This is a genomic window from Streptomyces sp. NPDC127084 (assembly GCF_042724175.1).
Taxonomy (GTDB): Bacteria; Actinomycetota; Actinomycetes; order Streptomycetales; family Streptomycetaceae; genus Streptomyces.
The window spans coordinates 21,278-78,724 of sequence record NZ_JBHXFA010000004.1; the positions used below are offsets into that span (position 1 = coordinate 21,278).

The 57,447-nt window shown below is 71.5% G+C and carries 49 protein-coding genes (1 of these 49 running past the window's edge); 33 read left to right on the plus strand and 16 right to left on the minus strand.

Translation table 11 applies throughout. From position 1 onward, the window contains the following. Positions 1–143 precede the first annotated feature (143 nt). Complete coding sequence (gene serC, locus ACFWI9_RS01995; RefSeq protein ID WP_387158345.1) at positions 144–1,262, minus strand: phosphoserine transaminase; 1,119 nt, start codon at positions 1,260–1,262, stop codon at positions 144–146. A gap of 206 nt (positions 1,263–1,468) precedes the next feature. Here serC and ACFWI9_RS02000 point away from each other — a divergent pair, with 206 nt between their 5' ends. Together ACFWI9_RS02000 and ACFWI9_RS02005 are read left to right on the plus strand one after the other, a co-directional pair. Next, positions 1,469–4,441 (plus strand): FAD-binding and (Fe-S)-binding domain-containing protein, encoded by a 2,973-nt coding sequence (locus ACFWI9_RS02000; RefSeq protein WP_387158347.1) that lies wholly within the window; start codon positions 1,469–1,471, stop codon positions 4,439–4,441. A gap of 117 nt (positions 4,442–4,558) precedes the next feature. Then, on the plus strand, positions 4,559–5,149 hold the full coding sequence (locus tag ACFWI9_RS02005) for a Uma2 family endonuclease (protein WP_387158348.1): 591 nt from the start codon (positions 4,559–4,561) through the stop codon (positions 5,147–5,149). A gap of 28 nt (positions 5,150–5,177) precedes the next feature. Here ACFWI9_RS02005 and ACFWI9_RS02010 read toward each other — a convergent pair whose 3' ends face one another. Then, on the minus strand, positions 5,178–5,849 hold the full coding sequence (locus tag ACFWI9_RS02010; protein WP_387158350.1) for a hypothetical protein: 672 nt from the start codon (positions 5,847–5,849) through the stop codon (positions 5,178–5,180). 94 nt (positions 5,850–5,943) lie between these two features. Between ACFWI9_RS02010 and ACFWI9_RS02015 the strand changes: the two genes are divergently transcribed. Then, a complete protein-coding gene (locus ACFWI9_RS02015; RefSeq protein WP_387158352.1) occupies positions 5,944–6,615 on the plus strand; it encodes an HAD family hydrolase in 672 nt (223 codons plus the stop codon). A gap of 59 nt (positions 6,616–6,674) precedes the next feature. Here the strand turns inward: ACFWI9_RS02015 and ACFWI9_RS02020 are convergent, their stop codons facing one another. Both ACFWI9_RS02020 and ACFWI9_RS02025 read right to left on the minus strand, forming a co-directional pair. Then, entirely contained in the window at positions 6,675–7,487 is an 813-nt protein-coding gene (locus ACFWI9_RS02020; protein ID WP_387158353.1) for an HAD family hydrolase, read from the minus strand. A gap of 92 nt (positions 7,488–7,579) precedes the next feature. Further along, complete coding sequence (locus tag ACFWI9_RS02025; protein ID WP_387158355.1) at positions 7,580–10,549, minus strand: BTAD domain-containing putative transcriptional regulator; 2,970 nt, start codon at positions 10,547–10,549, stop codon at positions 7,580–7,582. Between the two features lie 144 nt (positions 10,550–10,693). On the opposite strand from ACFWI9_RS02025, the gene ACFWI9_RS02030 reads away from it, so the two are divergent. From ACFWI9_RS02030 to ACFWI9_RS02040, 3 genes are read left to right on the plus strand one after another with little or no spacing between them, the layout of a single operon-like run. Further along, complete coding sequence (locus ACFWI9_RS02030; protein WP_387158356.1) at positions 10,694–11,287, plus strand: hypothetical protein; 594 nt, start codon at positions 10,694–10,696, stop codon at positions 11,285–11,287. Next, positions 11,287–13,377 carry a Hint domain-containing protein gene (locus tag ACFWI9_RS02035; RefSeq protein WP_387158357.1) on the plus strand — a complete coding sequence of 697 codons (2,091 nt, stop codon included), beginning with the start codon at positions 11,287–11,289 and terminating at the stop codon, positions 13,375–13,377. The genes ACFWI9_RS02030 and ACFWI9_RS02035 overlap by 1 nt, the downstream gene beginning before the upstream one ends. Positions 13,378–13,384: 7 nt before the next feature. Continuing rightward, positions 13,385–13,879, plus strand: a complete 495-nt coding sequence (locus ACFWI9_RS02040; RefSeq protein ID WP_387158359.1) for a hypothetical protein — start codon at positions 13,385–13,387, stop codon at positions 13,877–13,879. Between the two features lie 325 nt (positions 13,880–14,204). Here ACFWI9_RS02040 and ACFWI9_RS02045 read toward each other — a convergent pair whose 3' ends face one another. Then, positions 14,205–14,765 carry a hypothetical protein gene (locus tag ACFWI9_RS02045; RefSeq protein ID WP_387158361.1) on the minus strand — a complete coding sequence of 187 codons (561 nt, stop codon included), beginning with the start codon at positions 14,763–14,765 and terminating at the stop codon, positions 14,205–14,207. A gap of 145 nt (positions 14,766–14,910) precedes the next feature. Then, positions 14,911–15,768 carry a LysR family transcriptional regulator gene (locus tag ACFWI9_RS02050; protein WP_387158362.1) on the minus strand — a complete coding sequence of 286 codons (858 nt, stop codon included), beginning with the start codon at positions 15,766–15,768 and terminating at the stop codon, positions 14,911–14,913. Between the two features lie 122 nt (positions 15,769–15,890). Here ACFWI9_RS02050 and ACFWI9_RS02055 point away from each other — a divergent pair, with 122 nt between their 5' ends. From ACFWI9_RS02055 to ACFWI9_RS02100, 10 genes are all read left to right on the plus strand, one after another. Beyond that, a complete protein-coding gene (locus ACFWI9_RS02055; RefSeq protein WP_387158363.1) occupies positions 15,891–16,892 on the plus strand; it encodes a DMT family transporter in 1,002 nt (333 codons plus the stop codon). A gap of 96 nt (positions 16,893–16,988) precedes the next feature. Next, on the plus strand, positions 16,989–17,777 hold the full coding sequence (locus ACFWI9_RS02060; protein ID WP_387158365.1) for a TIGR03084 family metal-binding protein: 789 nt from the start codon (positions 16,989–16,991) through the stop codon (positions 17,775–17,777). 3 nt (positions 17,778–17,780) lie between these two features. Next, positions 17,781–19,520: an acyclic terpene utilization AtuA family protein gene (locus tag ACFWI9_RS02065; protein WP_387158367.1), complete on the plus strand. Its 1,740-nt coding sequence runs from the start codon at positions 17,781–17,783 to the stop codon at positions 19,518–19,520. Between the two features lie 37 nt (positions 19,521–19,557). Continuing rightward, positions 19,558–21,171 (plus strand): acyl-CoA carboxylase subunit beta, encoded by a 1,614-nt coding sequence (locus tag ACFWI9_RS02070; protein WP_387158369.1) that lies wholly within the window; start codon positions 19,558–19,560, stop codon positions 21,169–21,171. 10 nt (positions 21,172–21,181) lie between these two features. After that, complete coding sequence (locus tag ACFWI9_RS02075; RefSeq protein WP_387158450.1) at positions 21,182–23,107, plus strand: acetyl/propionyl/methylcrotonyl-CoA carboxylase subunit alpha; 1,926 nt, start codon at positions 21,182–21,184, stop codon at positions 23,105–23,107. Continuing rightward, positions 23,104–24,273, plus strand: a complete 1,170-nt coding sequence (locus ACFWI9_RS02080) for an acyl-CoA dehydrogenase family protein (protein WP_387158370.1) — start codon at positions 23,104–23,106, stop codon at positions 24,271–24,273. Before ACFWI9_RS02075 ends, ACFWI9_RS02080 begins: the two co-directional genes overlap by 4 nt. Before the next feature lie 67 nt (positions 24,274–24,340). Then, a complete protein-coding gene (locus tag ACFWI9_RS02085; RefSeq protein WP_387158372.1) occupies positions 24,341–25,945 on the plus strand; it encodes a 4-coumarate--CoA ligase family protein in 1,605 nt (534 codons plus the stop codon). Then, positions 25,942–26,679 (plus strand): enoyl-CoA hydratase family protein, encoded by a 738-nt coding sequence (locus ACFWI9_RS02090; RefSeq protein ID WP_387158374.1) that lies wholly within the window; start codon positions 25,942–25,944, stop codon positions 26,677–26,679. Before ACFWI9_RS02085 ends, ACFWI9_RS02090 begins: the two co-directional genes overlap by 4 nt. Then, a complete protein-coding gene (locus tag ACFWI9_RS02095) occupies positions 26,667–27,245 on the plus strand; it encodes a TetR/AcrR family transcriptional regulator (protein WP_387158375.1) in 579 nt (192 codons plus the stop codon). The genes ACFWI9_RS02090 and ACFWI9_RS02095 overlap by 13 nt, the downstream gene beginning before the upstream one ends. 502 nt (positions 27,246–27,747) lie before the next feature. Further along, the gene (locus ACFWI9_RS02100) at positions 27,748–28,830 is read left to right on the plus strand and encodes an isopenicillin N synthase family dioxygenase (RefSeq protein ID WP_387158377.1); all 1,083 of its coding nucleotides are present in this window, start codon (positions 27,748–27,750) and stop codon (positions 28,828–28,830) included. Positions 28,831–28,846: 16 nt separating this feature from the next. Here the strand turns inward: ACFWI9_RS02100 and ACFWI9_RS02105 are convergent, their stop codons facing one another. After that, the gene (locus ACFWI9_RS02105) at positions 28,847–29,947 is read right to left on the minus strand and encodes a citrate synthase 2 (RefSeq protein ID WP_387158379.1); all 1,101 of its coding nucleotides are present in this window, start codon (positions 29,945–29,947) and stop codon (positions 28,847–28,849) included. Positions 29,948–30,186: 239 nt separating this feature from the next. On the opposite strand from ACFWI9_RS02105, the gene pdxH reads away from it, so the two are divergent. Further along, positions 30,187–30,861 (plus strand): pyridoxamine 5'-phosphate oxidase, encoded by a 675-nt coding sequence (pdxH, locus tag ACFWI9_RS02110; protein WP_387158380.1) that lies wholly within the window; start codon positions 30,187–30,189, stop codon positions 30,859–30,861. Between the two features lie 509 nt (positions 30,862–31,370). Then, positions 31,371–32,807, plus strand: a complete 1,437-nt coding sequence (locus ACFWI9_RS02115) for a PAS domain-containing protein (RefSeq protein ID WP_387158383.1) — start codon at positions 31,371–31,373, stop codon at positions 32,805–32,807. A 309-nt stretch (positions 32,808–33,116) separates the two neighbouring features. On the opposite strand, the gene ACFWI9_RS02120 is transcribed toward ACFWI9_RS02115, so the two are convergent. Then, positions 33,117–33,869, minus strand: coding sequence for an SIS domain-containing protein (locus tag ACFWI9_RS02120; RefSeq protein WP_387158385.1), 753 nt, complete (start codon positions 33,867–33,869; stop codon positions 33,117–33,119). Between the two features lie 183 nt (positions 33,870–34,052). Here ACFWI9_RS02120 and ACFWI9_RS02125 point away from each other — a divergent pair, with 183 nt between their 5' ends. After that, positions 34,053–34,745 (plus strand): metal-dependent transcriptional regulator, encoded by a 693-nt coding sequence (locus ACFWI9_RS02125; protein WP_387158387.1) that lies wholly within the window; start codon positions 34,053–34,055, stop codon positions 34,743–34,745. A 512-nt stretch (positions 34,746–35,257) separates the two neighbouring features. Beyond that, entirely contained in the window at positions 35,258–36,127 is an 870-nt protein-coding gene (locus ACFWI9_RS02130) for an alpha/beta fold hydrolase (RefSeq protein WP_387158388.1), read from the plus strand. A gap of 121 nt (positions 36,128–36,248) precedes the next feature. On the opposite strand, the gene ACFWI9_RS02135 is transcribed toward ACFWI9_RS02130, so the two are convergent. From ACFWI9_RS02135 to ACFWI9_RS02145, 3 genes are all read right to left on the minus strand, one after another. Further along, positions 36,249–36,683: a subtilase-type protease inhibitor gene (locus ACFWI9_RS02135; protein ID WP_387158390.1), complete on the minus strand. Its 435-nt coding sequence runs from the start codon at positions 36,681–36,683 to the stop codon at positions 36,249–36,251. Positions 36,684–37,172: 489 nt separating this feature from the next. Then, complete coding sequence (locus ACFWI9_RS02140; protein ID WP_387158391.1) at positions 37,173–38,846, minus strand: transporter; 1,674 nt, start codon at positions 38,844–38,846, stop codon at positions 37,173–37,175. After that, positions 38,843–39,688, minus strand: a complete 846-nt coding sequence (locus tag ACFWI9_RS02145; protein ID WP_387158393.1) for an ABC transporter ATP-binding protein — start codon at positions 39,686–39,688, stop codon at positions 38,843–38,845. The genes ACFWI9_RS02140 and ACFWI9_RS02145 overlap by 4 nt, the downstream gene beginning before the upstream one ends. A 275-nt stretch (positions 39,689–39,963) precedes the next feature. Between ACFWI9_RS02145 and ACFWI9_RS02150 the strand changes: the two genes are divergently transcribed. The 4 genes from ACFWI9_RS02150 to ACFWI9_RS02165 all read left to right on the plus strand — a co-directional run bounded on the left by ACFWI9_RS02150 (position 39,964) and on the right by ACFWI9_RS02165 (position 43,211). Beyond that, positions 39,964–40,473, plus strand: coding sequence for a hypothetical protein (locus ACFWI9_RS02150; protein ID WP_387158394.1), 510 nt, complete (start codon positions 39,964–39,966; stop codon positions 40,471–40,473). A gap of 267 nt (positions 40,474–40,740) precedes the next feature. Next, positions 40,741–41,931 carry an RCC1 domain-containing protein gene (locus tag ACFWI9_RS02155; protein WP_387158396.1) on the plus strand — a complete coding sequence of 397 codons (1,191 nt, stop codon included), beginning with the start codon at positions 40,741–40,743 and terminating at the stop codon, positions 41,929–41,931. A gap of 101 nt (positions 41,932–42,032) precedes the next feature. Next, a complete protein-coding gene (locus tag ACFWI9_RS02160; RefSeq protein WP_387158397.1) occupies positions 42,033–42,629 on the plus strand; it encodes a hypothetical protein in 597 nt (198 codons plus the stop codon). A gap of 72 nt (positions 42,630–42,701) precedes the next feature. After that, positions 42,702–43,211, plus strand: a complete 510-nt coding sequence (locus ACFWI9_RS02165) for a hypothetical protein (RefSeq protein ID WP_387158398.1) — start codon at positions 42,702–42,704, stop codon at positions 43,209–43,211. Positions 43,212–43,345: 134 nt separating this feature from the next. Here ACFWI9_RS02165 and ACFWI9_RS02170 read toward each other — a convergent pair whose 3' ends face one another. Continuing rightward, entirely contained in the window at positions 43,346–44,008 is a 663-nt protein-coding gene (locus ACFWI9_RS02170; RefSeq protein ID WP_387158452.1) for a bifunctional DNA primase/polymerase, read from the minus strand. A 382-nt stretch (positions 44,009–44,390) separates the two neighbouring features. Between ACFWI9_RS02170 and ACFWI9_RS02175 the strand changes: the two genes are divergently transcribed. Together ACFWI9_RS02175 and ACFWI9_RS02180 are read left to right on the plus strand one after the other, a co-directional pair. Continuing rightward, positions 44,391–45,776 (plus strand): transcriptional regulator, encoded by a 1,386-nt coding sequence (locus ACFWI9_RS02175; protein ID WP_387158399.1) that lies wholly within the window; start codon positions 44,391–44,393, stop codon positions 45,774–45,776. Positions 45,777–45,899: 123 nt separating this feature from the next. Further along, positions 45,900–47,465, plus strand: a complete 1,566-nt coding sequence (locus ACFWI9_RS02180; RefSeq protein WP_387158400.1) for a hypothetical protein — start codon at positions 45,900–45,902, stop codon at positions 47,463–47,465. Positions 47,466–47,579: 114 nt separating this feature from the next. Here ACFWI9_RS02180 and ACFWI9_RS02185 read toward each other — a convergent pair whose 3' ends face one another. Beyond that, positions 47,580–48,926 (minus strand): ABC transporter substrate-binding protein, encoded by a 1,347-nt coding sequence (locus tag ACFWI9_RS02185; RefSeq protein WP_387158402.1) that lies wholly within the window; start codon positions 48,924–48,926, stop codon positions 47,580–47,582. 181 nt (positions 48,927–49,107) lie between these two features. Here ACFWI9_RS02185 and ACFWI9_RS02190 point away from each other — a divergent pair, with 181 nt between their 5' ends. Continuing rightward, positions 49,108–49,554, plus strand: a complete 447-nt coding sequence (locus tag ACFWI9_RS02190) for a hypothetical protein (RefSeq protein ID WP_387158453.1) — start codon at positions 49,108–49,110, stop codon at positions 49,552–49,554. Between the two features lie 46 nt (positions 49,555–49,600). Next, the gene (gene purU / locus ACFWI9_RS02195) at positions 49,601–50,452 is read left to right on the plus strand and encodes a formyltetrahydrofolate deformylase (protein ID WP_387158403.1); all 852 of its coding nucleotides are present in this window, start codon (positions 49,601–49,603) and stop codon (positions 50,450–50,452) included. 49 nt (positions 50,453–50,501) lie between these two features. Here the strand turns inward: purU and ACFWI9_RS02200 are convergent, their stop codons facing one another. Both ACFWI9_RS02200 and ACFWI9_RS02205 read right to left on the minus strand, forming a co-directional pair. After that, the gene (locus tag ACFWI9_RS02200; protein ID WP_387158404.1) at positions 50,502–51,815 is read right to left on the minus strand and encodes a maleylpyruvate isomerase N-terminal domain-containing protein; all 1,314 of its coding nucleotides are present in this window, start codon (positions 51,813–51,815) and stop codon (positions 50,502–50,504) included. After that, entirely contained in the window at positions 51,812–52,429 is a 618-nt protein-coding gene (locus tag ACFWI9_RS02205) for a sigma-70 family RNA polymerase sigma factor (RefSeq protein ID WP_387158455.1), read from the minus strand. The genes ACFWI9_RS02200 and ACFWI9_RS02205 overlap by 4 nt, the downstream gene beginning before the upstream one ends. 211 nt (positions 52,430–52,640) lie before the next feature. Here ACFWI9_RS02205 and ACFWI9_RS02210 point away from each other — a divergent pair, with 211 nt between their 5' ends. The 3 genes from ACFWI9_RS02210 to ACFWI9_RS02220 all read left to right on the plus strand — a co-directional run bounded on the left by ACFWI9_RS02210 (position 52,641) and on the right by ACFWI9_RS02220 (position 54,128). After that, positions 52,641–53,042 carry an STAS domain-containing protein gene (locus ACFWI9_RS02210; RefSeq protein WP_387158405.1) on the plus strand — a complete coding sequence of 134 codons (402 nt, stop codon included), beginning with the start codon at positions 52,641–52,643 and terminating at the stop codon, positions 53,040–53,042. 121 nt (positions 53,043–53,163) lie between these two features. Beyond that, positions 53,164–53,676: an EF-hand domain-containing protein gene (locus ACFWI9_RS02215; RefSeq protein WP_387158406.1), complete on the plus strand. Its 513-nt coding sequence runs from the start codon at positions 53,164–53,166 to the stop codon at positions 53,674–53,676. A gap of 170 nt (positions 53,677–53,846) precedes the next feature. Beyond that, on the plus strand, positions 53,847–54,128 hold the full coding sequence (locus tag ACFWI9_RS02220) for a hypothetical protein (protein ID WP_387158407.1): 282 nt from the start codon (positions 53,847–53,849) through the stop codon (positions 54,126–54,128). Positions 54,129–54,175: 47 nt separating this feature from the next. On the opposite strand, the gene ACFWI9_RS02225 is transcribed toward ACFWI9_RS02220, so the two are convergent. Further along, positions 54,176–55,711, minus strand: coding sequence for a class I adenylate-forming enzyme family protein (locus tag ACFWI9_RS02225; RefSeq protein ID WP_387158409.1), 1,536 nt, complete (start codon positions 55,709–55,711; stop codon positions 54,176–54,178). A gap of 191 nt (positions 55,712–55,902) precedes the next feature. Between ACFWI9_RS02225 and ACFWI9_RS02230 the strand changes: the two genes are divergently transcribed. Continuing rightward, entirely contained in the window at positions 55,903–57,036 is a 1,134-nt protein-coding gene (locus tag ACFWI9_RS02230) for an acyl-CoA dehydrogenase family protein (RefSeq protein WP_387158410.1), read from the plus strand. A 5-nt stretch (positions 57,037–57,041) separates the two neighbouring features. Then, a protein-coding gene (locus ACFWI9_RS02235; protein WP_387158412.1) for an acyl-CoA dehydrogenase family protein crosses the window boundary here: on the plus strand, positions 57,042–57,447 show its start. The gene runs 593 nt beyond the window's last position; 406 of the gene's 999 nt are visible here — the first part of the coding sequence; the start codon lies at positions 57,042–57,044; its stop codon lies beyond the right edge, outside the window.

The window sequence follows — 57,447 nt, forward strand, 5'->3', positions numbered from 1 at the left end:
CCCCTCACCACCCCCCCCCACACCCACACAGACACGCGCCCCGCCACCCCCCCCCCGGGGGGGGGCGCGCGCGCGGGGCGCGGGGGCCGGGGGGGTGGGCCGGCCCCCCTCGCCTGGAGTGCCGCTGTCCGCTCAGCGCTTTCCTACAGCTTCTCGATGACGTAGTCGACGCAGGCCGTCAGCGCCTGCACGTCCGCCGGGTCGATCGCCGGGAACATCGCGACCCGCAACTGGTTGCGCCCCAGCTTGCGGTACGGGTCGGTGTCCACGATCCCGTTCGCCCGCAGCACCTTCGCCACCGCCGCCGCGTCGATGTCGTCCGAGAAGTCGACGGTTCCGATGACCTGGGACCGCTTGGCGGGGTCGGCGACGAACGGCGTCGCGTACTTCGACTCCTCGGCCCAGCCGTAGAGCGCCCGTGCGGAGGTGGCCGTACGGCGCACCGCCCAGTCCAGACCGCCCTGGCCGTTGATCCACTTCAGCTGCTCGTTGAGCAGGAAGAGCGTGGAGAGGGCGGGGGTGTTGTACGTCTGGTTCTTGCGGGAGTTGTCGATCGCCGTCGGCAGGCTGAAGAACTCCGGGACATGCCGTCCGGATGCGTGGATCCGCTCGGCCCGCTCCAGCGCGGCGGGCGAGAACACACCGATCCACAGGCCGCCTTCGGAGGCGAAGGACTTCTGCGGGGCGAAGTAGTAGACGTCGGTCTCGGCGATGTCGACCGGCAGTCCGCCCGCGCCGGACGTGGCGTCCACCAGCACCAGCGCGCCCTCGTCGGCACCCGCGACCCGCTTGAGCGGGGCTGCGACACCGGTCGAGGTCTCGTTGTGGGTGAAGGCGTAGACGTCGGCGCCCGCCTCGGCACGCGGCTCCGGGTGCGTGCCCGGGTCCGAGGAGATCACCGTCGGCTCGGCCAGCCACGGAGCCAGCTTCGCGGCCTTGGCGAACTTCGAGGAGAACTCACCGAAGGTGAGGTGCTGCGACTTGTTCTCGATGAGACCGTGCGTCGCGATGTCCCAGAAGGCGGTGGAGCCGCCGTTGCCGAGGATCACCTCGTAGCCCTCGGGGAGCTGGAACAGCTCGGACACGCCCTCGCGTACCGAGCCGACCAGGTTCTTGACCGGGGCCTGGCGGTGGGACGTACCGAGCAGAGACGTACCGGTGGCGGCCAGGGCGTCCAGCGCCTCAGTCCGCACCTTGGAGGGGCCTGCGCCGAAACGGCCGTCGGCGGGCTTGATGTCAGCGGGAATCTGGATATCGGCCACGAGCCGGAGCCTAGTCGGTTCCGCCAGGTCGCAGGGGCTGGGGTCCGGCGGGTGAGACGAGCGGCCACAGGTCGGGACGGGCGGCGCGCGGGGGCGCGGGCGCGGGGTGGGGCGGCCGGTGCGCATATGCGGGGTTCACTCGATCGTGCGGGCGGGAAGGCGTGAGCGGGGGCAGGCTGGGTGCATGGTGGTAAAGGAGGAGGTCCATGACGGGCCTTGAGCGGGGCCGCGGGGCGCGGGAGCGTGCCCGAGACGTGCCCGACCGAGACGCGCGTGCCCGCGCGGACCATGACCGCGCCGACCATGACGGGGCGGACCGCGACGCGCGTGACCGCGATGAGCTCGGGCGCGGCCTCAGCGCGCTGGAACGCGACCTCAGGGCGGCGCTGCGTGGCGAGGTGGACTTCACCCCGGCCGCGCGGGCACTGATGACCATGGACGCCTCCAACTACCGTCGCGTCCCGGACGGTGTCGTCGCCCCGTACGACGCGGACGACGTCGCCGCCGCACTGGCCGTCTGCCGCGACCACGGGGCGCCGGTGGTACCGCGCGGCGCCGGGACCTCGATCGCGGGCCAGGCCACCGGCACGGGCGTCGTGCTCGACTTCACCCGCCATATGAGCAACGTGCTCGACGTCGATCCCCGGTCCCGTACGGCGGTGGTCCAGCCAGGCGCGGTGCTCGACGTGCTGCGCGCCGCCGCGGGCGCCCACGGGCTGACCTTCGGCCCCGATCCCTCCACGCACAGCCGCTGCACACTCGGCGGCATGATCGGCAACAACGCCTGCGGCTCGCACTCGGTGGCCTGGGGGACCACGGCCGACAACGTGCGCGAGCTGTCGGTGGTGACCTACGGCGGCGCCCGGCTGCGCCTCGGCCGCGGAGCCGGTCTGGACACCCACGGCTCGGCGCCGAGCGGGCTGCGGGAGCTGGTCGAACACCACCTGGCCCTGCTGCGTACCGGCTTCCCCCAAGGGCTGCCGCGCCGGATCTCCGGCTACGCGCTTGACGCGCTGCTGCCCGAGAACGGCGCCGACCTCGCCCGCGCCTTCTGCGGCAGCGAGGGCACGCTGGCGGTGCTGACGGAGGCGACCGTACGCCTGGTCGAGTCCCCGCCGCACCGGGCCCTCGCTCTGCTCGGATACGCGGACGAGTCCGCCGCCGCCGACGCGGCCTCCGGACTGCTGCCCTTCGGGCCACTCACCGTGGAAGGCATGCCTGCGGACCTGGTACCCGACCCCGGCGCACTGGGCGTACTACCCCGGGGCGGTGCGTGGCTGTTCGTGGAGACGGGCGGCGCTGACGCCGCCGAGGCACGGGCGCACGCCGAACGGATCCTGCGCGGCACCGACGCGCTCGACGGCACCGTGGTCACCGACCCGGCCGGACAGCGGGCGCTGTGGCGGGTGCGGGAGGACGCCGCCGGCACCGCGACCCGGATGCCGGACGGCACCGAAGCCTGGCCCGGCTGGGAGGACTGCGCGGTGCCACCTGCCCGACTCGGGGGCTATCTACGGGACTTCAGAGCCCTGCTGGCGCAGCACGGGCTGCGCGGCACCCCGTACGGGCACTTCGGCGACGGCTGCGTCCACGTCCGGATCGACTTCGACCTGCTGAGCGGGCCCGGGGTGCGGCGCTTCCGTGACTTCTCGGAGGAACTGGCCGGACTCGTGGTGGCACACGGCGGCTCGCTGTCGGGGGAACACGGCGACGGACAGGCGCGGGCGGAGCTGCTGCCGCGGATGTACGGGGCTGAACTTGTGGGTCTCTTCGGCAGGTTCAAGGACCTGTGGGACCCGGCCGGCGGACTCAACCCGGGGATTCTGGTCCGGCCCGCGCGGCTGGATCAGAACCTCAGGTTCGATGTGCTGCCGAGGACGCCGGTGGACGTGGAGTTCGGCTATCCGCAGGACGGCGGGGACTTCGCGGCAGCGGTTCGGCGCTGTGTCGGCGTGGCCAAGTGCAGAGTGGAAGGCGGCAGTTCGGGGCCGGGAGTGATGTGTCCCTCGTTCCGGGCGACCGGCGACGAGCAGCACTCCACGCGCGGCCGCGCCCGGCTGCTGCACGAGATGCTGGCGGGCGAGGTGGTGGCGGACGGCTGGCGTTCACGGGAGGTACGGGACGCGCTCGACCTGTGCCTGTCCTGCAAGGGCTGCCGCAGTGACTGCCCGGTCGGCGTCGACATGGCCACGTACAAGGCGGAGTTCCTGCACCACCACTACGCGGGCCGTCGGCGCCCCGCGGCGCACTACAGCATGGGCCGCCTGCCGCAGTGGCTGCGCGCCGCCGCCCCGTACGCCCCGGCGCTCAATGCGGCGGCCAGGATCCCGCCGCTGGCGGCACTGGTGAAACACCTGTCGGGGGTGGCGCCGGAGCGCGAACTGCCGACCCTGGCCCGCCGCACCTTCACCTCCTGGTGGGGCCGCAAAGGTCCGGGGGAGCGGACAGGGACCGGCCTCGTGCTGTGGCCCGACACCTTCACCGAGTACCTCGCGCCCTCGGTGGGCCGTGCGGCGGTCGCCGTGTTCGGGGCCGCCGGACTCGATGTGTCCCTGCCGCCGGACCGGGTCTGCTGCGGACTGACCTATGTCTCCACCGGCCAGCTCGACCGCGCCCGCGCCGTGATGCGCCGCACCCTGGACACCATGGCGCCGGTCCTGGAGCGCGGAGACAGGCCGACGAGTGTCGTCGTACTCGAACCGAGCTGCGCGGCGACTCTGCGGACCGACCTGCCGGAGCTGCTCCCCGGAGACCCGCGCGCCCGGGCCCTGGCCGACTCCGTATGCACCTTCGCGGGCGCCCTGGAGGAGCATGCCCCCGACTGGACCCCGCCCCGTATCGACCGCCCGGTCGCCGGCCAGACCCACTGCCACCAGCACGCGGTCCTGGGCGACGACCCGGAACGCCGCCTGCGCGACCGCGCGGGCCTGACCGGCGAACTCAGCGGCGGCTGCTGCGGCCTCGCGGGCGACTTCGGCTTCTCCCGCGGGCACTACGCGGTGTCGGTGGCCTGCGCCGAGGACCGACTGCTGCCGTCGGTCCGGGCCGCGGCGGACGACGCGGTGCTGCTCGCGGACGGCTTCTCCTGCCGTACGCAGTTGGAGCAGCTCGCGGGTCGGAAGGGGCGGCATCTGGCGGAGGTGCTGGCGGAGGGGCTTGCGGAGGGGGTCGACCGGTGAGCCGGCGACGCCTTGGGAATCCACTCGCGAGTGCTGCGGGCGTGTCTGCTCCGCCATACGTATCGTTGTACTGCGCGGCTGGCGGCCTCTATGCGGCAGCCGGGGAGGAGCGCCACTGTGACCGTCGTGGAGACCGACAGGATCGAGATGGCTGAGAGCGACAACGAGCGGACCTTGGACGACCTGTTCGAGGCGCTTGCGCGGATGCCCGTCCCCGAGGGATACAAGGTCGAGATTGTCGAGGGGACCGTCCATATGTCGCCGCAGCGGGACACTCACTGGGACATCATCGCGGACATCTATGACCAACTGCGCACCGAATATCCCCGGGTCCGTATCAAGTCCGATGTCCGCATCGACTACCCCGGGCACCTCAACGGGTTTGCCACCGACGTAACACTGCTCTCCCAGGACGCCGAGAAGAACGCGAAGGGACTCTGGAGCTATCAGGACGTCGTATTCGTAGCCGAGGTGATCTCCAAGGGCACAGGGGTCAAAGACTACGGCCCCAAGAAGACCGCCTACGCGACGGCTGAGGTTCCCGTCTACCTCATCGTTGACCCCTATGTCGGCAAGTGCCACGTCTACACCGGCCCCAAGGACGGCGACTACGCCGTCCAGATGACCGTTGCCTTCGGCACGGACGTCGACCTCACCGGGACACCTGTCGGCCTCAGCCTCGCAACCGATGACTTCCCCCGGGGCTGAGCAGCACCCGCCCCGGGTCACGCCTCCGTCACACCACCGGATGCCGCCCCACCAGGTGCCCGTAGCCCCCGGCCTCCCACACGAGCACGCGGAACTCACGCAGGCTGAGCGCGCCGCGCGGCAGCCCGGGGCCGTCGGGGAAGTGGACGGTGCCGCAGCGGGCGCAGTACCAGGCGTCCGACCACACCGCCTCCGCCGCCGGCTGACCGGCTGCGATCTTGCGGGAGGCGGCGCGGTGCCGTGTCGCCGGGAAGAGCAGCAGGAGTGCGGCGACCAGGGCGAACGCCGATACCCAGGCCAGGAAGAGGAACTCGGTTTGAGGCGCGACGGCTTCGGACGCCGAGCCGTTCACGAAACCGGATCCGTATCCGAACCCCGAGCCGAACGGGTCCGGGTCCGGGGCCGCCTCGTCCTCGAACCACTCGCCGCCCAGCGCACCACCGGCGAACGTGCCGATGGCCACCAGGACGCCGAGTACGCTCAGGCAGCCCCAGCCGTTGGGGCGCGGCGGCGGAGCGGGTGCGAGTGACTTGGTCAGCCCGGTGCTCACCGAGCGCACCGAGCGGTGCCCTTCGCTGTCGGTCGACACCTCGGTCATGCTGTCCCGCCCGGACTGGTACACGGCGGGAACCGCCGTCACCCGGTCCGTGAGCGCGCAGCCCGGGCAGGGGTGCAGACGCCCCCGTCTGACATAGTCCACCCTCGTCACGGTTTTCCCCCGTCGTTGTGCGGTCGATCGCCCGACACGGTAGTCGGCGAAAGACGGTCGTCCAGGGAACAATAGGCTGACCGCCATGCCACGACTCCCCATCGAACTCGTGATCTTCGACTGCGACGGTGTGCTTGTCGACAGTGAGCGGATATGCGTCGCGGTGGACGCCGCCATCACCGCCGATCTCGGATGCGACTTCACCGAGGCCGAGATCCTCGACCTCTTCGTCGGCTCCTCCACCGAGGTCTACACAGCCGAGATCGAGAAGCGTCTCGGTCGCCGTCTGGAGGACGGCTGGCTACGGGCCTACGACCACCTCTACGAGGAGGCGCTGGAGGCCGAACTGACTGCGGTCGATGGCATCTTGGACGCGCTCGACCGCCTCACCGCACTCACCTTGCCCTACTGCGTGGCATCGAACGGCGACCACGACGGCATCCGGCGCAGCCTCCAGTTGACCGCGCTGAGCGAGCGTTTCGGGGAGGAGAGCGTGTTCAGCGCTCGGGATGTGGCACGGGGCAAGCCGGAGCCCGATCTGTTCCTGCACGCGGCGCGTTCGATGGGGGTCGACCCGGCGCGGTGCGCGGTGGTCGAGGACAGCGCCTACGGAGTACGGGCGGCACGCGCCGCCGGGATGCGTGCCTTCGGGTACTGCGGTGGGCTCACCCCGGCGGGGCGGCTGGAGGGGCCGGACACCGTGGTGTTCGACGACATGCGAAAGCTCCCCTCACTGCTGGTGGCCTCCGGCGCCTGAGCCCCGTCCGCGTCAGCCCGGTCCGAGGTCCGCGGTGAGCCCGGACTGCCGGAACCCGCTCAGGCGAAGAGCCGCTCAAGGACCTCCGCCACACCGTCCTCCTCGTTGCTCGCCGTGCGCCGGGGCACGGCGGCGAGTACGTCCGGGTGGGCGTTGCCCATGGCGTAGGGCATGCCCGCCCAGCTCAGGAACGAGAGGTCGTTGGGCATGTCCCCGAACGCCACGACTTCCGACGCGCTGATGCCGCGCTCGGCGCACAGGGCCGCGAGGGCGTCGGCCTTGGTGACACCGGCCGCGCTGATCTCCAGCAGACCGCGCCCGCCCGAGTGGGTGAACTGCGCCTCGCCGCCTGCCGCCTGTTCGGCCATGGCGACCAGTGCCTCCGCTTCGAACAGGGTGGAGTGGGCGAGGAGTTTCACGATCGGTGCCTCCAGCAGCCACAGGTCGGCCAGCGAGGCCACCGGGGACTCGGCGCTGAGGTGCTCCCCGTGGCGGAGCTGGTAGGCAGGTTCGTAACGGATCTGGTGGCCGGTCTCCACGGCGAAGCCGAGGCCGGGAGCGGACTCGGCCAGCATGTCGGCGAGGCGGCGGGCGGTGGGGAGTGCCAGGGCGCGGGAGCTGATGACGGTACGGGGCGCGATGTCGTACAACTGCGCGCCGTTGCTGCACACCGCCGTCCCGGTCACCCCGGTCGCGGCGGCCACCGCGTCGATGTAGCGGGGCGGGCGGGCGGTGACGATGACCACCTCGGCCCCGGCGCCGACGGCGGCGCGCAGGGCGCGCACGGTGCGAGGGGAGACGGTTCCGCCCCGGCGCAGGAGTGTGCCGTCCAGGTCGGTGGCGATCAGCCGGGGGAAAGGGCGGTGCGGCATGGCTCATCGTAACGAGGACCGGCCGCGCAGGTGAGCGACCGGCCCGTGCCGAGGAGCAACGCCCCGAGGCGCGGGCTCAACCCCGCCCGCCCTCACTCCCCGTGCTCATCCACTGCCGCCTCCGCCAGCGCCGCACGCAACTGCGCCTGCAACGACGGGTGTTCCGCTGCCCGCTCCGCGGCGAGCGCCGCCCGGAACTCCCGGCGCGCCTGCGACCGCGCCCCCGCCGCCGCGTACGACTGCCCGAGCCGGCGCCGGATCTCCATCTCCAGCCGGGTGCGATGCGGCTCCGAACGCGGTGAGATAAGCGCGTGCAGCTCCAGCGCCTGGCGGTGGCGGCGTTCCGCCTCCGGGAGGCCGGTGGCGATCGACCCCAGCCTGGTCAGTGTCAGCGCCAGCAGCATCCTGTCCCCGAGCTCCCGCTCCCGCAGCAGAACTTCGCCGCGGAGCAGCACCTCGCGTGCCTCGGGGAGCTCGCCCAGCGCGGTGTACCCGTCCGCGAGTGTCACCAGGATCTGGCTGATCGGGATGGGACGGCCGTTGCGCTCGGCCGAGGCGAGTGCCGCCAGCGCGTCGGTACGAGCGCCCTCCGCGTCACCCCGCGCGAAGCGGCTCATCGCCCGCAGTGCCAACGCCATCGACACCCCCCAGGCGTCACCGGACCGTTCGAGCACCGGCAGCACCTCGGTCACGGTTGCCGCCACCGTGTCATGCCGCCCGTGGATGTAGTCCTGCATGGCCAGACCGGCCAGCGGCTGCGCGGCCAGGGCCTCGTCACCGCTGTCGCGGGCGTACTGGACAGCCCGCCGGAACCAGTCGCCGCCCTGCGCGTTCCTGCCCTGCTGGTGGTCCAGCAACCCGAGCGAGCAGGCCAGCGCGACGCGCAGCGCCGGGTCCCCGGCGCGTTCGGCGGCGTGCAGTGCCGTGGTCACCGCCGTACGGCCCTCGTCGTAGCGGTCGTGGTGGAGGAAGTGGTCCCGCAGCGCCACCCCCAGTCGCGCCGCCAGCAGGTACTCGCCGTGCGCCGCCGCGAACCCCGGCAGATCCGCCAGGTCGGCCCCGGCCGCCTTCAGCCAACGCGCCGCGTCGTGCGCGGAGCCGAAGCACCCGGATGTCGCGTCCGCAGGCGCGTACGCGTCCGGCCGGCCGTCGTCGCTGGTGAGCCGGCCCGCCCGTACATAGAGCTCCAGCGCCTGCCGCCGGGCGGCCGCCGCCTCGTCGGGCCGGGCGTCGGCCAGCTTCCGCGCGTGCACCCGCACCAGGTCGTGCAGGCGGTACCGCCCCGGGCGCGGTTGGAGTACCAGGCTCGCGTCGTAGAGCTCCTCCAGTACGGTCTCGGCCTCATCGAGGCCCGCACCGAGCATCGCCGCGGGCGTCCACGCGTCGAACTCCGGTGTCGGCGCGTGCCCGAGCAGCCGGAACGCCCGCTGCCGGTCCTCGCCCAACTGCTCGTACGACATGAGGAACGCGGCCTCCACACTGCGGTCACCGGCACTCAGTTCGCCGAGGCGGCGTTCCTCCTGTGCCATCCGCGCCACCAGATGGGCCGGGGACCACGACGGCCGGTGCTGAAGGCGCGCGCCCGCGATGCGCAGGGCAAGCGGCAGGCCGCCGCACAGTCCGGCCAGGTCGGCGACCGCGCCGGGATCGGCGGCGGAACGCGCGTCGCCGATGAGGCGGCGCAGCAGGCCCACCGAGTCGGCGGTCGGCAGTGGTTCGAGGGTCACGCAGCGGTCCGCGTCCAGTCCGGTGAGCCGGTGCCGTCCGGCCACCAGCACCCGGCTGCCCGGTCCGGCCGGGAGCAACGGGCGTACCTGCGCGGCGCTTTCCACATCGTCCAGCACGAACAGCAGCCGCAGTCCGCTGGTGGCGCCACGCCAGGCGGCGATGAGCTCGTCCTGTTCGTCGGGGACGTCCGCGTCGGCGGTGCCGAGGGTACGCAGCAGCCGCTGGAGCAGGCGGGTGGTGGAGGGGCGGTCGCGGCTGCCGGCGTCCGGGGAGTGGTGGGTACGCAGATCGAGGAAGAGGGCACCGTCCGGGTGCTGGGGGCGCAGCGTCCAGGCCGCGTGCACCAGCAGCGAGGTCTTCCCGACCCCGGCAGGGCCGTCCACGGTGGCGATGGTGACGGCCGTGGCGTCATCAGGACCGGGCACGGTGAGGGCGGCGACCTCGGCCGCGCGGCCGACCAACTTGCCTGCGTTTCCAGGTAGTTCGTTGACCGTCCGAGTCGGCCGCGCGGCGGCCTGTTTCGGCGCCGCAGGCGGGGGAGCGGGGACGCGGCCGATGACCGCGGCGTCGTCGTGCCGGAGCACCGCGGCGTGCAGTTCTCGCAGCGGCGCCGACGGGGTGGTGCCCAGCTCATCCCGGAGCCGGTGTCGCAACTCCTCGTACGCCGAGAGCGCCTCGCCCTGCCGACCCGTCCCGTACAGCGCCCGCATCCGCAGCGCCAGCACCGTCTCGTCCAGCCGATCGGCGGCGGCCAGCTCGGCGAGCACCTCTCCACCGCGGCCGAGCCGCAGCATGCACTCCAGCCGCCGATGGCCCAGCGAACGGCGTTCGAGCAGCAGTCGTCGCCGTTCTCCGAGCGCGTAGGGGCCGGGCAGCCCCGCGAGGGGTTCCCCGCGGAACAGGTGCAGACCCCGCTCAGCCGCGTCCAGTGCTCCGGCGGCGTCCTCGGAATCCAGTAACCGACCCGATTCCAGTGTGAGTTCGGCGAGAAGCGTCGTATCGAGCCGGACCGGAGCTGCGAACCGGTAGCCGCCTGATCCGCCCCGGATCACCGATCCTTCCTGTCCCGCGCCGGGTGTGTCCAGGGCGCGCCGCAACGCGTACACGTAGCTGGGCAGGACCCGCCGTCCGGTCGGGGGCGGCTGATCGCCCCACACCCCGTCTATCAGCTGCTCATTGCTGACCAGTCGGCCGCCGCGCAGCACCAGTGCCGCCAGCACCGCCTGCCGGCGGGCCGGGCCGATCGCTGTCTCCCCGTCGCCGTACCAGGCCCGTACGGGGCCGAGTAGCGAGATGCGCAGGTGCGGCGGCTCATCCGGCGGCCTCACTGCCATCTGGGCTCCCAGGGTCATCACAGGCGTCGCGGATCATCAGGATTTCATCGCTATTGCAGCGGTGAGCGCCACGGTTGGCAAGTCAGCGCTCTGAGTTGGCGGTTCGGCGCTCAGAGCAGGGCGGAGTGCACCGGTGGAGGCGGCATGACCCCTGAGGTCGCGCTGCTCCTGGGCCGCTGCGGACTCGTTCTGTACGGCTACGGCTACGGCTACGGCTACGGCTACGGCCTGGATGGCGGCTCCTGTCGGATCCGCCTCGCCGGCGGTGGCCCGGAGGTCGGCCGGGTCGAGGGCGGTCAGGGCGCGTGGAGTGCCTGGGCGCGTCGGCGGCACGACGGCCGTCAGGTCCTGGTCGCCACCGATCTCCCCAGCCGCAACGCGGCGGTGTGCGCGGTCGCCGACCACGCCGAGTGGGACGACCTGCCACCCGCCGCATCCGCCGGCGCGACGCCCGGCACGACACGCGACACAACACGGAGGTACCCGATGACGAGCATGAAGCGGCGCCACCTGTGGGGCGTTGCCCGAGAGGCCCGCAGAGCGCTGGAAGCAGGGGAGTTGACGCATACGGTGCAGCTCTACCTCAACCGCCCGGTGTACGGGAAACGGGCCGTCAGGCGGGTGGACCGGGGGGTCGACGAGGTGATCAGGGCGGTGGAGAGCTCCGGCTGGAAGTGCTGCGGGGTCGAACCATGGCTCGGCACCGGTGCACTCCTCAGCTTCGTCAGGGCCGACTGATGGGCGGCGATGCGACCGTACGCCGGCGCGTGCCGCTGTCCGGTGGGATCGGCTTGCTGCTCCTGGCACTGGTGGCCGGGTTGCTCGTCTGGCAGTACGGCCCAGGCGCGGAATCCGGCGCCCCGGCGGCCGCGCGCGATCTGAAGCCGTTCCGGCAGGCCGTCGACGGGCTCGCACAAGCCCCGGGGCTGCGTTACGAGGACACCTCGCTCGCCGGGATCACACAGAACGAGATCACCGTCACCGCCAGCGGTAGCCAGTTCGGCACCACGGGCTCCGGCAACAAGGCGCACGGCCGGGACGTCCTGCGCGTCGGGGGCAGGACCTTCACCCGCTGGCAGGACGACCCGGCCCCGAGCCCAGCCGCCAAGGCCGCGGCCAAAGCCGGCGCGAGGATCCCCAGCGAGTGGATGACCGGCCTTGACGACGGCTCCACACTGCTGGACGAGGCCCTGGGCCGGATGCCCAGCCCGTCAGCACTGGCGGCCGTACTGTCCAGGGCCCTGGACCAGGTGGAGAGTGCCCCCGCGTCCGAGGGCTCCGGGCGTCGGCAGCGCCCGCTGAGTGTCGGGGACACACCGGCGCTCGCGGTCGACACCACGGCGGGACGGCTGCTGGTGAGCAAGCGGCAGCCGCACCGCGTGCTGCGCCTTGAGCCCTACGGCCTGTCGGAGATGGCCGACCGGTTCCGGAGCGGGGAGGTGCCGACCGCGATCCCCCAGGTGGCCATCGGGCCACTCGCGTCGGGCGACTCCGAGGGGATGGACCTCTCCCCGATCGCCGGTGCCGCCATCGACGCGATGTTCGACACGCTGCTCCAGCACACGCGGCAGCTCGGCGAGGCCACCGACCACGGCATCAACTTCACACTCGACGGCTCGGGCCGGATGAACTGCGGTGCGTCGGGCTGCACCGCGAGCCAGCGGTTCACCGGCCGGGTCTCCAGCAAGGCGACGGGACGTGTCACCCGAGGCGAAGTCAGCGCCGTGCTGAGCGCGGACTTCTCCATCGGCGGCCAGCCCGCAGGCCGCTGCACCAGCGCACGCGGCAGCTTCCCGGTCCGTGGCAACCAGGTCTCCGGCTCACTGAGCTGCTCCAACCCGGGTGCCGGCGCCGTCTACTCCTCGGTCGCGGCCCGGTACAAGGCGCAGGCCGAGGCGGAGTCCCGAGCCGGCGGCGGCCGGACGGTCCGCTACACAATCCCCCTGCGGGCCAACACGCTGATCGACGCACGCGCCCTCGCTGCGGTCGAGGTGACCCGGCTCGTGGAGGGCGTCAACCGGGAACGGGACGCGGCGGACTGCCTACGCCCCCACAGTTTCCCGTCCGGCACCCAGGTCCTGCTCGCCGACGGCACCCACCGGGCCATCGAGGACATCCGCGTCGGCGACCGGGTGACCGCGACCGACCCCGACCGGAGCCTGACCGCCGCGCGGTCGGTGGTCGACACCATCACCACCGACGGCGACAAGGACTTCACCCGCCTCACCGTCACCACCGCCCGGGGCCCCGCCACTGTCACAGCCACCGGCAACCACCCCTTCTGGCTTCCCGCCGACCGCCGCTGGAAGGACGCGCGGGACCTCCGCCCGGGCGACGCCCTGCGCACCGCCGACGGCGCGAACGCACTGGTCAGCGAGGTCGGTGAGCGGCAGGGGCAGCAGCGTACGCATGACCTCACCGTGGACGGCTTCCACACGTACTACGTGTTGGCCGGCCCGGTCCCGGTCCTGGTCCACAACAACGGCAGTGGCAACGGGAAGGGCAAGGGCAAGAAGTGCCGACCGGCCATCGACGACGATCACATCAGGCACAACCACACACCTGAGGGAATGTTCTCGACCGACCGTTCCAAGACCGAGTGGCTGCCCGGAACCACGAAGGCGTCGCGCGCGGCTGTCATCAACGAGGTCCTCAAACGCGGCCGGGTGGTGACGAACAACCTGAACCGCGACGGGATCGTGAAGGAGCTCAGGTACAACGACCCGATCGGGCACATGCGGGACCGCAACAGGACACCGCTGTACAAGATGCGTGTCTACTATGACCCGGAGCTCAACAAGGTCCGCAACGCCTTCCCGGTGAGGTGAGCCCCCGATGGAGATCTCCTTCTCGCCGAGTGCCGACTACGCGGCTCACGGGCGCGAGCGCACGCAGGGCGGCGACGATCTGGCCACCGTGTCCAGGGCCGACCTGCGGTGGTACTACTTCCTCGGACACCTCTCGATCACCCACTCGGGCACCGAGATCGGACCGCCGTGGGGCTGGGTGCCGCTGTTCGACGCGATGTACTGCGTGCGGCAGGTGATGGACTTCGCCCAGGGCGGAGACGCGCTCGGCCGGATCGACTTCACCGAGAACGACGAGTCGATCAGCTTCGAGCGGGACCAGGCCGGTGGGCTCCGCATGTCCCCGAGCTACCTGGCGGCGGAGTCCGAGCTGCGTTGCCCGGCAGCGGAATTCCTGTCGGCAGGTACCGGTTTCATCCGCACACAACTGCTGCGGGTGATGACGGACTACCCCGACCTCACCCGCAACCACGATACGCGCGCTCTGGCGCGGGACGTGGGTCTCGAGGTACCGGAGGCATAGCGGAGACGCCCCGTGACCAGCCCGCTCTCGGGGTCGGTCACGGGGCGCCTTCGTGTCTCCGGCGCGCCGAGCCCGTATGGGCAGCAACCTTCAACGGACTGCCGCGGAGCAGCACTACTAGACGGTGCGGATGACAGGGGTGGGTTTGATGTTCTGGGCGTCGACGAGGGTGCGGATGTCGCCCGGATCCGAGGTCCAGATGATCGCGCCGAGGCGGGCCGCCATGGTCACCACGGTGGCGTCGACAATGTCCGAGGTGCCGGCCTTGCCGCAGAGAATTCCTGCCGTCTTGGCGGTTTCGATCCGGCCACCGGCGCGCGGGCGGTCAGTCGCTCAGGTGCACCGTAAGCCGGGTCTCCGTGTCGCTGATGTTGACCGCGTCGACGAAGCCCCGGGCCTTGCGGTACTTCCCTGTGCCGCCGTCGAGCGCGAAGGTGATCTCGCCGGGGTCGGTCCCGGTGAACGTGATCAGGCTCTGGAGGGTGAGGGCGCCCTTGGGCAGCTTCAGGGTGGCCAGGCACTGCATGTCGTACTCGTCGCCGGGGGCGGTCCGGGTCAGGGTGCAGACCTCGCCGTATGTGCCGACCTCCTCGTCGTCCCGGAGTAGCGCGCCGCCGTTGATGAACTCGTCGCCCTGGGAGAGCCCGCCGGAGTCGTCGATGTCGATGAAGGTGTTCTGTGCCGTCCGCGCCACCAGCACGAAGACTTCCTCGGCCCAGTCCGCTTTGTCCCCGTACCCGTCCCTCTCCCTGTCCTCCGTGCTCTCCCTGTCCGGCCTCTCGTGCCGGGGCGGGTCGCGCGTGTCGTCGACGGCCGAGGCGGGGTGGGGGTACAGCAGGAGGGCGGCGGCCAGCCCCGCGACGACCTTCGGGGTGGCTTGCTTCACGCGAGGCACGATGGGGCTCCCAAGGCTGGCGGCGGTCGCTTGCCAGGCCAGCTTGGGTCGGCCGGAAGGGCGCCGCGACTTCGGGTGGCCATACAGGTGACGGGTCCTCAGCGGCTGCTGGGAAGGTGTGCCGCCGCGTCACTGTTCATGCGGGGTGGCTGAGTTCGCGGGCCAGCCGGACGAGTAGGCCGGTCGAGGGATGGGGTGCGCCGGCTCGCCAGGCCAGCAGGACCGGGACGGCCGGGGCGTCGGACAGGGGGCGGTACGTCACTCCGGGGTGCGGGTGCAGGGACTCCGTGGAGGTGGACGAGACGCCCGCTCCCCGGCCGGCGGCGATCGCCGTCAGCCAGTCGTCGGTGTTGGCGGCGGTCACGGTGGATGGCGGGCGCGCGTCGGGGGGCCACAGGTCGAGCGTCGTCGCACCGGAGACCGGGTTGAGCACGATGGGCTCGGTCGCCAGGTCCGCCAGGGTGAGCGTGGCGTGCGCGGCGAGCGGGCCGTCGGAGGTGATCGCTGCGACGCGCGGTTCGGTGAAGAGCAGCTCGGTGACAAGGCCGGGTGTGTCGACCGGGCCGCGAAGTACCGCCGCGTCCACCTCGCCACGGGCGAGGCCCGCGGTCCGGTCGTCGATGCGCAGCAGTTCCAGGGAGGTGTCCGGGTGCTCCTGCCGCCAGCGGCGCAGCAGCGGGGTGGTGTACGGGCCGAGTGCCGCCCACGGATGTCCGAGCCGTAGCGGGCGGCGGCGCAGCAGGCTGCTGTCGATGGCGTCCTCGAAGGCGGTGACGGCCGCCGCGGCCTTGTCGCGGAAGGAACGCCCTTCGGGTGTGAGGTCGAGATGGTGGGTGGAACGGTCGACCAGCCGGACGCCGAGATGGCGTTCCAGGGCGGCCAGCGTGCGGGATACGGCGGGCTGCGTGAGGTGCAGCGCGGCGGCGGCCCGGGTGAGGTTCCGTTCCTCCGCGATGGCGAGGAAGCAGCGCAGATGACGCAGCTCGATGCTCATGCGTGGGGAGCATAACCGCAGACCAGAATGCATTTCCCGTAGCACAGCGGCGTTGCGTAGCGTGGGTGGGGAGTATCTGGGGACCGGGATGGGGATCGGTGGGCGAAGTGGCGCGTACGGACATGGACGCTGGTACGGAACGGGCTGCCGCCGTCGCGGTCGCGCTGCCCGAGGCCGCGGGCGCGCTGGACGGTGCCACCCGCCGTGGCGGCGGCGGGCTCGGGCCGGTCGCCCTCGTCGTCGCCGGGGCGTTGTCCGTGCAGTTCGGTGCCGCCATCGCCGTGATGCTGATGCCCATCGCGGGCGCTGTCGGGGTCGTCACCCTGCGGCTGGTCCTCGGGGCCGTCGTCCTTCTGCTGGTCTGCCGGCCCCGGCTGCGCGGCTACAGCCGCGCCGACTGGGGCACCGTGCTCGCCTTCGGCACCGCCCTGGCGGCCATGAACATGGTCTTCTACCAGGCCGTGGAACGTATCCCGCTCGGCGTGGCCGTCACCCTCGAAGTGCTGGGTCCGCTGACGCTCTCGGTGCTGGTCTCGCGCAGGCTCATCAACCTTCTGTGGGCCGGGCTGGCGCTCGGCGGTGTCGCCCTGCTCGGCGGCGGAGGGTTCGGCGGCGGGTCAGGGCTCGATCCGGTCGGTGTGCTCTGCGCTCTCGCGGCCGGCGCGTTGTGGGCCGCGTACATCGTCTTCAGCGGCCGCACCGGGCGTCGCTTCCCGCAGGCGGATGGACTGGCCCTCGCCATGGGGGTGGGCGCGCTGCTCAGCCTGCCACTCGGGATCACCGTGGCGGGCGAGGCGCTGCTGGTGCCGTCCACGATCGGGCTCGGGCTCGCGGTCGCGCTGATGTCGTCCGTGCTGCCCTACACCCTGGAGCTGCTGGCGCTGCGCCGAATGCCGGCGCAGACCTTCGCGGTGCTGATGAGCCTGGAACCGGCAGTCGCCGCGGCGGCCGGGTTCCTGGTGCTCGACCAGGGCCTGTCCTGGGCTGACGTACTGGCGATCGCCCTGGTCATCGCGGCCAGTATGGGGGCCGTGCGGACCCAGACGGGCCGGGCTGCCGATCCCGCCCGCGAAGAGCCCCGCAAGGGCCCTGCGAAGAGTCCGGGAAATCCGAGTAAAAAGTAAAGCAAGCACGCTTGCTTGTTTCTCTGAGCGCTGCCATGCTCCGGGGCACTGGTCCCATGCCCGAGGCCGAGGGACATGTCCCGAGGGGAGCGCACTGTGTCCGACCCTGCCGTCGTGCTCGACGACCTGCGTACGGAGAGCGAGGAACTCGACCGGATCGTCGCGGACCTGGGTGAGGAGCGGTGGGCGACCGCCACGCCCGCCCCCGGGTGGGACATCGCCCACCAGATCGCCCACCTCGCCTGGACCGACGAGGTCGCGCTGCTCGCCGCCACCGACCCGGGTGCGTTCGCCAAGCATGTCGAGAAGGCCCTGACAGAGCCCGACACCTTCGTGGACCGCGCGGCCGACGACGGTGCCGTGCAGCCGCCCGCCGAGTTGCTCGCCCGCTGGCGCCAGGGCCGCGAGCGGCTGGAGCAGGCGCTGCGCACCGCGCCCGCCGGGTCGCGATTCCCCTGGTACGGGCCGCCCATGAGCGCCACATCGATGGCCACCGCCCGGTTGATGGAGACCTGGGCGCACGGGCAGGACATCGCCGATGCCCTCGGGGTCGTACGCGAACCGACCGCCCGGTTGCGGCATATCGCGCACATCGGCGTCCGGGCGCGCGACTACGCCTACTTCGTGCGCGGAATCGAGCCGCCGCAGCAGGCGTTCCGGGTGGAGCTCAGCGGGCCCGACGGCGAGCTGTGGACATACGGGCCGGATGACGCGTCCCAGAAGGTCACAGGCCCGGCGCTGGACTTCTGCCTGCTGGTGACCCAGCGGGCACACCGCGCCGACCTCGCCGTACGGGCGGAGGGCGCGGACGCCGACCGGTGGCTGGACATCGCGCAGGCCTTCGCGGGCCCTGCCGGTCAGGGCCGTACGCCGAAGGGGGCCTGAGCGGTGGGGGAGCCCAAACCGGGGCCTTTGCGGATCGGCAATGCCTCCGGCTTCTATGGTGACCGCTTCGACGCCGTACGCGAGATGCTCACCGGGGGCGGACTCGACGTCCTCACCGGCGACTACCTCGCCGAGCTCACCATGCTCATCCTCGGCCGGGACCGGATGAAGGACGCCCGCCTCGGCTACGCCAAGACTTTCCTGCGGCAGCTTGAGGAGGGCCTCGGCCTCGCCCATGAGCGCGGGGTGCGGATCGTCGCCAACGCGGGCGGGCTGAATCCGGCGGGCCTCGCCGACGCCGTACGCGAACTGGCCGAACGGGTCGGAGTGCCGGTACGTGTCGCGCACGTCGAAGGCGATGACCTCACCGGACGCGCCGACATCGCCGCCCGCTTCCCGGACGCGCTCGCCGCCAACGCCTACCTCGGCGGCGGCGGGATCGCCGAGTGCCTGCGCGCCGGGGCGGATGTCGTCGTCACCGGCCGGGTCACCGACGCGGCCCTCGTCACCGGGCCCGCGCAGTGGCACTTCGGCTGGCGGCCGGATGACCCGGGGTACCACGACGCGCTTGCGGGCGCCGTCATCGCCGGGCATCTGCTGGAGTGCGGGACGCAGACGACGGGCGGCAACTACGCCTTCTTCGCCGGCCATCACGAGCAGGCACCCGACCTGCGCCGACCCGGTTTCCCGCTCGCAGAGCTGTACGCCGACGGCTCGTCCGTGATCACCAAGCATCCCGGCACCGGCGGGGTCGTGGACCTCGGCACCGTCACCGCGCAACTGCTGTACGAGACCGGCGGCGCCCGCTACGCCGGCCCCGACGCCACCGCCCGACTGGACTCCGTACGCCTCACCCGGGAAGGCCCCGACCGGGTCAGGATCTCCGGGGTGCGCGGCGAAGCCCCGCCGCCCACGCTCAAGACGGGTCTGGCGAGGCTGGGCGGCTGGCGCAACGAGGTGGTGTTCGTGCTCACCGGTCTCGATATCGAGGCCAAGGCCGAGTTGGTGCAGGCACAGGTCGAGGATGCCTTCGGCCGGGCCAAGTCGCGGCCTGCCGAGGTGCGTTGGGAACTGGCCCGCACCGACAAACCGGACGCGGCCACCGAGGAGACCGCCAGTGCGCTGCTGAGGCTCGTGGTCCGGGACCCGGACGCGGCGGCCGTCGGCCGGGTGGTCAGCGGAGCCGCGATCGAGCTGGCGCTCGGCAGCTACCCCGGCTTCCATGTGACCGCCCCGCCCGGCAAGGGCGCCCCGTACGGGGTGTTCGACGCGGCGTACGTGGACGCGGCGTCCATCGAGCACATCGCCGTGACCCCGGAAGGGCAGCGGCTGACCGTACCGCCGCCGCACCGCACCCGGGAGCTCGCGCCCGTACCGGAGCCGGAGTTGCCCGCTCCGCTGCTGCCGGGGCCGGTGCGCCGCGCGCCACTCGGTCTGGTGGCGGGGGCCCGCAGTGGGGACAAGGGCGGGGACGCCAACGTGGGCGTATGGGTGCGCACGGACGAGGCGTGGCGCTGGCTCGCCCATGAGCTGACCGTGCGACGTCTTCGCGAACTGCTCCCGGAAGCAGCCGACCTGGACATCGAACGGCATGTCCTGCCGAATCTGCGGGCGCTGAACTTCGTCATCCGCGGACTGCTCGGCGACGGCGTCGCCTCCCAGGCGCGCTTCGACCCCCAGGCCAAGGGCCTCGGGGAGTGGCTGCGGGCAAGGCACATCGAGATCCCGGAGTCCCTGCTGTGACCGCACCCGAGAAGACCCTCGTACCGGAGGTGACCCCGTGACCGTTCTCGCCAGCACCCTCGACACCGCGTCCGCCGACTACTCCGCCCAGCGCGCCGCCATGCTCGCCAGGCTGGACGCGCTCGACGCCGAGCACGCCAAGGCCCTCGCGGGCGGCGGTGAGAAGTACACAGCCCGGCACCGCAAGCGCGGCAAGCTCCTCGCCCGGGAACGTATCGAGCTGCTGCTCGACCCCGACACCCCCTTCCTCGAACTGTCCCCGCTCGCCGCCTGGGGCAGCGACTATCCCGTCGGCGCCTCCATCGTCACCGGGATCGGCACCATCGAGGGTGTCGAATGCCTGGTCACTGCGAACGACCCGACCGTACGCGGCGGCGCCAGCAACCCCTGGACGCTGAAGAAGATCCTGCGCGCCCACGAGGTCGCGTTCAGCAACCGGCTGCCGCTGGTCAGCCTGGTCGAGTCCGGTGGCGCCGATCTGCCCAGCCAGAAGGAGATCTTCATCCCGGGCGGTGCGGTGTTCCGCGACCTCACCCGGCTGTCCGCCGCCGGAATCCCCACCATCGCTGTGGTCTTCGGCAACTCGACCGCGGGCGGGGCGTACGTACCCGGGATGTCCGACCACGCGGTGATGATCAAGGAGCGTTCGAAGGTCTTCCTCGGCGGGCCGCCGCTGGTGAAGATGGCCACCGGCGAGGAGAGCGACGACGAGTCCCTCGGCGGCGCGGAGATGCACGCCCGCACCTCGGGCCTCGCCGACCACTACGCCGTGGACGAGCTCGACGCCCTGCGCCATGCCCGCCGTATCGTCGCCAGGCTCAACCACCGCAAGGCGCACCCCGACCCGGTGGCGGGCGCCGGAATACAGCCCGAGCCGCCCAAGTACGACGAGGAAGAGCTGCTCGGCGTCATCCCCGAGGACCTGAAGACGCCCTTCGACCCGCGCGAGGTGATCGCCCGGCTCGTGGACGCCTCGGACTTCGACGAGTTCAAACCCCTCTACGGGACCAGCCTGGTCACCGGCTGGGCCCGGCTGCACGGCTATCCCGTCGGCATCCTCGCCAATGCGCAGGGGGTGCTGTTCAGCGCCGAGTCGCAGAAGGCCGCGCAGTTCATCCAGCTCGCCAACCAGCGCGACATCCCGCTGCTCTTCCTGCACAACACCACCGGCTACATGGTCGGCAAGGAGTACGAGCAGGGCGGCATCATCAAACACGGCGCGATGATGATCAACGCGGTGTCGAACTCCAAGGTCCCGCACCTCTCCGTCCTGATGGGCGCGTCCTACGGTGCCGGGCACTACGGAATGTGCGGCCGGGCCTACGACCCGCGCTTCCTCTTCGCCTGGCCCAGCGCCAAGTCCGCGGTGATGGGCCCGCAGCAGCTCGCCGGTGTGCTGTCGATCGTGGCCCGGGCCTCGGCCGCCGCCAAGGGGCAGCCGTACGACGACGAGGCGGACGCCGGTCTGCGGGCGATGGTGGAGCAGCAGATCGAGGCGGAGTCGCTGCCCGCCTTCCTTTCCGGGCGGCTCTACGACGACGGTGTGATCGATCCGCGCGACACCCGCACCGTCCTCGGGATCTGCCTGTCCGCGATCCACACGGCTCCGGTCGAAGGCGCCCGCGGCGGCTTCGGCGTCTTCCGGATGTGAGGCCCTGATGATGATTGAGAAGCTGCTCGTCGCCAACCGCGGTGAGATCGCCTGCCGTGTCTTCCGCACCTGCCGTGAGCTGGGCATAGCCACGGTCGCCGTGTACTCCGACGCGGACGCCGGCGCCCTGCACGTACGGGACGCCGACGCGGCCGTACGGCTGCCCGGGGCGGCCCCGGCGGAGACGTATCTGCGCGGCGACCTGATCGTGAAGGCGGCCCTCGCAGCCGGGGCGGACGCCGTGCACCCCGGCTATGGCTTCCTTTCCGAGAACGCCGACTTCGCCCGTGCCGTCATCGACGCCGGACTGGTGTGGATCGGCCCGCCGCCGGAGGCCATCGAGGCCATGGCGTCCAAGACCCGGGCCAAGCAGCTCATGGGCATCGCACCGCTCGCCGAGGACGCGATCACCGAGGCCGAGCTGCCCGTGCTCGTGAAAGCGGCGGCGGGCGGTGGCGGACGAGGAATGCGCATCGTCCGCGAACTGGAAGAATTGAAAGGAGAGTTGGAGGCAGCGCAGGCGGAGGCGCTCAGTGCGTTCGGTGACGGCGAGGTGTTCGTCGAGCCGTATGTCGAGAACGGCCGCCATGTCGAGGTGCAGATCCTCGCCGACGCCCACGGCACCGTCTGGGCCCTCGGCACCCGTGACTGCTCCCTCCAGCGCCGCCACCAGAAGGTGATCGAGGAGGCCCCCGCCCCCGGTCTCGATGCCGAACTGCGCGCCGCACTCGCCGAGATGGCCGTCCGTGCCTCCCGTGCGACGGACTACCGGGGCGCGGGCACCGTCGAGTTCCTGATCGCGGACGGCGCCGCGCACTTCCTGGAGATGAACACCCGCCTTCAGGTCGAACACCCCGTGACCGAGGAGGTGTTCGGGGTCGATCTGGTCGCCCTGCAGATCCGGGTCGCCGAAGGCGAGCCCCTCCCCGCCGCCGAGCCGCCCACCCCGCACGGCCACGCCATCGAGGCCCGCCTCTACGCCGAGGATCCGTCGCGCGCCTGGTCCCCGCAGACCGGCACTCTGCACCGGCTCTCGTTGCCCACAGGCCCGGGCCTGCGCCTGGACACCGGATTCACGGACGGCGACACCATCGGCGTCCACTACGACGCCATGCTCGCCAAGGTCGTCGCCTGGGCCCCGACCCGCGCCGAGGCCGTACGCAAGCTGGCCGGGGCACTGGAACGGGCCAGGGTGCACGGCCCGGTCACCAACCGGGAGCTGCTCGTACGATCATTGCGGCACCCGGAGTTCCGCGAGGCCGGGATGGACACCGGCTTCTACGACCGGCGGCTACCCGAGCTGACGGCGACCAGCGGCGGTACGGAGATCGCCGCGCTCGCCGCCGCCCTGGCCGACGCCGCGGCCCGCCGCCGCGACGCGGTAGCCGGTGTCACCGCCCGCGTCGGCGGCTGGCGCAACCTGCCGTCCCAGCCGGGCACCAAGCGCTATCTGACAGCGGACGGCACCGAGTACGAGGCCCGCTACCGCACCACCCGCACCGGCACCGAAGCCGTGGACCTCCCCGGGGTACGCGTCCTGGACGCGGCGCCCGGCGGCTCCGTGTTCCTCGAAGTCGACGGCGTGCGAAGCGAGTTCAAGGTCAGCCGGTACGGGGCCGACCGGATCCACGTGGACACCCCGACCGGGGCGTACACCCTCACGGAAGCACCCCGCTTCCCCGACCCCACCGCCCAGCTTGCGCCCGGCTCGCTGCTGGCGCCCATGCCCGGCACCGTCGTCCGTGTCGCCGATGGCCTCACCGCCGGCACGCGGGTCACCGCCGGGCAGCCGCTCGTCTGGCTGGAGGCGATGAAGATGGAGCACAGGATCTCCGCTCCCGCCACCGGCACGCTCACCGCGCTACACGCCGTACCCGGCCTCCAGGTCGAGGTCGGCGCCCTTCTCGCCGTCGTACAGGAGGACCAGACCTCATGAGCACGAGCAAGAGTCGACACGTGAACAGCGTCATCGAGAGCGAAGAGCAGACCGCGCTGCGCGCCGCCGTGTCCGCGCTGGGCCGACGCTATGGATCGTCCCACGCCGCCGACCACGACCGTGACGCCCTGTGGGCCGAGGCCGCCAAGCTGGGCTACCTCGGCGTCAACCTGCCCGTCGAGTACGGCGGCGGCGGCAGTGGGATGGGCGAGCTGTCCATCGTGCTGGAGGAGTTGGGCGCCGCCGGCTGCCCGCTGCTGATGATGGTGGTCTCGCCCGCCATCTGCGGCACGGTCATCTCCCGCTTCGGCACCGAGGAGCAGAAGCGCGCCTGGCTGCCGGGGCTCGCCGACGGCAGCCGCACCATGGCCTTCGGCATCACCGAGCCCGACGCCGGGTCGAACTCGCACCGGATCACCACCACCGCGCGGCGCACCGATGACGGCTGGGTGCTCACCGGCCGCAAGGTGTTCGTGTCGGGTGTGGACATCGCCGACGCGACCCTGATCGTCGGCCGCACCGAGGACGCCCGTACCGGCAAGCTCAAGGCCTGCCTGTTCATCGTCCCGAGGGACGCGCCAGGCTTCAGCCGCTCCCAGATCGACATGCAACTGGAGTCGCACGAGAAGCAGTTCGAGCTCGTACTCGACGATGTCGCGCTGCCGCATGACGCACTGGTGGGGGAAGAGGACGCCGGACTGCTCCAGCTCTTCGCCGGACTCAACCCGGAGCGGATCATGACCGCCGCCTTCGCCATCGGCATGGGCCGATACGCGCTCGCGCGGGCGATCGACTACGCCAAGGAGCGCCAGGTGTGGAAGGCCCCCATCGGCGCCCACCAGGCCATCGCCCACCCGCTCGCCACCGCGCACATCGAGCTGGAACTGGCCCGGCTGATGATGCAGAAGGCGGCGGCGCTGTATGACGCGGGCGATGACGTGGGCGCGGGCGAGGCGGCGAACATGGCCAAGTACGCGGCGGGCGAGGCCTGTGTGAAGGCCGTCGACCAGGCCGTGCACACCCTCGGCGGCAACGGCCTCACCCGCGAGTACGGCCTGGCCCGGCTGATCACCGCGTCACGGGTGGCACGGATCGCCCCGGTCAGCCGGGAAATGATCCTCAACTACATATCCCATCAGTCCCTGGGTCTCCCCAAGTCCTACTGAGAGGAGACATTCTGGCGGCCACGAGCCACGACTCAACGCCGAGTCGATGCCGAGCGAAGGGGCTGTGATGGTGTTCAGCAGCGAGTACGCGAACGTCCCGGTCGTCTCTCTCCCCATCCATGACGCCGTTCTGGGCCGCGCGGCCGAGTACGGGGACACACCCGCGCTGATCGACGGCGCGGGCGAGATGACGATCAGCTACGCACAGCTCGACACGTTCCATCGGCGCATCGCCGCGGCACTCGCCGAGTCGGGTGTGCGCAAGGGTGACGTACTCGCCCTGCACAGCCCCAACACGGTCGCCTACCCGGTGGTGTTCTACGCCGCCACCCGGGCCGGCGCGGCCGTCACCACCGTGCATCCGCTCGCCACGGCGGAGGAGTTCGCCAAGCAGCTCCGCGACTCCTCCGCCCGCTGGATCGTCACGGTCTCACCCCTGCTGGAGACCGCCCGCAGAGCCGCCGAACTCGTCGGCGGCATCGAGGAGATCTTCGTCTGCGACCAGGCGGACGGGCATCGCTCGATCCTCGGCATGCTCGGCTCCACCGCGTCCGAGCCGGAGACCGCCATCGACCCCGACGACGACGTCGCGGTTCTCCCGTATTCATCGGGCACCACCGGCGTCCCCAAGGGCGTCATGCTCACCCACCGCTCCATCGCCACCAACCTGGTCCAGATCGAGCCGCTCATCCCGATGAAGTCCGGCGACCGGATACTGGCCGTTCTGCCGTTCTTCCACATCTACGGCCTCACCGCCCTGATGAACGCCCCGCTCAAGCACGGCGCCACCGTCATCGTGCTGCCCCGCTTCGACCTCGACCAGTTCCTCGCGGCGATCGAGAAGCACCGCGTCAACGGTCTGTACGTCGCCCCGCCGATCGTGCTGGCGCTCGCCAAGCACCCGGCCGTGGTGCGGTACGACCTGTCGTCGCTGGAGTACATCGTCAGCGCCGCCGCCCCGCTCGACGCCCAGCTCGCCCAGGCCTGCGCCGCCCGGCTCGGGCTGCCGCCCGTACGCCAGGCGTACGGTATGACCGAGCTGTCGCCGGGCACGCACGTCGTACCGCTGGACGCCCCCGCACCCCCGCCCGGCACGGTCGGCAAGCTGCTGCCCAACACCGAAATGCGGCTGCTGTCCCTGGACGACCCGGACCGCGACGCCGCGCCCGGAGAGGAGGGCGAGATCGCGATCCGCGGCCCGCAGGTGATGAAGGGCTACCTCGGGCGCCCCGACGCCACGGCGGAGATGATCGACGCGGACGGCTGGGTGCACACCGGGGACATCGGACGGGTGGACGAGGACGGCTGGCTGTTCGTGGTCGACCGGGTGAAGGAACTCATCAAGTACAAGGGCTTCCAAGTGGCCCCGGCCGAGCTGGAGGCGCTGCTCCTCACCCATGAGGACATCGCCGACGCGGCCGTGATCGGGGTGTACGACGGCGACGGCAACGAGATACCGAAGGCGTATGTCGTACCCCAGCCCACCGCCGAGGACCTCAGCCCCGATGACGTCATCGCCTACGTCACCGAGCGCGTCTCCCCGTACAAGAAGATCCGCCGTGTCGAGTTCACGGGCGAGATACCGCGGGCCGCGTCCGGAAAGATCCTCCGGCGCGAGCTGCGCACCCGGGAAAGCGACCGTGAGAAGCAAGCGAAGGAGAACATTTCATGACCCTGGTCGCCAAGGCGTCCGAGCGCGGAATAGCGACGCTGACCCTCGACTCACCGGCCAACCGCAACGCGCTGTCGGCCCGGCTGGTCAGTGAGCTCGCCGACGCCCTGGCGGCCTGCGGGAAGGACCCGTCCGTACGGGCCGTGGTCCTCACCCACACCGGTACGACCTTCAGCGCGGGCGCCGACCTGAAGGAGCCGCCGAATCCGTACACCTTCGTCGCCCTGCTGCGGCAGATCATCGAGCTGCCCAAGCCGGTGGTGGCGCGGGTGTCGGGCCGGGCGCGGGCCGGCGGTCTCGGCCTGATCGGCGCCTGCGACATCGCGGTCGCGTCGGCGGCGTCGGACTTCGCCTTCACGGAGGTACGGATCGGGGTGGCCCCGGCGGTGATCTCGCTGCCGCTGCTGCCCCGCCTGGAACCGCGCGCCGTGGCCCGCCACTACCTCACCGGCGAGGTCTTCGACGCCGCCGAAGCGGCGCGGATGGGCCTGCTCACCGCGGTGGACCCTGACAATGGTGACGCGGTCATCGCCCCCGTCCTCGACGGCTTCCGGAAGGCCTCCCCGGTGGCCCTCGACGCGACGAAACAGCTGCTCACGGCTAGGGTGCGGGAGACCTTCGACCGAGACGCCGAGGACCTGGTCCAGCGCTCGGCTTCGCTCTTCGCCTCAGCGGAGGCGCGAGAGGGGATGACGGCCTTCCTCGAACGACGGGACCCCGCATGGGTGTTGTGACCTCCCCCAAGCAGGACCGCAGCCGGGCCACCCGGCAGCGGCTCCTGGAGGCCGCGGTGGCCTGCCTCGCCGAACGCGGCTGGGCAGGCTCCACCGTATCGGTGGTCGCCGAGCGGGCCGGGGTCTCACGGGGCGCGGCACAACACCACTTCCCCACCCGGGAGGACCTCTTCACGGCAGCCGTCGAATACGTGGCCGAGCAGCGCTCCAGCGCCCTGCGCGCACTCCCGGTCACCGACCGCCCGGCTGTGGTCGGCGCCCTGGTCGACCTCTACACCGGCCCCCTCTTCCGCGCCGCCCTCCACCTGTGGGTCGCCGCATCCAACGAGGACCAGCTCCGCGACCGCGTCACCGAGCTGGAGACCCGCGTCGGCCGCGAGACCCACCGGATGGCGGTGGAACTGCTGGGCGCGGACGAGTCCGTCCCGGGTGTACGGGAGACGGTGCAGGGTCTGCTGGACATGGCGCGCGGGCTGGGCCTGGCGAACCTGCTGACGGATGACGAGGCGCGGCGCAAGCGGGTGGTGGGGCAGTGGGTCGCGCTGCTGGAGGAGGCGCTGGGCTGAGGGCCGGGTGCTGCGGGCCAGGGGGGGCGCGGGGGTCACTGAACCAGCCGGGCAGGGGCGTGATGACGACCTCCGACGTGGACGGCATGGCCAGGTTGTGCGGTGAAGAGGTCCGGCCCGTGGGCCCCTGACCCCGGACGTGCGTCTGTGTCCCGGACGCTGACGGGCACGCTGCTTCCCGGCATCGCCCTCGGCCGTCGGCCCCGGATCCGCGGGCCCCGGGCGTATGACCGGCCCGGGCGGCCGGGTGTGTCCTGCGTCACCGCCGTTCACCGTGCGCACGGCGTATCCTTCTCTCATGCTTCCGCTCGTACGACGCCGCCACGTGGACTTCCTCCGCGTCACGAGCATGGGCTGTCGGGCTTACCTCTGAACCCAGCCTGAGCCAAGCCCACCCCACCCCCTCCGGCCCTCCGGCCCCGCCCCAACCAGGCGCCGCCGGTCGTACGAGTCACCCGCCATCACGGGACCGTGGCCGGAACACACCACAGCGGACGCATCCATGTCTCTCTCTTTGATCCACTCGCAGAGCTCGCAGGTTTCGCAGAGCGCGTCGCAGGCCTCGCAGCGGTCGGCCGACTACACCCAGCTCCCGGTCATCGACCTCTCCGCGGCCGACCGCGGCCCCGAGGCGCGCGCCGCGCTGCACGCCAAGCTGCACCGCGCGGCCCATGACGTCGGCTTCTTCCAGCTCGTCGGACACGGGGTGACCCAGGCCGAGACCGATGCGCTGACCGACGCCATGCGCGCCTTCTTCGCACTCCCCGTGGCCGACCGGCTGGCCATCGACAACGTCAACTCGCCGCACTTCCGCGGCTACACCCGCATCGGCGACGAGCGCACCGGCGGCAGCCGCGACTGGCGCGACCAGCTCGACATCGGCGCCGAGCGCCCCGCGCACATCCCGGCGCCCGGCGAGCCCGCGTACTGGTGGCTGGAGGGGCCCAACCAGTGGCCCGGCGCGCTGCCGGAGCTGCGGACCGCCGCGCTCGGGTGGGTCGACCGGCTCAGCGCGGTCGCGGACAAGCTGCTGCACGAGCTGCTCGCCTCGATCGGCGCCCCGCCGGACTTCTACGACGACATCTTCGGCGACCATGCCCATCCGCACCTCAAGCTGGTGCGCTACCCGGGCAGCTCCGGTGACGGGGCCGACCAGGGCGTGGGTGCCCACAAGGACTACGGCTTCCTCACCCTGCTGCACCAGGACCGGGTCGGCGGGCTCCAGGTGCAGCGGGAGGACGGCGCGTTCCATGACGTACCGCCGATGCCGGGGGCGTTCGTCGTGAACCTCGGAGAGCTGCTGGAAGTCGCCACCAACGGCTATCTGATCGCCACCAACCACCGGGTGGTCAGCCCGCCCGGGGCCGTCGAGCGCTATTCGGTGCCGTTCTTCTACAACCCGCGGCTGGATGCCCGGATCGCCCCCGTGCCGTTCCCGTACGCGTCCGGCGCGCCCGGTGTCACGGCGGACCCGGCCAATCCGCTGTTCGCCGAGTACGGGCGCAACGAGCTCAAGGGCAAGCTGCGGGCGCACCCGCTGGTCGCCGCCCGCCACCACGCGGACCTGGTGGGGCGGGCGGCGTAGTTCCCCTACGGGGACGTCAGCCGGCGATGTCGGCGTAGCCCTCGATGTCCTGCGGGGCGCGCGAACCGGGGCCGACGTACCGGGCGGCGGGTCGCACCAGTCGCCCGGTGCGCTTCTGCTCCAGGATGTGCGCCGACCAGCCCGCCGTACGGGCGCACGAGAACATGGACGTGAACATGTGCGCCGGGACCTCGGCGAAGTCCAGCATGATCGCGGCCCAGAACTCCACGTTCGTCGCCAGGACCCGGTCCGGACGGCGGTTGTGCAGTTCCTCGAGGGCCGCCTTCTCCAGGGCTTCGGCGATCTCGTAGCGCGGCGCGCCGAGCTCCTTGGCCGTGCGGCGCAGCACCCGGGCGCGCGGGTCCTCCGCACGGTAGACCCGGTGGCCGAAGCCCATCAGGCGCTCGCCCTTGTCCAGGGCCTTCTTGACGTACGCCACGGCGTCACCGGTGCGCTCGATCTCCTCGATCATGCCGAGCACACGCGAGGGCGCGCCGCCGTGCAGCGGGCCCGACATGGCACCGACGGCACCCGAGAGCGCCGCGGCCACGTCGGCGCCGGTGGAGGCGATGACGCGGGCGGTGAAGGTGGAGGCGTTCATGCCGTGCTCGGCGGCGGACGTCCAGTACGCGTCCACGGCCTTGACGTGCTTAGGGTCCGGCTCACCGCGCCAGCGGATCATGAAGCGCTCGACCACGGACTCGGCCTTGTCGATCTCGCGCTGCGGAACCATCGGCAGCCCCTGGCCACGTGCACTCTGTGCCACGTACGACAGGGCCATCACCGCGGCCCGGGCGAGGTCGTCGCGGGCCTGCTCCACGTCGATGTCGAGCAGCGGCCGCAGGCCCCACACCGGCGCCAGCATGGCCATCGCCGACTGGACGTCCACCCGGATGTCACCGGAGTGGACCGGGATCGGGAACGGCTCGGCGGCCGGCAGCCCGGGGTTGAACGCGCCGTCGACCAGCAGGCCCCAGACGTTCCCGAACGAGACATGGCCGACGAGGTCCTCGATGTCCACGCCTCGGTAGCGGAGTGCGCCGCCCTCCTTGTCGGGTTCGGCGATCTCCGTTTCGAACGCGATGACTCCTTCGAGTCCGGGTACGAAGTCGGACATCAGGCGGCTCCTCATGATGTGTGCGAGTCAAGCTCAGCTTCGGCCCGGGAGGGTCACCCCGGTCATGCCCCGTGCGGCCGGTGGTCACCCGTACCGCGTCGTAGGGGGCCACGGAGGGCCCCACAAGATTTTGATCGATCAACCGGGCGTGGGGAAGGTGACATCCGGCACAGTGGGCCGATCCGGTCGCTCAGGCCTACCGGCACTCGGTGCCGGGTAAGCGGTGGCGCTGCGGCAGGATGGCTCATGTGACCGACGCTCTCGATCCCGCAGCCATGCGCGAGTACTACCGTTCGACACCATTCGAAGAGGCGGATCTGCCCGCGGACCCGATGGAACAGTTCGTCCGCTGGTTCAAGGACGCCGCGGCCGGCCATCTGCACGAGCCGAACGCCATGGTCCTGTCGACGGCCACCCCCGACGGCTCCCCTTCCTCGCGCACGGTGCTGCTCAAGCACTTCGACGAGCGCGGGTTTGTCTTCTATACGAACTACGGCTCCCGCAAGGCCCGCGAGCTCGACGCCAATCCGCAGGTCTCGCTGCTCTTCCCCTGGCATCCGCTCACCCGCCAGATCATCGTCACCGGCACCGCCGCCCGGGTCGGCCGCGACGAGACCGCCGCGTACTTCCGTACCCGCCCGCACGGCTCCCAGCTTGGCGCCTGGGCAAGCCCCCAGTCCACCGTTGTCTCCTCGCGCGCCGAGCTGCTGCGGCGCTACCAGGAGCTGGCTGCCCGCTATCCCGAGGGCGAGCAGGTGCCGGTGCCGACGGACTGGGGCGGCTACCGGGTCGTTCCGCAGACGGTTGAGTTCTGGCAGGGGCACGAGAACCGGCTGCACGACCGGCTCCGGTACGTACGCGACACCGCGTCGCCCTCGGGGCGGGGCTGGCGGGTGGAGCGGCTGGCGCCCTGAGGCGGGGACCAAGGCTGCGGAGTGCACGGGTCAGGGTGCGTGGACTTTCGAAGAGGGGGACCCCTGGGGCCAGGAGGTCTTGGGATCTGTACGAGCTCAGGCGGACCACCCGCTGACCGGACAACGCAGAAACCCGCGGGCTCTGGTCTCCTCCGGAGAGGAGGCCGGCCGGACGTACCGGCGAGCCCGCGGGTCGGTGACTGCTTGGATTAGGCAGGAAGCCTGCCGTGGTGCACAGAGTGCGACGACGGGCTTCAGCCCGCAGCCACCTCGCTTGTCCGGTAAGAAATCACTTCCGAACCACCTCCTTTCCAACGTGCGGCCCACATTAGGAACCTCTGGCGCCGCGCTCAACCCCTTTTTTGGAGCGACTGCACAGCACATCGATTTCGCCGAAATTCATGTGTCGTGTGTCACGTTCCAGTTGAATAGCCGGGGTGCCGCCGACGGAGCGGAGCGGCACGGTCGCGCGTGGAAACGCGCGGACACGTCCGGCAGGGGGTGCCAGGATGAGTGCTTCCAGGAGCGAGACCACCAGTGCGCTGGGGCCCGACGGGCCAGGTCCTCATGGGTCGGGGCCCGACGGTCCCGAGCCCCCGTCCGGGCCCGGACGGGACGGACCAGGGCAAGAACCGGGGCGCGGGCCCGGGGCTGAGCTGCTCGCCGCGCTGCTGGACGGCATGGACGCGGCGCTGTGCGCGTTCGACGCCGAAGGCGTCCTCACCCACTGGAACCGTGAAGCCGAGCGCATCCTCGGGTGGTCGGCGGCTGAAGCCGTCGGACGCCGCGGATTCGACGGCTGGGCGGTCCGTACCGCCGACGCCGACGAGGTGCAGGGGCGGCTGATGGCGTCGATGCACGCGCCGGGGCGGCAGGTGCACGAGTTCGCGCTGCTGCGCAAGGACGGCGGGCGGGTGCTGGTACGGACCCAGTCGGCCGGGGTGCGCGGGGCCGACGGCGAGCCCGCCGGGGTGTACTTCGCGTTCAGCGAGGCGCACGCGCAGATCGATCTGGAACGTTCGATCGCGCTCAGCGAATCGCTGTTCGATGACTCCTCATGGGGTGTCGTGTTGGTGGACGTGGACCTGCGCCCGACCGTCGTCAACGGGCGAGCGGCACGGATGCTCGGCTCCGGCGGACGGATCGCCCCGCTCGGCCGGCCGCTCGGCGAGCTCATCGTCCAGGGCGTGGAGGAACTCGAAGGCGCCCTGCACCATGTGCTCGCCGAGGGCGCGCCGAGTGCTCCTGCCGAGCTGTGGCTGACCATGCGTACGGGTGCCGCCGCGGGTGCGGGAGCGCCGGGTACCAGGCGCTGCTGGCGCAGCGGCTTCGTACGTCTGGCCTCGCCGCTCGCCGAAGAGCCGGTGCCGCTCGGAGCGGGCTGGCTGTTCCAGGACGTGACCGAGGACAAGCTCAAGGAGCAGCAGGCGGACCGGCTGCGCTTCCGGTACAGCCAACTGCACCGCGCGGCGCGCGCCGCCGCCGAGTGCGAGGATCCGATGGAGGCGGCCACGGCCCAGGTGGACTTCGCCTTGGCGGGCTTCGCGGACCATGCGATGTTCGACGTGGTGGCGGGCGGGCGGCTGGTACGCGCCGCCGCGACACCCTCCGGCGCACCGGGCCCGGTCGCGCGGATCGTGGGGACGGGTCTGCCGGTGCGGTACGCCCCAGGGCATCCGGCCCTCCAGGCGTTGGACCGGCTCGGCCCGGTCCAGGCGAGCGCCAGCCCGAACGCCCACGCCCAGAACTGGGCCACGGACCGCCATTGGCCGCCGGACGCGGTGCACGCCCTGTGCACGGTGCTGCGCAGCCGTGGCCGCAATCTCGGTGTCCTGACGTTCCTGCGCGCGGTGAACCGTCCGCCGTTCGAGCGTGCGGACGAGGTCTACGCGGAGAGCGTCGCAACCCGCGTAGCCACCGCGATCGACCTCGCGACGGCAACTTAGGCCCGTCCGGCATTCGAGCACGGACACTTTGGCGGCGTGCCCGGCAACCCAAGCCCGTCCGGCGTTTGAGGACGGACACGCGGGCCCACCGCGCCTCTGCCCGTCGGGTGCCGCGGCCCTGGTAACCCAAGCCGGTCCGGCGTTTGAGGACGGACACTCGGGTCCACCGCCCGGGGTGGGGTCCACCGCGCCTCTGCCCGTCGGGTGCCGCGGCCCTGGTAATGCAAGCCGGTCCGGCGTTTGAGGACGGACACTCGGGTCCACCGCCCGGGGTGGGGTCCACCGCGCCCCCCGAACCCCGCGGAGCGGTTACGCGTAGAAGATGCGGTCCGCGTGCTCCGCCATCACGCGGGCGTTCCACTCGCGCCCCCCGTCCACGTTCCCCGACCGCAGCAGCGGCGGCTCGACACCCCGCGCGGCCAGCTCCGCCGCCGCCGACGCCATCACCGCCTGCATCAGCGCGCTGGTGACGACCGTCGACGCGGGGGCGAACGGCGCTCCGATGCCGTCCGCCGTCAGTTCCGCGTCGCCGACCGCGATCTTGGAGTCGAGGACGACGTCGCAGTGGTCTCTGAGGTGGCTGCCCGAGGCATGTCGAGGGCTGGTCCCCGTCACGTACGCCACCGAGGTCACGCCGATCACCGTGAGCCCCAGGTCCCGGGCCCTCATCGCCATCTCCACTGGGAGGGCGTTACGGCCCGAGAGCGAGATGACGACCAGCAGATCGCCCGGCCGTGCCGGGCTGGATTCCAGGACGGCACCCGCTAGCCCCTCCACCCGCTCCAGCGCGGAGCCGAGCGTCGCGGGTCTGACGTCGATACCGACTGTGCCCGGCACCGTCAGCAGGTTCATCAGGGCGAGGCCGCCCGCGCGGTAGACCACGTCCTGGGCGGCGAGTGAGGAGTGGCCGGCGCCGAAGGCGAAGAGCCGGCCGCCCGCCGAGACGGTGTCGGCGATGGCGGCGCCCGCGGCTGCCACCTGGGCCGCCTCCTCCTCGCGGACTCGGCCCAGCAGACCGATCGCGGCGTCGAGGAACTGCTCGGCGGGGGTGGTGTCGCCCATGACGGTGGCCCCTTACTCGTCGTGTTCCCGGTCGTCTTCCGTTGTCTCGCGGATCACGGTGAGGTCTGGACCATTGCTCTGTCAATACGGTCTTCACCCGGGTGGGCCCGGTTGACAGCGGCATGCGTCAGAATTGGGTCAGGGCCATCGCACGATTCTTTTCCACAGCATCGAGGGGCACGTATGTCCGGACTGATCGACACCACGGAGATGTACCTCCGCACCATCCTCGAGCTTGAAGAGGAAGGCGTGGTCCCCATGCGCGCCCGGATCGCCGAGAGACTGGACCAGAGCGGCCCGACGGTCAGCCAGACCGTGGCCCGGATGGAGCGCGACGGTCTGGTGACGGTCGCCGGAGACCGGCATCTGGAGCTGACCGACGAGGGCCGGCGGCTCGCCACGCGTGTGATGCGCAAGCACCGGCTGGCCGAGTGCCTGCTGGTCGATGTGATCGGCCTGGAATGGGAGCAGGTCCATGCCGAGGCCTGCCGCTGGGAGCACGTCATGAGCGAGGCGGTCGAGCGGCGCGTGCTGGAGCTGCTGCGCCACCCGACCGAGTCTCCGTACGGAAACCCGATCCCGGGCCTTGAGGAGCTGGGGGAGAAGACGGAGGCCGATCCGTTCCTGGACGACTCCATGGTGAGCCTCGCCGAGCTGGACGCGGGCACGGAGGGCAAGACGGTCGTGGTCCGGCGGATCGGTGAGCCGATCCAGACCGACGCCCAGTTGATGTACACACTGCGCCGAGCCGGTGTGCAGCCGGGTTCGGTGGTGAGTGTGACGGAGTCCGCGGGCGGAGTTCTGGTGGGCAGCGGCGGTGAGGCGGCGGAGCTGGAAGCGGATGTGGCCTCGCACGTGTTCGTGGCGAAGCGCTGAGCCGCCGGCAGCCTCCCGCCCATCGCTCGCTCCGAGCTTCTCGTCCTGCCCTCGCCTCCACCCTTCGGACCTCTCACGACCTTCCTGGGTAAGCCTCTTGCGGGCGCATTCCGGCCGGAACGGCAGCGGCCGGGCGATTCGCGTGCCACGCTGTGGCTGTAGCTGAGGCATATGACTGGGGGTGGGCAGATGACGTACGTCCGCGTGCCGCGCCGGTACTTGTCGTCCCCGGGTGCAAAGGACCCCGGCGCCGAAGGGCGCCGGGGCCTGTCCTCCCCTGTGCTGACCCGGAGCCCCGAGCTCCCAGGGTCAATCCCCTCGGACCGTTTTCCCCGAGCGGCCCGCCTCCCGTTGAAGATCTCCCCGCCTCGAAGAGCGTCAATCCTTGAGTGCGGTCACTCGAACGAGGGGTCTTGGGCGCGGAAGCCGTGTTTTCGAATAGAAGTTCGATAGTCTCTCGCATCATTCGACATCATTCGAAGACCCGTGGGGGATCCAAGGGGGTGCCAACCATGGTGCGGCGTATCGACGTGACCGGAGCGGGTGGACTGCGCCTCGCCGCGTGGGAGTTCGCCGACCCGCCCAAAGGCCGGAGCGAGACGGACCGCGTGCCGGGAGCCTTACTGCTGCACGGGCTGATGGGCCGCGCCTCGCACTGGGCCGCCACGGCCCGCTGGCTCGCCGGGCGCCACCGCGCCGTGGCGCTCGACCAGCGCGGGCACGGCCGCAGCGAGAAGCCCGCTGACGAGTTGTTCACCCGCGAGGCGTATGTCCACGACGCAGCCGCCGCGGTCGAGCAGTTGGGGCTCGCACCGGTGACGCTCATCGGGCACTCCATGGGTGCGCTTACGGCTTGGCAGTTGGCCGCCGAGCGGCCGGACCTGGTGCAGGCGCTGGTCATCTGCGATATGCGGGCCTCCGCGCTGGGCGCGGCCTCGCAGCGCGAGTGGGAGGACTGGTTCCGCACCTGGCCCGTCCCCTTCGCGACCCTCGCCGACGTGCGCAGATGGTTCGGCTCGGACGACCCGTGGGTGGAGCGCCCCAGTCCCGGTCGCGGTGAGTTCTTCGCCGAGGTGATGGCCGAGGGTCCGGACGGCTGGCGACCTGTGTTCTCCCGTCGCCACATGCTGGCCTCCCGTGAGACCTGGGTGCATGACGCGCATTGGGACTCCCTGGCTGAGGTGCGGTGCCCGACCCTGGTGGTGCGGGGACTTGACGGGGAGTTGGGGCGGGCGGAGGCGCAGGAGATGGTGCGGGTGCTCCCGCGCGGGCAGTACGCCGAGGTGACGGACGCCGGCCATCTCGTGCACTACGACCAGCCGGCCGCCTGGCGTGCCGCGATCGAGCCGTTCCTGGACGGTGTGCCGGCGGCGCGGCCGTAAGCCCGTCCTCGTAGGGCCGATCCCGTCTCGGCTGTGCCTGCCGGGGCGTTGCCGGGTCGTCGTATGACCCGGCGTGCCCCGGCCGCCGCGGCTGCCCCGGCGTAGCGGCACGTTCGGGCCGTCAGAACGAGAAGACCGCGCTGTCGGCCAGTCGCGCCCGCATCTCGCAGGCGTTGCCGTACGTGGTCGTCCAGCTCACCCGCTGGCCCTGCCAGACACCGGCCGCGGTGACCGTGATCGGGTCCCACTGGCGGGTGCAGGGAGTGGTGGGAGTGCTGCCGATCAGGCCGAACTGACCGTCCACAGCCATCAGTTCACTACAGGCGGCGGTGGAGTCAGGGTGGCTGCCGCTCGGGGTGGGCGCGCAGCTCAGGGTCACCGCGCGATCGACGCCGGCGGTCGCGGCGTCGTCCCCGTGGCCGACGGCGAGGACCAGGGCCGAGGGGGCGTAGAGCGATTCCGGCGACGCGGGGGCCGCGTTGGCGGTGGCGCCGGCCGTCAACAGGAGGGCGGCGGTGGAGAGCGTGGCTCCGATTGCGGTGGCTGTGTAACGCATTGGTGAATTCCCTTTCGCTTGAGCGGTGATTGCGGTCGGGAGTCTTGCTGATGCGCTCAGTGATCGCACATCCATGACCCGTTTCCAGCCGCATACGATCTACTTACTCAACCGAATGGTCGTTCGGGCAGCTCGGAAGGGGTGCGCGGGCAGTGTGAACTCCTGTCCGGTATCTGGACTGAACCAGTCGATCGCCTTGAAAGACGCCGTCTGACCTGGGGATTGAGGAAGGAGACGCCGGTTGGCGGATTAACCATCCGCAGACCCGTTCGACTGGAAAGTGTCGGTCGAAGACTCGTTCTACACGTGTCCAGTGTGCCGGTGCCGCGTCCGGGGAACCCGGACGTTCGCGGCTGTTCGCTGCTGCGGTGTCAGCGGCCCCTTACACGCAAACGGGCGGACTCGCGTGAACGCGAGCCCGCCCGTGGACAGATGGCTGATGAATCCTTCACACAGTGCCGCGCAGGCGGCAGTTCACGCCCGTCCGACTCAGCCTTTGCTGACCGCCGTCAGGATCTCGGGCAGCCGCTCCGCCGTCCGCGGACCGGCAAGCCGCAGCCCGCCCCATGTCATCACCGCGCCGTATACAAGCCCCAGCGGCAGCACGAGCCACAGCGGCTTCCCCGCGTCGGCCACATTCATCCAGATCGTGAGAGCGATCACGGGAGCGCACAGCAGCGCGGAGCCCAGCATTCCGCCGAAGATGGAGGCACAGGCGAGACCCGCCTGCCCCGGGGCGACGTTCCGGTGCCCCTCATGCGGAATCGAGTACGGGTATCGCGCGGACGCCCACGCGCCGGTCCCCGTCATCGCGCCCAGCAGCGCCAGCGCTAGCCCCAGCGCCTCGGGCAGCGCCTGCCAGTCGTCGAGCACCGCGGCTGTCGCGACCGTGACCAGGACCGTGTACGGGAGCGTGATCACAAGCGTCGCCAGCGCCCGGGCCCGCAGTTCGAGGTACGCCTCCCGGGGCGTCGAGATGGTCTGCGCGACCATCCAGAACCCGGACGAGTCCTGCCCGAACTGGTTGTACATGTGCAGGCCCAGCATGCTTGAGGCGAAACAGGCGAAGTAGATCGAGCCCGTGCCCTGGAGAGCGTTGAAGAGCGGCACGATCAGGCCGAGGGTCAGAGACGTGATCCATGCCGCCTTGGTCTTCGGATCACGCCAGCCGTAGCGCAGCGTCCGCTGCATGACCGCGCCCGTACGCCCGCCCGGCAGCAGCCGCCACCCAGCCCCGGACGGCGTGTCCTTGCCGCGGCGGCCCGGCTCCGTCGCCGCGGCGAGGGTGGAACCGTCGGGGGCGGTCATCAGCCTGGTGAGGCTGTGCTGCCAGGCGTAGAGCAGCGCGAAGAGCGCACCGGCGGAGAGCGCGAGCTGCCCGAGCGCCGCCCCGTACGCCCCAGCGCTCGCCGATTCGATCGCGCCGATCGCGGACGCGGGCGGCGTCCAGCGCACCACCGCCGCGGCCGGGTCGAGCGTCGTGAGACCGCCCGGTGCGCTGAGCCGCTGGACGCCGAAGTTGACCAACTGGATACCGACCGCGATCACCAGACCGCTCAGCACCGCGAGGTCGCGTCCCTTGCGGGAGCTGAGCAGCCGGGTGTTCGCCGTGGCGACCGCCCGCGCCAACGCCACGCACACCAGCAGCGACAGCGGTACGGCGACCATCGCCACCAGCACCGCTACCGCCCCGTGCGCCAGCGCCAGGGCACCGCCCAGCACCAGGCACAGCGTGAACAGCGGTCCGATTCCCACCAGTGAGGCGACCAGCAGCGCCCGCACCAGCGGAGCCGGGTGCAGCGGCAGCATCACCAGCCGGGTCGGGTCGAGCGTCTCGTCGCCGCTCGGGACGAACAGCGGCATGAACATCCAGCCGAGCGCGAGCACTCCGACGAGCAGCACCACCAGCGATCCTGCGTGCGGGTTGCCGCGCAGCAGGACCAACCCGGCGAGCTGACCGGCCGCGAGAAGCAGCGTCAGGACGGCGGACGAGACGAAGGCCGCCTTGCGGCCTGACGACTGCCGCAGTCCATTGGCGAGCAGAGTCAGTTTCAGCCGTACGAAGACCGGGGTCAGCGACCCGGGTTCGGGGACCGAAGCACCGCCGGTGACGGGGCGGGGAGCGGGCGCCGGGGTCGGCGCGTCGAACACCGAGGCTGTCATCGCGCCTCGCCGCCGCCCAGCCAGTCCAGCGTCTGCCCCGCGTCGCGCCCGTGCGCGCCGACCAGTTCCAGGAAGGCGTTCTGGAGCGAAGGTGCCGAGCCCCGCACTTCGTCCAGCGTGCCCTGCGCCCGGATTCGGCCGCCCGCCATCACCGCGACCCAGTCGCACAGCGACTCCACCAGCTCCATGACATGGCTGGAGAAGACCACGGTCGCCCCGGACGCCGTGTACCGCTCCAGTACCCCGCGGATCGTCTGCGCCGACACAGGGTCCACGCCCTCGAAGGGCTCGTCCAGGAACAGCACCTGCGGGTTGTGCAGCAGAGCCGCGGCCAGGCCGATCTTCTTACGCATACCGGTCGAGTAGTCGACCACCAGCTTGTGCTGCGACCCCGCCAGGTCCAGCACTTCGAGCAACTGCGCCGCGCGCCGGTCCACTTCGTCGCCCGGCAGGCCGCGCAGCCGCCCGGTGTAGGCGAGCAGTTCGCGGCCCGACAGCCGCTCGAACAACCGCAGCCCCTCGGGCAGCACCCCGATCCTGGCCTTCACCTCGACCGGATCGCGCCAGACGTCATGGCCCGCGACCTCGATGCGCCCCTGGTCGGGGCGGAGCAGCCCGGTCACCATCGACAGGGTGGTGGTCTTGCCCGCGCCGTTCGGTCCGACCAGGCCGATGAACCGGCCTGCGGGCAGGGTCAGATCGATCCCCGCCACCGCGATCTGCTCACCGAACCGCTTCCAAAGCCCCTCGACCCGTACGGCAGGCGGCGGCGCCGCGGCCGTGTCCGGCGTGCTGCGCGCCGACGCGGCGGCCCCGTCGTGTGCTGATGCCTGGTCCGGCATCGTGTCCCCCTTGGCTGGTGCTGATTGTGCTGGTGCCTGCGGTGACCACCCTAAGAGGCGCCGAAAGCGGCGCGTAGAGCGTGGAAACTCCGCACTGAGCGGGGCGCACCGACCGCCTGGGGATTCCGTCCGGTACGGGTCACCGGCACCCGCGGCACCTCACCTGGATGGATGCCCGGGGTGGCTGAGGTGGGGGGCCCATCGGATGCTGACCGGGAAGCGGGTACCCCGGGTGGCACAGGGCCACATGCCCGCCTGCCTCCAGGAGACGCGTCATGCGCCACTTCACAGGTCTTGGTCTGAGCGCGGCCACCGGCCTGGCCGCCGCTCTCTGCTGTGCTTCCGTGGCGTCGGCCGCCGCGCCGAGCCCCGACACGATCCATCCCTGGACGCCGCACGGCAAGAGTGAGACCTTCGAGTTGGCGCTGGTGACGACCGCGAGCAACTTCATCGATGTGGACCCCACCGGGAGCAGCCAAGGGGATGAGCTCGTCGCCACCGGCAATGTGCTTCAGGACGACGCCGCAGTGGGGCAGTTCGACCAGGTCTGCACGGTGACCCGTGTCGAGGCCGATCAGCCCGCCGCCTTCCAGTGCCAGGTCACCTTCACGCTGGCTGAGGGCCAGATCACCATCCAGGGAGTGTTCCCCCTGGGCGCTCCAGCCTCCGACATCACTCTGGCGATCACAGGGGGCACCGGGAGCTACCTCACCGCCCGCGGCTATGTCCAATCCATCAGCACCAGTGAGACCGAGAGCGTGGTCAGCGTGCACCTGATCCGCTGACCGGGACCGAACCGGACCGAAGCGCCCGGGCCACCACCGGCCCGGGTGCTCGGGCACGACGGCGGTCGAGTCCGCGGCGCACGCGGCTTCGGCCGGTTCATCCGGTCCTTCGAAACGTCTTGCGGATCACAGGGTTTCGGAATCCCGCGATGGGGTCATTCGGGTGAAGGCCCGTGTCCGGGTCGCGCCGGTGCGCGTCCGCTGCCCACCGCGCCGATAGGTGTTGGCGCTGTGCGATTGATCAACAGAACAGGGTGCCGGCCTGCGGTGTGGCGCAGGTCCGCCGTCGTGGCGCTGGTCGTCTCCGGGGCTGTGGCGGGACTGCTGTCGGTCCCCACGGCCGTTGCCGTCTTCTCCGCCGTCACCGCGACGACGGGGAGTTGGACCGTGGTGGACAATTTCGGAGTCGGCAGGCTGTTCGCGTGGGGCGACAACACCGGCGGACAGCTCGGGCTGGGGGACAGGTTGGAGCGCCGGAGCCCCACACAGGTCGGTACGACGACGACCTGGACCCGTATCGCCGTGGGAAGAAGCCACACCTGCGCGCGTCAGAGCACGGGCACCCTGTGGTGTTCGGGGTCCAACGTCTACGGGCAGCTCGGCCTGGGCAACACCACGGACACCACCACCTACGCCCAGGTCGGCACGGCCACCTCCTGGGCCCGCGTCATTGCCGGTGAGAACCACACATGCGCCACCTGGAGCAACGGGACACTGCGCTGCTGGGGCAGGAACAACGCCGGTCAGCTGGGGCTGGCTGATACCACCAACCGCACGTCGCCCGTCCAGGTCGGCAACGACAACGGCTGGGTGTCCCCGGCGGCGGGCGCCGAGCACACCTGTGCGGTACGCCGGCAGCGCACGCTGTGGTGCTGGGGGAGCAATGCCTTCGGCCAGCTGGGGCTGGGTGACACCACCAACCGCACATCGCCTGCCCAGGTCGGTACCGCCAACACCTGGGTGCTCCCGGCGGCGGGCTCCGCGCACACCTGCGCCATCCGCAAGGACCGTACGTTGTGGTGCTGGGGTAGCAACACATCGGGTCAGCTCGGGCTGGGTGATACGACCAACCGTTTGTCGCCCGTCCAGGTGGGCACCGTCAACACCTGGGTGGCCGTGACGGCGGGCTCCGCGCACACCTGCGCCATCCGGAACAACGGCACGCTGTGGTGCTGGGGTAACAACGCGTCGGGCCAACTGGGGCTGGGGGACAACACCAACCGGTCGTCGCCCGTCCAGGTCGGCACCGCCACCACCTGGGCGACCGTGACAGGGGGCGCCACCCACACCTGCGCCGTAGGCGCCGCACAGGCCGTCTGGTGCTGGGGTAACAACGCCTCCGGTCAGCTCGGACTCGGCAACAACATCAACCGCAACACCCCTACCCAGTTGCCAGGGGTCACGGGTCGGCCGATCGCGTCCGGCCCCACAGCCTCCAGTGTGCTTTTGATCGTATGACTGTGGTCCCTTCGGGTGTTCTGCGGTGATTCTCCTCCTGCACACCGCGCGCATACGCCCGGGATGGGAATCATGGAGACATGCATGGACTGCGCGAAAGTGTGAGACGCCTTCCCTGGGCCAAGATGGTGGCCTATGCCCTGCCCGTGCCGCTGGGGCTCGCGCTCAGCGGTGGAATGGTCTGGCGGGCCTCGCACGCGGCCTTCGCCGGGGTGACGAGCAACTCCGGAAACCACTGGAACGCGGGTTCCGTGAACCTGACCAACGACAGCGGTGGCACGCCGATGTTCCAGGTCACCAACTTGACGCCTGGCCAGTCCGGGTCGCGTTGCATCGCCATCACGTCCACGTCCACCCTCCCGTCCAGCATCAAGCTCTACAGCTCCCATGCGGCCGTACCGGCGAACGACATCAGCCCGTACATCACCATCACGGTCGAGGACGGGACCGGCGGCACCTTCAGCAGCTGTTCCGGGTTCACCCCCAGCGGTTCGTCCGACTACACCGGCACCCTGGACGACTTCCTCACCAACCGCACGAACTACGCCAACGGTGTGGGTCCGTGGGCGGTGTCGGGCAGCCCGCCGCAGACCATCAGCTACCGCATCTCCTGGACGTTCAGTGCCTCGGCACCCGACACCACCCAGGGCGGCAGCACGCCCAACGTGAGCTTCAACTGGGAAGCCCAGACGACGTAGATGGCCACACCGTCAAGGCGGGTCGAAGGCGACCCTCCGGGCGGGGCTCGGTCCGGCTTGTGGATCAGGCTCATGACATCGGCCGCGGCACGCACCGCGCTTGCCGCGGCCTCCGGGCTGCTCATCTGGGCGCACCTGCCCCCGCTCCTGCTCGACTGGCGGCCGACCCTGGTGGTGAGTGAGTCAATGCGTCCGCGCATTCTGCGCGGCGACGTCGTGCTCTACCAGCCGCTCCGCGGCCGTGCGCCCCTGCGCGGGCAGGTCGTGCTCGTCCGGGACCCCGCCAGCCCCTCCCGGCTGCTGTCCCACCGAGTCCGCAAGATCCTGCCCGACAACCGCATCATCACCGCGGGCGACGCCAACCGGCGGCCGGACTCCACGCCCGTCCCGCTGTCCCAGGTCCTCGGTTTCGGCCGACTCCGCGTCCCCGCGGTCGGCCTTCCCCTCATCTGGTGGCGGGAACACCGCTACCCGCCGCTCGTCATCGCGTCCCTGTCCCTGCTCACCACAGCACGCCTGGCGGCACTGCGCGTCCCCGCGCCCCGCCGTCCTCAGGAGGTGGTCCTCTCAGCGGCGCGATAGGCGTCGGCATGGGCGGCGTGGCTTCCCTCGTGCCGTCCAACGCGGGGAGTCGCGCAGCGCGGCGGTGGCTGGGCCGGGGTTGCGCCGTGGCCGTAGGCCCGGCCGCGTAGCGGTCGGGCCTCGCCGAGCCGTGATCACGATGCCGCGCACGATTCAGGCGCGGCGGGCCCGTCCGTCCGCGGCTCCCTCCCGCACGCGTAGGCCAGCGCGCTGAGCAGTTCCTCGGCGTCCGGGAGCCAGCGGTTGGCGACGGTCGGGCGCCTCACCCACTGCACTGCGCCCCGGCCCCCGATCCTGGTCGGTGGGGCCGCGATGTAGTGGCCCTCGCCGTGCGCCACCAGATCGATGGAGTCCGGCGCCCAGCCCAGGGCCCGCACCGCCCCTGGAACCCTGGCCGCGGTACCGGGCAGCACGAAGAAGACCATCCGCCGGTCCGGCGTGCAGGTCACCGGGCCGAGCGTGATGCCCATCCGCTCCATCCGGGCCAGTGCCAGGAAGCCGGCCGACTCCGGGACGTCCAGCGCGTCGAAGGTCCGCCCCGTGGGCAGCAGGATCGACGCCCTGGGCTGCCGCCCCCACGCCAGGCGTACGGACGCGGCGCTGCCGGTCGCCTGGTCCGCCCAGTCCGGCCGGGACGGGTGCGCCCCGGGCGCGGCGCAGGAGGGCGTCTGGCAGGAGCAGTGCGCTATGCCGTCGACGATCCGGAGCCAGGTGCCGGGGAACACGTCCCAGTGCCGCTCGTCCGCGTACCGCACGGCACAGTCCAGCAGTTGCTCACCACGCTGCTGGGGGATCAGCCGGGCCCCCGGCCCGGGGACCGGGTCGGGGGCGGATCGCCCGGTCGACGCGTCGGTGATCTCTGCGGCGATCTCGCCGGACTTCTCGGCCCTGGTCTTCTCAGTCTTGTTCACGATCGGGTCAACTCCCGCTGCAGGTACCGGTTACGGGCGCGCGTGGCCGGGAGCACGGCGCATCGATCCTGCGATTGGGGCGCACGGAAGCACGGGTGGGGGCGCGCGTGCGGACCGGGCCCGGTGGAGGGGTAACCCCTTGTGCTGTAGCGGCATTCACCCGTAATCGTCCGAGCTCATCGGCATTCTCCGGATTGGCGCCGGGAAGCGATCAATGGGAGATCGCTCACTGGGCGGTCCGGTACATCCGGTACAGGGGGTTGTTGTCATGGCAGCGAGGCCACTTGTCGCCCGCCAGCCCAACGAACGGCTGCAAGCGCTCATCCAGGAGGCCGGTTGCTCCAACGCCGGTCTCGCCCGCCGGGTCAACATGGTGGGGACGGAGCGCGGACTGGATCTGCGGTACGACAAGACGTCCGTCGCACGCTGGCTGCGCGGACAGCAGCCGCGCGGCCGCGCTCCCGGGATCATCGCGGAGGCGCTGGCCCGCAAGCTGGGCCGCACGGTCACGATCGACGAGATCGGCATGGCCAACGGCAAGAACCTGGCGTCGGGTGTCGGGCTCCAGTTCGCCCCGACCGTGCTCGGCGCCATCGAGCAGGTCTGCGAGCTGTGGCGCAGCGATGTGGGCCGCCGCGACTTCCTGTCCGGCTCCACGGTCGCCGCTTCGGCACTGGTGGAGCCCAGCCGGGACTGGCTGATCACGGGTGCTGACGCGCTGGTGGAGCGTACGGCAGGCCCCCGGGTGGGCGTCGCGGACGTCGAGGCCGTGGAGGCCATGACGGAGGCGCTCAAGACGCTGGACCACCGCTTCGGGGCCGGACATGTGCGTCCCGTCGTGGTGCACTACCTCAACAGCGTGGTGTCCGGGCTCCTTTCGGGCTCGTACCGCGAACCGGTCGGCCGCCGGCTGTTCGCCGCCGTGGCCCGGCTCACCGAACTGGCCGGATACATGGCCGTGGACACCGGCCTGCCCGGGCTCGCCCAGCGCTACTACATCCAGGCGCTGCGGCTGGCGCAGGCGGCCGGGGACCGGGCCTACGGCGGCTATGTGCTGGCCGCGTCGATGAGCCATCTCGCGGCGGAGCTCGGCAACCCGAGGGAGATCGCCCAGCTCGCCAGAGCGGCGCAGGAGGGCTCGCGGGGGCGGGTGACACCCCGGGCCGAGGCCATGTTCTACGCCGCCGAGGCGCGCGGCCACGCGCTGCTCGGTGACGCCCGCGCCTGCCACGAGGTCGCGGGCAAGGCGCTGACGGCCCTGGATGCGGCGGATCCGGCGTCCGGCGACGACCCGGTCTGGATCGCGCATTTCGACCATGCCTATCTGGCGGACGAGCTGGCTCACTGCCACCGCGACCTGGGCCAGGCGGAATCGGCTGCGCGCCGCGCCGCCGAATCGCTCGAAGGGCACCCCGAGACCCGGGCCCGGCGCCGGGCCATCGGTCTGGTGCTGCTGGCGACGGCCCAGGTCCAGCAGCGCGAGGTGGAGGCCGCCTGTCACACCGGGACCCGGGCGGCGGAGCTGCTCGGCACCCTGCGGTCGAGTCGGGGTGTGGAGTATCTGGAGGACCTCCGGCGCCGGCTCGAACCGTTCGCGGACGAGTCGGTGGTACGGGAGTTCGGGGCGAGGCTGGAGCTCCAGACCGTCCCGTAGCAAGAACGAGGATCAGCGTCTCGCAGCCGGTTCTTGTTACGGGGGCCACACGTATGTGCGGACGAGTTCGTGCACCCGGTAGCGTGGGCCGACGGTTCCGTAGGTCCACGTGTAGGAGTCCCGGTGACGCGAAGCGGACAGGGTGACGAGACGCAGCACCCCGGCGGCGCTCCCGGCGCCACCGGCGCCGCGCTGCCCGCACACGAAGGTGTCGTGCTGCCCGCAGATGGCAACGGGCCCTGGATACCGGGGGTCAGCGGCGAGCAGTCCGCCCCGACCGGCGGTGCGCCGTGGGGTGCGCCGTGGGGCCCGGGGCAGCCGCAGTCGCAGCAGCCACAGGGGGCCCAGCCCGGGGCGGGGCATGGGGCGCACCCGCAGCCGCAGTCCCAGCAGCAGTACGGTGCCGACGCCGCGGCGACGCAGTTCATCCCGCCGGTGCCGGCTGCTCCAGGCGGTGGGGCGGATGCCGCGGCGACGCAGTTCATCCCGCCGGTGCCGGCCGCTCCTGGCGGTGGGGCGGATGCCGCGGCGACGCAGTTCATCCCGCCCGTGCCGAGCGCTCCTGGCGGTGGGGCGGATGCCGCGGCGACGCAGTTCATCCCGCCCGTGCCGAGCGCTCCTGGGCCGCTCCCGCCCGAGGCGCCCGCCGAGTCGACGCAGTACCTCGGGCTGCGGCCCAAGGCCCAAGGCCAGGCCCAGGGCCAGGCCGCGACCCATGCCACGGCTCCGGCCATGGGCGGCGACGCCGCCGCCACGCAGTACCTGCCGCCCGTACCCCAGCAGACCCCGCCTGCTGGGGGCCCGTACGGGATGGCTGCCGGGACTTCCGCGGGGCCGCAGCCGCAGCCGCCCGCCGGATTCGAGAACCTCTTCCGCAGCGACTCGCCGTCCCCGCAGCCGCCGCGCTCCGTGACGGGGCAGCAGCGGCACCCTTTGTACGCCGCCGCCCCGCAGCACCCCTATCCGTCCGGGCCCGCAGGCGCCCCGGTCCCCGCCGGTCCGACGGGCTACCCGGCCCAGCCGGACTACGTCGGCTACGACGAGCCCCCGAGCCGCCGCTCCTCCCGCCTCCCGCTGATCGCGGCGGTCGTCGTGGGCTGCGCCGTGATCGGCCTCGGCGTCAGCGCCCTGATGTTCGGCGGCGGGGACGACAAGGACAGTGACAAGACGCCCGTGGCCGCCGCCGCGACTCCGGGGGCCACCTCCCCGACCAAGGCCGCCGCGGCTGACGATCCGGCGAAGGCCCAGGCCGAGGAGCTGGACAAGCTGCTCGCCGACAGCAATGACAGCCGCGCCTCGGTGATCCGCTCGGTCGAGTCGATCAAGGGCTGCGACAACCTCGACCAGGCGGCCTCCGACCTCCGTGCGGCGGCCGAGCAGCGCCGGAGCCTGGTGACCCGCCTCAAGGAGCTGGAGGTCGACAAGCTCCAGAACCACGAGCAGCTCACCGGCGCCCTGACCGAGGCGTGGGAGGCTTCTGCTTCGGCGGACGACCACTACGCGGCGTGGGCCAAGGACGTCGACAGCAAGAAGGGCTGCCGCGACGGCAAGGCACGCCAGACGAAGAACGCGGCGCAGGGGAACCGGGCGAGCGGCGAGGCGACCACGGCGAAGCGGGAAGCCTCCGGCCTGTGGAACACGATCGCGGCGAAGTACGACCTGACGAAGCGCGGGGCGACGCAGCTCTGACACCGCCGCGCGCGGGCCCCCGGCCTTGGCCGGGGGAGCGCGCCCCCTTCGTACGGGCGGGCAGACGGGCACGTCCCCGGCGTGGCGCGGAGGAACTGCACCGTGCCCGCGCGACTACACCGTGCCCGCGTTCTCCAAGGTGGACGTGACGTCCACGAATCCCGCCTGCTGGGCGACCAGCCTGCCCCTCCGTACCACCTGGAACGTCACGCTCCGGTTCACCACCCGCGGCAGCCCCGCCACCCCCAGCATGTCGTCATAGCGCCAGCGCAGATCCGGCGTGAGGCCCCCGGTGTCGACGGCCGCGCCGTTGTCGAGCGCGTGGGCGATGGCGCCCGGGGTGATCTCGGCGCGGTCGAGGTGTTCGATGACCTTCCGCAGCACGGTGTAGGCGATCCATGTCGTCTGCACCCCCGCGTCCGCCGCGTCGATCCGGTCGTCCCCGAAGGCGTGCTCGCGGATCACCTCCCGCATCGTTCCCCAGCGCTCGTCCCCGGAGACCGGGTACCAGCCGGTCATGAGGGCGCCTTCGAAGGGGCCCTTCGCGCCGCCTGTGCGGTCGATCAGGGGCTGGTCGACCGAGCTGAGCACGGAGGAGATCCGGACGCCCGAGGTCCCCCCGCCGCCGGTGCCACTGTCGCCGCCCTCGCCGTCGCCGCCGTCCTCGCTGTCGTCGCCCGTGTCGCGCACACGGCGGAAGGAGTCGACGAAGGTCTCCGTACGCTCGCCGAGTACGGCGGTGACACAGCCCCGCTCGCCGCCCGCCGCTTCGAGTGCCTGCTCGGCCTGCCGCGCGTACTCGGATGAGTCCTCGGCGGCCCTGATGTCGGACGACGGCTTCTGCCTGCCCTGGGACAGACCCGCGTTGAGGAGGGCGGACAGACCGTCGCCGAGGATATTGTCGGGCCGCACCAGCGAGACCTTGCGGCAGTTGCCCGCAAGCTGCTGCCCGTTGCCGGCGAGCAGCGCGGCCACACCGCCGTTGATGGGGTAGGAGAGGTAGCTGGCGAACTCCTCGTCGGAGATCCCGAAGCCGCCGATGTACGGAATGCCCGCCGCTTCGAGCGGCGGCATGAACGCCCGGCCGTGCTGGCTGTAGGAGCCGACGACCGCGACCGCGCCCTCCCTGGCGGCGCGGCGTGCGCATTCGGCGGCCCCCACTCCGGTGTTGTGCTCGTTGCAGGTGAGGACGCGCAGCTCGTGGCCGTCGATCCCGCCGCGCGCGTTGACGTACTTGGCGTATGCCTCGGCCAGGGCGGGCATCCCCGGCTTGTTTGTGGCCTGTGTCTCCTCGGGGGCGAAGGTCATCACGGTCACGGGCTCCCGGGAGCCGTCCGATGTGCCCGGGACCACCCCGCATCCGGTGAGCGGCAGTGCCGCTCCGGCCACCGCCGTGGACAGGGCGAGGGCCACGACGGTCCTGTAGTGACGGGGAGTGAAGGTGCGGCGCCATCCGGTCATGTACCCGCACACTTCCGCCCCCTGGGTAACGCCGAAGTGTGCGGGATTCAACGGTGAGTGACACCCGGGTGAATTCCAGGGGGCCGCGGTCGCCGGAGAGGGCTGGCCGTACGATCGACCGGAGAGGCTCCCGAGGTGAACGTCAATGAACTCTTCCCGTCGCGGCCGTCGCTCCCCCACCATGGGCGACATGCCGCTCAATGACATGCCCTGGTGGCGCTGGCGCTGCAACGTGCGCTCGGCGCTGCACATGCTTTCCGATCCCACCTTCCACCAGGACGTCTGGCTGGCGGGTCACGAGGGGTACGGAGACGTCACCGACGCCGTGTACCGCCTGGTCGAGGACACCTGGCTGGACAACTGGTCCGCCGAGAAGTACGTCGGGACGATCTTCCGGGACTCCGGTGAGGCCGCCCTGGTCGATGTCGCGGTGCTGCGGGTGCTGCGGATCATGCACCAGGTGGGCGCGGACGCCCCGGTGTCCGCGTACGTCGAGCACCACGGCTGGCCGGAGGCCGTACGGGCGGCGCGCGAGGCGCATATGCGGCTCGCGGTCAACGACGGCGAGGATCCGGACGCGCCCCCGCGCACGCTGGAAGTGCTGCGCATCATGACGCGGTCCGCCTGACGGACACCGCGCCGTCGGCACCCGCGAGGTGTGGCAGGCTACGAGGATGACCGATCAGTACGTCCTGACGCTCTCCTGCCCTGACAAAAAGGGCATCGTGCACGCCGTCTCCAGCTATCTCTTCATCACCGGCTGCAACATCGAGGACAGCCGGCAGTTCGGAGACCGGGACACGGGTCTGTTCTTCATGCGGGTCCACTTCGCGGCCGAGACCCCGGTGACGGTGGAGAAGCTGCGGGCCAGCTTCGCCGCGGTGGGGGACTCGTTCCAGATGGACTGGGAGATCCACCGCGCGGACGAGCGCATGCGGGTGGTGCTGATGGTCAGCAAGTTCGGGCACTGCCTGAACGATCTGCTCTTTCGCTCCAGAATCGGCGCGCTGCCGGTCGACATCGCGGCCGTGGTGTCCAACCACACCGACTTCGCCGAGCTCGTGGCCTCGTACGACATCCCGTTCCGCCATGTCCCGGTGACCAGGGACACCAAGGCGGCGGCGGAGGCCGAGCTGCTGGAGCTGGTGCGGTCCGAGGGGGTGGAGCTGGTCGTGCTCGCCCGCTATATGCAGGTGCTGTCCGACGACCTGTGCAAGCAGCTCAGCGGTCGGATCATCAACATCCACCACTCCTTCCTGCCGAGCTTCAAGGGAGCCAAGCCGTACCACCAGGCGCATGAGCGGGGCGTCAAGCTGATCGGGGCGACCGCGCACTATGTGACCGCGGATCTGGACGAGGGCCCGATCATCGAGCAGGAGGTCGAGCGGGTCGGCCATGAGGTGACCCCGGAGCAGCTCGTCGCCATCGGGCGCGATGTGGAGTGCCAGGCGCTGGCGCGCGCGGTGAAGTGGCACGCTGAGCACCGCATCCTGCTCAACGGCCGCCGCACGGTGGTCTTCGCTTAGGGCCTGCCCGGGCGATCTCAGGTCCCGTGGCCCTGAAGTCCGTCCCGCCTCACAGCCGGGACAGCGACGCCGCGGCGAACAGCACGTCCCGGATCGCCTCGCGGTCCCCCTCCTGCCCCACCGCTACCTCCGCGGGCATGACATGCCCCGCCACGAGCTGGCAGAACTCGACGGCGTCCAGGGCGATCTGGGCGACGGACTGCTCCGGGTCGCCGATGGCGCCCGGGGAGTCCAGCGGGATGTGCCAGTGGCCGCCGCCCGCGCCCTCCACCTCCAGGTGCAGGGAACGGCCGGGCGACCCGGCCGTGACCAGGCGTCGGGCGGGACCGGCGAGCCCAGCACGGCGCCGGGCGGCAAGGGCGGCCGGGAGCTGGCGTACGGCCAGTTCGATCATGTCGTGCAGATGCGGGCCGCTGGGCGGGGCGTACGGGTAGTGGACCGCCTGAGCGATGTCGTCGGCATGCACCCAGCACTCGAACGCGCGGTCGAGCAGTGCGTCGCGCAGCGGCAGTGTGAAGTCCCCGTACGACACGGACAGCTCGGCGACCCCGCGGCCCGCGAACGACACCGTGCGCACCAGTGTGTGGGCCTGACCACGCCAGGCCGCACGGACCTCCCGGGCGGCCGGGGTGCGCGCGGAGTGCCAGAAACGCTCGGTGCGCTCGGCAGGGGAGTACGGGGAGTACGGCACGTGTGTCGGGTGGGGCTGCGATGGCGCGCCGGTCGCCGCCTCCGGCGCCACCGGATCATCGAGACCGAGCGCCGATGCCACCAGCCCGTCCACGGACAGCAGATGGCCGATCACCCCGGCGACCGTGGTGCCGCGGCTCACCGGCTCGCGGCCGTCGAACCACTTCAGCCGCAGCGGGGTTTCCCAGTCGGCTTCGCCGAAGTCGCGCAGGAGCGCGTCGAGACGCGCGGTCTCGGTGTCGTACGGGGCCGCCCAGGCGGGCACCGGAATCCGTGCGGCGCGGCGGCCCAGGCAGTTCTCCAGCACGCGGGAGCGCAGCAGCGGATCGAGGTCCAGCTCGACATCGTTGTGCAGTAGCCCGACCGCGTCGCGCAACCGCAGCGCCTCGTCCGCGCAGGGCGCGCACTCGGTGAGGTGTGCCTCGACCGCAGCGGTCTCCTCGGTGGAGCAGGCCGCCAGCGCCCAGGCGCCGAGCAGCGACTTCAGCACGTTGTGCGGCAGTTGCGGCACAGCCACCGGAGTCGCGGAATGCACCGTGCTCACCGGTGGCAGCAGGAACGGCGGCGGATCGAGATCGTCCCCCGCCGCCCGCGGACCCGGGATGCGCGGCGCGGCGCCCGGCCCGTCGTCGGGCCCGTCCGGGCCCCGGCCGCCGCCGAGCGGGCCGGTCACCGGATACGTCCGTGACCGGGCGGCGGGCCAGGGGGCGACGAGCCGCCGGCGAGTGGGCGGGTGTGCGCGGTGGACAGCAGTTGCAGCCCCAGCCTCAGCCGCCGCCGGGCCTCGTCTGCCGAGATGTCGAGCTCCGAAGCGGCCTGCCGGTAGTCGCGGCGCTCGCGGTACGCCAGGTGGAGCGCGGCCCGCAGGGAGGAGGGCATCGACGTCACGATGTAGTCGGCCCGTGCGGCCACCGACGCCCGGCGCACCCTCTCCTCCAGCGCCTCCCGCGCCTCGAGCTCCTCGGCGGAGCCGCCGCTGCTGCTGCCGGCATGGGCCACGGCCTCCTGCTGCCGCAGCCGGTGCACGGCCTGCTTGTGGGTGAGCCTGGCCACCCAGGAGCGCATGGAGCCCTGCTTGGGGTCGTAGGCGTCCGGGTTCTCCCACACATAGCCGAAGACCTCACGGGTGATCTGGTCAGCCGCTTCGTCGTCGTCCAGCACCCGGTGGGCCAGGTTGTGCACGAGCGAGGCGAACCGGTCGTAGAGCTCGCCGAGCGCCGCCGCCTCGCCGCGCGCCAGCCGCTGCTGCATCTTGCGGTCCCAGCGGGGCGGTGTGTCCTTGGCCATCCGGCGCCCCCAACCTCCGCCCGTTACGGTCTGATCAGACATTCCGGGAGTTTCCGGCTTGCTACTCGTCAGTCGTCTTCGCTGCTTCGAATGTAGTGGGCCGCATCACGGGACCACGCATCTTTGCGGCAAGTCCGCCCATGCGGGTTTGACCCTGCGACGGCTGGGAAGCGGGGTCTGGAAGGCGAACCTCCGGATCGCGGGATGTGTGATGGTCGAGGTCGAAGTCGAGGAAATCCAGGGAATCGCACACGGCCCGTGGACCGTGCTGCGCATACAGGGCGAGCTCGACCTGGTCAGTTCACCCGTGGTCCGCCGCCAGGTACACGAGGCGGTGGCCCGGGGCCGCCGCGATGTGGTGCTGGATCTGTCCGGGGTCGTCTTCTGCGACTCCAGCGGCGTCGGCGTGCTGATCGCCGCCCGCCGCCTGCTCCGCTCCTGCCGCGGCCGGCTGCGCCTCATCCTGCCCGCCGGGGGTGCGGAAGACGCCACCGCCGTCCAGGGCGCGCATGTGAACAGGGTGCTCGCGGCACTGGGCGTACGCCGGCTCTTCGACGTGTACGAGAGCGCCGTGGTGGCCGTGGACGACGAGGCCGAACCACTCTCCGCGTAGGCACCGCGTCACTCTCCGCGCAGGCGTCCGGGCCGCCCCGATTGTCGTCGTATCGTCTCAGCATCGCCGCAGGTCGGTGGAAGGTGAGCGCGACCGGCCCGGAACGTCGTAGTCTCCCCGCATGGACAGCGCAGACTACGAGCGGAAGATCGCCCACCGGTTCGCCGAGTTCGACCAGGACGGCAACGGCTACATCGACCGGGCGGACTTCAACCAGGCGGCCAAGGCGATCCTCGCCGAGTTCGGCACGACGGCACGCTCGGCCAAGGGACAGGACCTCTATTCGGGCGCCGAGGCGTTCTGGCAGGGCATGGCGGGCATCGCCGACGTCGACGGCGACCAGCGGGTCACCCGCGAGGAGTTCATCACCGGCGCGGTGAAGCGGCTCCGCGACAACCCGCGCCGCTTCGCCGAGATCGCCCGGCCCTTCCTCCACGCCCTGATCGCCATCGCCGACGAGGACGGCGCGGGCGTCACCCCGGACAGCGCCGAGCGTGTGCTCCGTGTCCTCGGCGTCGAGCAGGAGCGGAGCGCCCTGGTGGCCGCGGCTTTGGACGCTGACGGCGACGGCAGGATCAGCGAGGACCAGATCCTGGAGGCGTTCGCGGCCTATTACGTCACGCCCGAGCCGTAGAGTCCGAGCAGCCGGCGAAGCCCCGCCGTCTCGACGGGGCTTCAGGCACCCGAGCGGTGCTCCGTCGCCGTTGTACGGACGAAACGCGTCGATCAACCGGACGGGGGGCGCCTTCGGCGCGACGACGCAGGTCATCGGTGAAACCGGCACCGCTGTAGCGCTGGAGCCGAGTGGCGTCGGTCGCGGCCGCACGGGCGGTGAGCAGGGCGCGGATGTGCTGGAGGCGCTCCAGGTGCGCACTCGCCGCCCTGCACCGAAGGGAACCCTGCGGGTTCTCCCTCAACACCCGCGGCACCTGGGTGGAATGGACCGCCCGGCCCGTCGGCTTCCTGGCACTGGCCGACCCGATCCGCTCGCCGCCGACCGCCTACGTCGCTGAAGCTCCCGTACGGGCCGCCGGGTACGGGTCCGGCGCCCCCGCGCGGCCGACGCGGAACCTCCCGACGCACTGAGGTACGGGTACGCACGGGTACGAGTACGGGCACGCTCGGGTACGGCCTCAGGACGACCCGCTCCCGACTCCATCTCCCCCTCCACCGAAGCGCTCGCGGAGCTTGTACTTCAGTACCTTCCGCAGTGTCTCGTTGCGCGGCAGCGCCGTCACCACCTCGACCTGCTCCGGCAGCTTGTGCACGGACAGCCCCGCGTCGCGCAGATACGCCGTGACCTCGGCGAGGGTCAACGGGGCCGCGCCGTCGGGCTGTTCGAGCACCGCGCAGACGCGTTCGCCGCGCTCGGGGTCGGGGAGGCCGATCACCGCCGTGTCGGTGACGGCCGGGTGTGCGTGGAGGAGGTCCTCGATCTCCTTGGCTGAGATGTTCTCGCCCTTGCGGATGATCACGTCCTTGAGGCGGCCGGTGAGCACCAGATGGCCCGAGTCGGTGAGATGGCCGAGGTCCCCGGTGCGCAGGAAGCCGTCCGCGTCGAAGACGGCGGCGGTCTGGTCCGGGTCCAGATAGCCCTGGCAGACGGCTTCGCCGCGCAGCCGTACCTCGCCGTCCACGATGCGGATCTCCATGCCCTCGGGGGGCCTGCCCTCCGTGGTGGCCAGTTGCTCGGTGGTGTCGTCCGGTGCGCCCATGGTGATCATCGGGACCTCGGTCATTCCGTAGCCGTGGGTCAGCTGTACGCCCATCTCGCGGACCACGGAGTGGTACAGCTCGGGCGGCTTGGGCGCGCCGCCGCCCGCCAGCAGGCGGAGGGTCGGGATCAGCGGCTCGTCCGGCTGCTTGCGCTGCTCTGCCAGGAACATCGAGTAGAACGCGGTGGAGCCGCCCGCCGTGGTGACCCCGTGCTTGCGGTAGGCCTCCAGGGCGTCCGGCAGCGCGAACTGCTCGAAGAGCACCGCGGGGAAGCCGTACAGCAGCAGCATCACCAGGTAGTCGGCGCCGCCGATGTGCGCGAACGGGAAGGCGACCGACCCGACGTCCTGGGCGGTCAGCCGCAGCGCGTGGGCCAGGCAGGAGCCGCCGGCGATCAGGGAGCGGTCGGTGTGCAGCACGCCCTTGGGGTCCGATGTGGTGCCCGACGTCCAGTAGATCCAGCGTACGTCCGTGCCGTCGGCGGGCGGCGGGGGCAGTACGGCGGGGTCGCCGTCGGGGAGCGAGCCCGGCTCGTACACATCGAGGACACCGCGCGCGCCGAGCCGCCGGGCCATCGCCGTGTGGTCAAAGCCGCGCCACTCGCCCGGTACGGCGAAGAAGTCGGCCCTCGACGCGCTGAGCGCGAAGCCCACCTCGCGGTCCCGGTAGAAGGGGATGACGGGGGACTGGACGGCGCCGATGCGGGCCAGCGCCCCGGCCAGCAGCACGGTCTCGATCCTGGTGGGCAGTTGCCAGGCGACGACCGTGCCCGGACGTACGCCGATGCCGTACAACCCGGCCGCCACACGCTCGCAGCCGTCCCTCAACTCGCCGAAGGTCAGCCCCCGGTCTTCCTGGATCAGCACCGGGCGGTCCGGGGTGAGTGCGGCGCGGCGGTCGATCAGCTCCCAGAGGGTGCGGGAGGCGCTCAGGGCGTGTGCGGTGGCGTTCAATTCCTTACCCTCCCGACTCGGCGTGCAGGCATCTGACGATTAGTCAGATAGTGGGGAGAGTGTAGGACTGCTCGCCCTGCCGGTCCAGCCCCCGCCGTTCCGTTCCGGTCCGGCCTTGTCGGTTCGGAGAGGGGTGGATAGCCTGCTTCTCGTTAAAATCTGACAGTCCGTCAGAGTCGGGAGGGGCTGCGATGGACCTGGCGTACACGGACGAGGAAGAGGCCTTCAGGGCCGGGCTGCGCGAGTGGCTGTCCGTCGTGCTGCCGAAGCTGCCGCCGAAGCCCTCGCCCGGTGACTGGCCCGCGCGCCGGGCCTATGACACCGGCTGGCAGCGCGCACTCCACGACGCCGGATACGGGGAGGTCCACTGGGATGCCTCCCCGACCCAGCGGCTGATCTTCCTGGAGGAGACCGAGAAGGCCGGGGCGCCCTACGTCGGCGCCAACTTCGTCGGGCTGCTGCACGCCGGACCGACCGTCGCCGCCGAGGGCACCACCGCACAGCGCGAGCGCTGGCTGCCGCCGATCCTGCGCGGCGACGAGATCTGGTGCCAGGGCTTCAGCGAACCGGACGCCGGTTCCGACCTCGCCTCGCTGCGTACCCGGGCGGTACGGGACGGCGACTGCTACGTCGTGACCGGTTCGAAGATCTGGACCTCGCATGCCGAGGTGGCCGACTGGTGCGAACTGCTCGTACGCACCGACCCCGGCGCCCCCAAGCACCGGGGCATCACCTGGCTGGCCATGCCGATGGACGCCCCCGGAGTCACCGTGCGCCCGCTGCGCACCCTGGCGGGGTCCACCGAGTTCGCCGAGGTCTTCCTGGACGAGGTGCGGGTGCCGGTGGCCAACCGGGTGGGCGAGGAGAACGACGGTTGGCGGGTCACCATGGTCACCCTGTCCTTCGAACGCGGCACCGCCTTCGTCGGTGAGGTCGTCGCCTGCCGCCGCACCCTCGTCGAACTGGCCCGCACCGCCCGTGCGAACGGCCGCTGGGACGACCCCGTGCTGCGCCGCCGTCTCGGGCGGCTGTCGGCGGAGTTCGGCGCGCTGTGGCGGCTCATCCAGTGGAACGTCAGCGAGGCGGAGAGCAGCGGGGGCGTGCCGGGGCCCGGGGGCTCCGTCTTCAAGCTGCGCTACTCGCACGCCCGCCAGGAGCTGTACGACACGGCTGCCGATGTACTCGGGCCCGACGCGCTCGACATGTCGCAGGAGTGGACCCTGGACCGGCTGTCCTCGCTCTCGTACACGATCGCCGCCGGTACCTCGCAGATCCAGCAGAACATCGTCGCCGAGCGGATACTCGGCCTGCCGAAGGGGGTCTGAGCGGCGTGCGTTTCCAACTGACCGATGATCAGCGTGCCTTGCGCCGGGGGGTGCGGGAGCTCCTGGAAGCGCGCTTCGACCGGGACGCCCTGCGCGCCGCCGTGGACAAGGCCGGTGGGGAAGCCGGTGGCGAGCCCGGTGACGGGCCCGGCCCCCGGTTGGACCGGGCGCTGTGGCGGGTGCTCGGTGACGCGGGCTTCTTCGCGCTGCGGCTGCCCGAAGACGCGGGCGGGGTGGGCCTCGGACTCCCGGAGGCGGTGCTGGTGTTCGAGGAGGTTGGGCGGGTGCTCCTGCCGGGCCCCCTGGTCGCGACCCATCTCGCGGCCGGCGTGGTGCCCGGCGCGGCTACCGGCGAAGCGGTGGTGACCATGCCGGACGGCGCGTTGGTGGCCTGGCTGGACGAAGCGGACG

Coding starts and splice junctions, on each gene's coding strand:
- ACFWI9_RS02165 (WP_387158398.1), top strand. CDS start 42,702: ATGACATCGGCCGCGGCACGCACCGCGCTTGCCGCGGCCTCCGGGCTG.
- ACFWI9_RS02185 (WP_387158402.1), bottom strand. CDS start 48,926: ATGACCGGATGGCGCCGCACCTTCACTCCCCGTCACTACAGGACCGTC.
- ACFWI9_RS02175 (WP_387158399.1), top strand. CDS start 44,391: ATGGCAGCGAGGCCACTTGTCGCCCGCCAGCCCAACGAACGGCTGCAA.
- ACFWI9_RS02125 (WP_387158387.1), top strand. CDS start 34,053: ATGTCCGGACTGATCGACACCACGGAGATGTACCTCCGCACCATCCTC.
- ACFWI9_RS02140 (WP_387158391.1), bottom strand. CDS start 38,846: ATGACAGCCTCGGTGTTCGACGCGCCGACCCCGGCGCCCGCTCCCCGC.
- ACFWI9_RS02035 (WP_387158357.1), top strand. CDS start 11,287: ATGGGCGGCGATGCGACCGTACGCCGGCGCGTGCCGCTGTCCGGTGGG.
- ACFWI9_RS02080 (WP_387158370.1), top strand. CDS start 23,104: ATGAGCACGAGCAAGAGTCGACACGTGAACAGCGTCATCGAGAGCGAA.
- ACFWI9_RS02145 (WP_387158393.1), bottom strand. CDS start 39,688: ATGCCGGACCAGGCATCAGCACACGACGGGGCCGCCGCGTCGGCGCGC.
- ACFWI9_RS02150 (WP_387158394.1), top strand. CDS start 39,964: ATGCGCCACTTCACAGGTCTTGGTCTGAGCGCGGCCACCGGCCTGGCC.
- ACFWI9_RS02095 (WP_387158375.1), top strand. CDS start 26,667: ATGGGTGTTGTGACCTCCCCCAAGCAGGACCGCAGCCGGGCCACCCGG.
- purU (WP_387158403.1), top strand. CDS start 49,601: ATGACCGATCAGTACGTCCTGACGCTCTCCTGCCCTGACAAAAAGGGC.
- ACFWI9_RS02215 (WP_387158406.1), top strand. CDS start 53,164: ATGGACAGCGCAGACTACGAGCGGAAGATCGCCCACCGGTTCGCCGAG.
- ACFWI9_RS02090 (WP_387158374.1), top strand. CDS start 25,942: ATGACCCTGGTCGCCAAGGCGTCCGAGCGCGGAATAGCGACGCTGACC.
- ACFWI9_RS02210 (WP_387158405.1), top strand. CDS start 52,641: ATGGTCGAGGTCGAAGTCGAGGAAATCCAGGGAATCGCACACGGCCCG.
- ACFWI9_RS02130 (WP_387158388.1), top strand. CDS start 35,258: ATGGTGCGGCGTATCGACGTGACCGGAGCGGGTGGACTGCGCCTCGCC.
- ACFWI9_RS02015 (WP_387158352.1), top strand. CDS start 5,944: ATGCCACGACTCCCCATCGAACTCGTGATCTTCGACTGCGACGGTGTG.
- ACFWI9_RS02025 (WP_387158355.1), bottom strand. CDS start 10,549: ATGGCAGTGAGGCCGCCGGATGAGCCGCCGCACCTGCGCATCTCGCTA.
- ACFWI9_RS02105 (WP_387158379.1), bottom strand. CDS start 29,947: ATGTCCGACTTCGTACCCGGACTCGAAGGAGTCATCGCGTTCGAAACG.
- ACFWI9_RS02030 (WP_387158356.1), top strand. CDS start 10,694: ATGACCCCTGAGGTCGCGCTGCTCCTGGGCCGCTGCGGACTCGTTCTG.
- ACFWI9_RS02120 (WP_387158385.1), bottom strand. CDS start 33,869: ATGGGCGACACCACCCCCGCCGAGCAGTTCCTCGACGCCGCGATCGGT.
- ACFWI9_RS02020 (WP_387158353.1), bottom strand. CDS start 7,487: ATGCCGCACCGCCCTTTCCCCCGGCTGATCGCCACCGACCTGGACGGC.
- ACFWI9_RS02115 (WP_387158383.1), top strand. CDS start 31,371: ATGAGTGCTTCCAGGAGCGAGACCACCAGTGCGCTGGGGCCCGACGGG.
- ACFWI9_RS02040 (WP_387158359.1), top strand. CDS start 13,385: ATGGAGATCTCCTTCTCGCCGAGTGCCGACTACGCGGCTCACGGGCGC.
- pdxH (WP_387158380.1), top strand. CDS start 30,187: ATGGCTCATGTGACCGACGCTCTCGATCCCGCAGCCATGCGCGAGTAC.
- ACFWI9_RS02135 (WP_387158390.1), bottom strand. CDS start 36,683: ATGCGTTACACAGCCACCGCAATCGGAGCCACGCTCTCCACCGCCGCC.
- ACFWI9_RS02085 (WP_387158372.1), top strand. CDS start 24,341: ATGGTGTTCAGCAGCGAGTACGCGAACGTCCCGGTCGTCTCTCTCCCC.
- ACFWI9_RS02190 (WP_387158453.1), top strand. CDS start 49,108: ATGGGCGACATGCCGCTCAATGACATGCCCTGGTGGCGCTGGCGCTGC.
- ACFWI9_RS02050 (WP_387158362.1), bottom strand. CDS start 15,768: ATGAGCATCGAGCTGCGTCATCTGCGCTGCTTCCTCGCCATCGCGGAG.
- ACFWI9_RS02100 (WP_387158377.1), top strand. CDS start 27,748: ATGTCTCTCTCTTTGATCCACTCGCAGAGCTCGCAGGTTTCGCAGAGC.
- ACFWI9_RS02055 (WP_387158363.1), top strand. CDS start 15,891: ATGGACGCTGGTACGGAACGGGCTGCCGCCGTCGCGGTCGCGCTGCCC.
- ACFWI9_RS02230 (WP_387158410.1), top strand. CDS start 55,903: ATGGACCTGGCGTACACGGACGAGGAAGAGGCCTTCAGGGCCGGGCTG.
- ACFWI9_RS02205 (WP_387158455.1), bottom strand. CDS start 52,429: ATGGCCAAGGACACACCGCCCCGCTGGGACCGCAAGATGCAGCAGCGG.
- ACFWI9_RS02000 (WP_387158347.1), top strand. CDS start 1,469: ATGACGGGCCTTGAGCGGGGCCGCGGGGCGCGGGAGCGTGCCCGAGAC.
- ACFWI9_RS02075 (WP_387158450.1), top strand. CDS start 21,182: ATGATTGAGAAGCTGCTCGTCGCCAACCGCGGTGAGATCGCCTGCCGT.